Source organism: Streptomyces sp. NPDC001606, assembly GCF_053596835.1.
This window is the reverse complement of the sequence record NZ_JBSFHC010000013.1, coordinates 113,815-169,184: the sequence shown is the minus strand read 5'-3', so window position 1 is coordinate 169,184 and position 55,370 is coordinate 113,815. Positions and strand designations below refer to the sequence as shown.

The following is a 55,370-nucleotide window of genomic DNA, read 5'->3' as shown; positions in this document are numbered from 1 at the left end:
ACACCCTGAACCACTACAAGGACGACAAGGTGGACTGGCTGTTCGGGCACATGGACCAGGTGGCGAACGCACACATCGCCGGCCTGCTGTTCGGTCCGGGGCAGCAGGAGCAGACCACCGCTGAGACCGATGGCGGAAACCTGATCAACAAGACCATCGCCTACCACAACGCGGGCGGTACGGCCCTCAAGTAGGCAAGCCGGCGAGACATGCGAATGCGACCCCATCGAAGAGATGGGGTCGCATTCTTCTTGTCAGCCGGATGGCCAGCCCGGATGGTCAGCCCGGATCAGGCCGGTTCAGCGCTGGAGGGTGAGGACACCCGGCCGCCACGGCAGTCGGTCGTAGGGACCGCTCGCGGAAGGCGACTTGCCCTGGTAGAGGAGCTGGAGGTTGCAGGGGTCGACGGTCATGGTCTGGTCGGGGTTGTCGCGGACCAGGTCACCGTGGCTGATGTCGTTGGTCCAGGAGGCACCGCTGTTGGCCTTGCCGGCGAAGGGGTTGCTCTCGGTGGCGGCCTGCGGGGTCCAGGAGCCGTTCAGGCTGGTGGCGGTGAAGGAGCGGAAGTAGCGCTGCTCGTTCGCGCCCCGCGCCTCGACGATCATCAGGTACTGGTTCTGACCCTTGACCTTGTAGACCTGCGGCGCCTCGAACAGGTTCTTCACCGAGTCGCTCATGACCGTCGTGTACGACGAGCCGAAGTTGCCCGGGAAGTTCCCGATCGGCATGCTCGCCCGGTAGATCTTGCCGTTGTCACCGGCGAAGAACAGGTACATGTTCCGGTCGTCGGCGATCAGGGTCTGGTCGATCGGGCCGGTGGAGGACTCGGTCTTGGGGATGCTGCCGGTGAACAGCGGCTGCGGCGCGGACCAGCCGCCCGGGTTGGTGGGGTCGCTCGACGTGCGGTAGGTGAAGGCCGACCCGCCCCACTGGGACGCCAGCACCCAGATCTTCTTGGGCGCGAAGTAGAACAGCGTGGGCGCCACCGCGGACTGGCTCATCCCGGCCTGGCCGGCCGACGCCATGTCCGACCAGTTCGTGAAGGGCCGGAACATCATCGAGCCGTACGACGCTCCCGCCACGCTCGACGCGTAGACCAGGTGCTTGCCGTTGTACGTGACGGTGGTGAAGTCCTTCACCGCGTCCCATCCGTTCGCCGGCTGCGCCAGCGCACCCGTGGACGTCCACCGGTACGTCGACGGAAGCGCACACGTGCTGCCCGTCTGCGGGGACGTGGTCGCGGCCGACGTCCTGAAGTTCCAGTGCTGGTTGGCGGCGCCGGCGCCCGCGTCCCAGATCTGGACGGGAGTGCCGTCGGCGGTCCGGCCGCCGGGAGTCTCCAACGCCCGGCCGCTGGCGACGTTGGTCAGCGTGTAGGAGCCGTCGCCGTTCCGGTGGGCCCGCCAGTGCTGGTTGGCGCCGCCGTTGGCGTCCCACACCTGCACCCTCGTGCCGTTGGCCGTCTGGTTGCCCGGCTCGTCCAGCACCCGGCCGCTGGCGACGTTGGTCAGCGTGTAGGAGCCGTCGCTGTTCTGGCTCGCCCGCCACTGCTGGTTGGAGGCACCGCCGGCGCCCCACACCTGGAGCGGGGTGCCGTTGCCGTTGTATCCCGCGGGCTCGTCGAGAACGCGTCCGGAGGCCGCGTTGGAGAGCGTGTAGACGGTGCCGGGGGTGATGCCCGCGGTCTGCGTGCCGTCGCCGCTGCCGCTGCCGCTGCCGCCCAGGGCGGTGAGCACCGAGCTGTAGGCGGGCTTCTTGTTGCCGCCCCCGTCGAACAGCAGCGGGTTCTCACCGGTGCGCCAGGAGTCGCTGTCCCGGATCCCCCACACCGTGATGCCGGTGCAGCGGGCGACGTTCATGCACGCCTGGACGGCGCCCGCGTACGCCGTCGGCGACGCCTGGGCGATGTCCAGCTCGGTGATCTGGACGTCCACGCCGAGCGCGGCGAACTTGGACAGGGTGGTCTGGAAGCCGGCCGGAGGGCCTCCGGCGCCGAAGTGGGACTGGAAGCCGACGCAGTCGATCGGTACGCCGCGCGCCTTGAAGTCCTTGACCATCGCGTAGACGCCCTGCGTCTTGGCGTCGGTCCAGTTCTCGATGTTGTAGTCGTTGTAGCAGAGCTTGGCCGAGGGGTCGGCGGCCCGGGCGGTGCGGAACGCCTCCTCGATGAAGCCGTTGCCCAGCACGTCCTGGAAGACCGAGCTGCGGTGCTGACCGCTGCCTCCGTCGGCGAACGCCTCGTTGACCACGTCCCAGGCGTAGATCTTGCCCTTGTAGTGGGACATCTCCGTGGTGATGTGGTTGTCCATCACCCTGCGCAGGGTGTTCGGGTCGGTGATGGACTTCACCCACTCGGGCAGCTGGCGGTACCAGACGAGGGTGTGGCCGCGCATCCGCTGGCCGTGCGCGGAGGCGTGGGCGACGATCTGGTCGGCCGGGCCGAAGTTGAAGGTGCCGCGGGACGGCTCGGTGGCGTCCCACTTCATCTCGTTCTCCGGGGTGATCATGTTGAATTCCCGGTCGAGAACGGTGGAGTACGTCGAGTCGCCGAGCCTGCCCGAGGCCACTGCCGTACCGAAGTAGCGGCCGCTGCCGGACGCCGCACCAGCCAGGGTCGGCGCCCCGGCGTGCGGCGTGTGTGCGGCCTGGGCGACCAGGGGTACGGCGGCACCGGCGGCGGCGAGGACCGCGGCGGCGGCGAGCACGCGACGGGCCGCCGGACGGCGGCGATGAGAGCGGTTCTGATCTGACAAGGGCATGTCCTTCTGGCACAACGGGCCTTGTTCCGGCCCCGGTTACCCGTCAGTTGCCGCCGTGCGCACAAAGGGTTGCCGCGGTGGAGGGAGGAGTTTTCCCGCTCGCCGTCCCCCACCCGGGTGCCGCGGCGTTCAGCGGGTCGGGACGAACCCTCCCCGGACCGACCCGGAGCCGCCCGGACCCTGCGCGTCGACGCGGTAGCCGTCGCCCGCGGCAGTGCGCTTGCCGTTGCCGTTGTTGAACTGGGCGGCGAACTCATACCCCCCGGCCGGCACGGTCAGGCCCGGCTTGAGGACCCAGCGGTAGACCAGCGTGCCGCCGGCCTCCTGGACGGTGACGGTGAAGTCGGCGCCCGGCAGGGTCTGCCAGGTGCCGGTGCTCTTCACCCCGCCGGTCTGCACGATCCGCATCTCGACGGTGAGGGAGGTGAGCGGCCGGGTCGTCTTGAGGACGAGGTTGCTCTGCGTCCAGTAGACGGTGCTGCTCGGGTCCACGGAGCCGGCCGCCGACAGCGCGCCGCCGGGGCTCTCGCCGGCGGTCGGCGAGGGGCTGCCGGCCGGCGGAGTCGGGCGCGCGCTGCCCGGGGTGGTGACCGGGGCCGGCGCGACCGGGGTGGGCCGGGCGGGTCGGGGCGATGTCGGGTGCGGGGAGCCGCCGGTCGGGGACGGGGTGGCGGGCGTGGTCACGGTGGCCGGCGGCGACGAGTGCGCGACGATCGCGGCGACGGCGAGGCCGCCGGTCGCCAGGATGCCGGTGGCGGCGAGCCCGGCGAGCGCGATCCTGATCCCGGACCTCGCGAACGGCCGCGCGCGGTGCCGGACGGCGGGGCCGGCCATGCCGCGCTGCACCCGGGCCAGCATCCTTGCGCGGTCGGGCCGGTGGTCCTCGGCGGCCTCGCGCAGCCGACGGGTGATCTCCTCGTTCACCGGTTCCTCCTCCCTGCCACCAGGTCCCCGGCCGCGCGTGCGCCCAGCATCCTCTCCAGCTCGGCCATGCCCTTCGAGGTCTGGCTCTTGACCGTACCGACCGAGATGCCCAGCGCCGCCGCCGTGTCCTTCTCCGACAGGTCGAAGGCGTGCCGCAGCACCACGCAGGCCCGCTTGCGGAACGGCAGCCGGGCGAGCGCGCCGCGGACGTCCAGCACGGCCGCCACGTCCGGCCCCTCCGTCTTCTCGGTGGTGCGCGACCAGAACAGCGTGATCCGGCGTCGTTCGCGCACCGCGCTGCGGATCCGGCCGCGCGCCAGGTTGGCCACCACACCGCGGGCGTACGCGAGCGGATGGTCGGCCCGCCGCAACCGGTCCCAGCGCTGCCACAGGGCGACCAGGGCATCCGCCGCGAGGTCGTCCGCCGCGTCGGTCTCGCCGGTCAGCAGGTGTGCGAGACGGGCGAGTTCGGCATAGTGGCGCTCGAAGAACTCATGGAACTCCGCGGACGCGTCATCGAGGACCATCCCCCGGTCGCCCTCTCCTGGCAGATGATGTGCGCGTTGGTTGCGCGTTTAACAACAACGGGTGGCGCAGCCTAACAGTGCCCGCCGCCCGCCACCGACCCGGCAGGGAGGCCTACGGGGCGACCCGTACGGGTGCCGACACCGTCGTCTGGTCCGTCTCCGAGGTGCGGACCGTCGCCTTCAGGGTCCAGGTGCCGGGCAGCGGGAGGCGGAAGGAGTCGGTGGCCCAGTAGCCGCCGCGGTCGGTGATCCTCGTGTCCAGGGGGCCGATGCGCCGGGCGTCGAGGGTCAGGGTGACGCGGAGTTCGGGGACCGTGGACAGGCCGCCGTCGGGGCCGTAGACCACCGCCTGGACGGAGGTGCGGCCGACCCGGCCGGGGTCGAGGGTGATCTGCACCTTGCCGTGGCCGCCGGGGCTGCCGGTGTCGAAGGGGAGGGTGGTGACCGAGGCGGTCGGGATGCCGGCGGTGGCCGTGGGCCCGGTGGCCTCCTCTGTCGCCGTGCGCCCCGGGGCGGTCGCCGTGAGCAGGGTCGTCAGGACCATCACCACCAGGGCCACGGCCGCCTCGGCCAGCACCGAGCGGCGCAGCTGGGGCAGGGCGGCCCCGGTGGACAGCCGGGACGTCCAGGTGCGCGAGCAGGCCGCCGCCAGCAGCAGCGCGGCGACCGCGGCCAGCTTGGCCAGCAGGGTGCGGCCGTACGACGTCTCGGTGAGCGCCTGCCAGGAGCCGAGGCCGCGCCAGGACTGGTAGGCGCCGGTCACGGCCAGGACCACCACCGAGGCGAGGGCCAGCCGGGAGAAGCGGGTCACCGTCGTGTGGACGCCGGAGGCGCCCGGCAGGATGCGCAGGAGTGCGGCGAGACCGCCCAGCCACGCGGCCATGGCCAGCAGATGCAGGGTCGCCACGGTGATCGCGGGCACCACCTGGATGCCGGCCGCGGCGTGTCCGGCCGCCGTCCAGGTCAGCGCCAGGGGCAGGGCGAGGGCCGCCGCGGTGACCAGGGCGGTGCGCCGGGTCCGCCGCAGCAGCACGACGGCACCGGCCAGGAGCAGCAGCGCCAGGCGGACGAGGAGCAGCGCGCCGGGGCGGGTCGTCGCCGTGTGGGCGAGGGCGGAGAGGGTGAGGGCGCTGGTGGGGGACGTTCCCTCCTCATAGGGGGCGCGCAGCAGGAAGACGGCGGTGGTGGCGGCCACGAGGGTGCCGGCGGCGGCCGTGGCCGGGGCGCGCAGGGGGGCCGTCGTGGACGGGCGGCAGTACGCCACGAACGCCGCTGTGCCCAGCAGGAGGGCCAGGGAGAGATAGGCGAGGTAGCGGGCGATGGTGTGCAGGGCGGTGGTGACCGGGTTCTCCGCGCGCTGCGGCGGCGGCCCCGGCGGTGTGGCGCTGGGCTCGCCCACCGAGAAGGTGAACGCGCCGGACACCGGGTGGCTGTCGGCCGAGACCACCCGCCAGGCGACCGTGTAGGTGCCGGACGCGGCCCGGGCCGGGAAGCCGACCCGGACGGTGTCCGAGCGGCCCGGGGCGTGCTCGGCGGGGCCGGTGCGGACGGGGTGGTTGTGCGGGTCGTAGATCCGGACGGAGTCGGTGAGCAGGGCGACCGACTCGGTGAAGGCGAGGGTCAGCTGCCGGGGCGCGGTGCGCACCACGCTGCCGTCGGCGGGGTCCGTGCCGCGCAGGGCGGCGTGCGCCGCGGCGGGGGCCGCGGTGCCGAGCAGCAGCAGCGGGAGCAGCAGCAGTCCGAGAAGGAGGTTCCGCAACGGAAGGCGGCCCGGGCGTGCCTCGTCCGTCCGGCGCACGTCGTCCACCTGGTCCCTCCCTCACCCGATGCCGGCCTGCCGCCTGCGCTCGGCTGCCTGTCGCCTGTCGCCTCGGTAGAGGTACGGAGCGACGGGCCGAGCTGCTCACCAGGTCGGGCGGGCCGAGACGCCGCCGTCCACCACCAGGTCGTGCCCGGTGATCCAGGAGGCGAGCGGGGAGGCGAGGAACACGCACGCGTCCGCCACGTCCTCCGGGCGGCCGAGGCGGCCCGCGGGGGCGGCGGCGAGCCAGCGGCGGACGCCGTCCGGCCAGTCCCCGGCCAGCCCCGGGCGGTCGATCAGCCCCGGTGACACCGTGTTGACGCGGATGCCGAACGGGCCGTACTCCAGGGCCGCCGCGCGCGCGTGCATCACCACCGCCGCCTTGGCCGCGCTGTAGTGGGCGTGGCCCGGGGCCGGGTGGCCGGCCTCGATGGAGGCGATGTGGGTGACGGTGCCGCCGCCGTGGGCGCGCAGATGCGCGGCGGCGGCCTGGGTGCAGGAGAAGACGCCGGTGAGGTCGGTGTCGACGACCGTGCGCCACTCGGCCGCCGTCATGCCGGGCAGCGGCTGGACGGGCTGCACGGCCGCGTTGTTGACCAGCGCGGTGAGCGTGCCGCCGGACCACCGCACCGTCTCCCGGACCAGCCGGTGGCAGGCCTGTTCGTCCGTCAGGTCCGCCTGGAGAACGACCGCCTCGCCGCCCGCGGCCCGGATGCGGCCGGCGGTGTCCTCGGCCGCCGCGCGGGAGGTACGGCAGTGCAGGGCCACCTTCGCGCCCTCCTCGGCGAACCGCAGGGCGATGACGCGACCGATACCGCCGCCGGCACCGGTGACGAGGGCGGTCTGTCCCGCCAGCAGAGGGGTGAGCCGACTCATGGACGGCACAGTTCCCTGATCCGGGCGGCCTCGGCCGGATAACGCGCCGCAAGGACGTCCGCGTCGCCGTGTTCGTAGTCCGGGTAGGTGAATCCGGGGGCCATGGTGCAGCCGAAGAGGCTCCAGGCCCCGCCGGGCGCCACCCGGGCCCCCATCCAGGTGCCCGCCGGGACGGTGAACTGGAGGTGCTGGCCGGCGTGCAGGGCGGGGCCGAGGACGGCCGTACGGGTGCTGCCGTCGGGGGCGAGGAGCAGCAGGTGCAGCGGGTCGCCGAGGTAGAAGTGCCAGATCTCGGCGAAGGGCAGGCGGTGCAGGGCGGAGAAGTCGTCGGCGGTGAGCAGGGCGACGATGGCGGTCCCCTCCGGGCGGCCGTCCGGCCGCTCGGGCCCCGCCCAGGTGCGCCGGAACAGGCCGCCCTCGCGGGGGATGGGTTCCAGGCCGTAGTGGGTGATCAGGTCCTCGGGGGTCGGCGCGCCGGACGTGCGGGCCGGGTGCGGGTCCGGGTTCGTCACCCGGGGAAGGCTACCTCCCGTGGCAGGAAGGCGAGTTGAGCCCGCTTCTCCGGGAGGTGCACGTCGGGGAGGTCGACCTCCGGCAGGACGACCTCCGGCCCCCGCACGAATCCCTGGCGTTCGAAGCGGGCGATCGCCTTGGCGTTGCGGACGTCGGGGTCGACCACGAGCCGCCGTCGGTCGAGGACCAGCAGGGCGTATCCGGTGACCGCGGTGAGCAGGGCGGACGTCCAGCCGGGGCGCGGGCCTTCGGGCCCGGCCGGGGCGAGCAGGAGGTGGACGCCGAGGTCGCCGGGGCGTACGTCGTAGACCTCGCCGACCCGGTCGGCGGCCGGTTCGTACGTCTGGAGCAGGGCCGCCGGCACGCCGTTCCTGGTGACCAGGTGGGCGTGGTGGGTGTCGAGGCCGGCCATGTGGGTGTAGATCTCGGCGACCTGGTCGCGGGTGAGGCCGGTCATGCCCCAGAAGGCGGCGCGCTCCTCGCTGACCCAGGCGTGGATCACGTCCGCGTCGGCGGCCGGGTCGAGGGGGCGGACGCGGACGGTGCCGTAGCCGTCGATGTGCTCTTCGTGGGGGAGGTGCGGGTCAGTCATCGGTCTCCTCGGTGGGGTCGGGGGTGAGCGAGGTCCAGTCGGTGACGACCGGGGCCAGTTCTCCCGCCCGCCACAGCGGGAGCTGGTCGCGGTGGTGCGGGCTGCCGGGGACGCCGTCGGCGCCGAAGGGGACCACCCAGCGGCTGTTGGCGCGGTCGGCGAGGTCCCAGACGTAGCGGGCGGCGGGACCGCGGGCCGCGCGGTCGGTGACGCCGGGCACGGCGGAGGTGCACAGCAGGCAGTCGTGGTCCCCGGCGAGACCGGGTTCCGGCTCCTTCTCCGGCTCCTCGGGCAGGGCTCTCCAGGCGGCGAGCCGGTGGGTGTCCGCCCAGGTGCCGGTGGGCGGCGCGGCCGCGGTCTCCTCCAGGGCGGCGCGGACCAGGGCGGGGCGGTCGATGCCGTACAGCTTCTCGGCGCGGAGCAGGTGTTCCAGGGCGTAGCCGACGCGCGGGATGAGGGCCAGCCAGGGGAGCAGCAGGTCGGGGTAGGCCGGGGGCTCGGCGAGCGGGGCGAGGACGGGGTGCGCGGCGATCTGGCGTACGACCGCGCCGCGCAGCGCGGCGTAGGCCGCCGCGTCGGTGCTGTCGGCGTCCATACGGCGGTCCCAGGCGAGCAGGCGGTCGCGCAGCCGGGCCGCGGCGGGGGTCAGCCCGTCGAGGGCGGCGAGGTGGTCGAGGAGGGGTCCGGCGGAGCCGAGGTGGGTGTCGGTGTGGAGCGCGGGCATGGCGTCGGCGGTCCAGGTGGGGCGCGCGTCGAGCAGGTCCTGGATGCGGGTGGCGCGGTGCGGCGGGGCGAACTCGACGCCGAGGGGGGAGGCGAGGCCGCGCTCGTTGGCCATGACGGCGGTGCCGTCGGGCGTGGGCGCGTACGGCGTCTCGTGCCAGCCCTGCCACTCGTGGCCGGGGAGCCAGGCGGGCACGGGGTGCAGACGGTTGGCGTGGGCGCGGAGCGGGACCCGGCCGGCGATGCGGTGCAGGGTGCCTCCGGCCGTGTCGGCGGCCAGGACGGTGTTGACCGGTTCGGCCCAGGAGTCCAGGGCCCGGTCGACGTCGGCGACGGTGCGGGCGCGCAGGAGGGGGAGGAGGGCGCTGAAGCCGAGGTCTTCCGTGACCCGGGGCGGGTAGCGCAGGGCCAGGGCGGTGGTGTCGTCGCCGTCGCCCACGACGCCCGGATCGGCACCCTCTATGACGCCCGCGTCCAGGCCCTCCGGCCCTCCGGCGACCACCGGGCCGCGCGGGGTCTCGATCAGCTCGATCTCCAGCGGGGGTTCGTGCGCGATGTGGACCGTCTCGGTGTGGCGGGTGGCGCGGTGCCAGTGGCCGTCGGGGCCCAGGGCCTCCACTCCCGCGCCGGTGCGGCGCAGCCGCTCGCGGTAGAGGTCCTGGTAGTCGGCCATGGCGTGGGTGATGGCCCAGGCGACCTGGCCGGTGTGCCCGAAGTGGGCGATACCGGGGATGCCGGGGACCGCCAGGCCGACCACGTCGAACTCGGGGCAGGACAGGTGGATCTGCTGGTAGACGCCGGGGTCCTCGATGAAGCGGTGGGGGTCGCCGGCGATCAGGGCGTGCCCGGTGTCCGTGCGGTCGCCGGTGACCAGCCAGCCGTTGCTGCCCGCCGTGCCGGGGCCGTCCGTGGCGAACAGGCCGACGGCGTCGGGGCCGAGGTGCCGGATCGCCTGCTCGCGCCAGAGCTTGGCGGGGAAGCCGGCGAAGAGGATGTGGGTGGAGAGCCAGACGGCGAGGGGTGTCCAGGGCTGCCAGGGGCCGGGGGTGAGACCGGTGCGGGCGAACTCGGGGGCCCGGCGGGCGCCGCGCGGCAGGCCTTCGTTGACCCCCTCGACAAACGCGCGGACCCAGTCCGCCGTCTCCGCGTCCCGGCGTTCCAGCGCGGTGAAGCAGCGGCGGGCGGTGTCGTCGAGGCGGGCGCGGCGGGCGAGGACGTCCCAGGAGAGGGCGGCGGCGCCGAGGAAGGCGGCCGAGGTGCCCTGGGCGCGGTGGCGTTCGACCTCCAGTTGCCAGGCGCGGTCCAGCGCGGTCACCCGGCCCTGGGCGCGGGCGAGTTCGCGGGCGTCGGCGGCGCGCAGGTGGGGGATGCCCCAGGCGTCGCGCCAGGTCTCGGTGGTCACCTGGGACCCCCTTCGCTTTAGGTTAGCCTTGCCTAACTTGATGATGGTTGAATCGTACGGGAGCGGTGCCCCTGCACGGCACCTGCACCCTGGTCGCGGGAGACCGGCCATGCCGGATCACCGGCCGCGCGGGATCATCGACCCATGGACGTCACCCTGCATCTCGCCCAGGACCCCGCCGCCGACGCGCTGCTCGGACGCTCCCCGCTCGCCGCGCTCGTCGGCATGCTGCTGGACCAGCAGATCCCGATGGAGTGGGCGTTCAAGGGGCCCCGGACCATCGCCGACCGGCTCGGCGCCGAGGACCTGGACGCGCACGACATCGCCGCGATGGACCCGGAGGCCTTCGCCGCGGTGCTCTCCGAGAAGCCGGCGGTGCACCGGTACCCGGGCTCGATGGCCAAGCGGGTGCAGCAGCTGTGCCAGTACCTGACCGAGCACTACGACGGTGACGCCGAGGCCGTCTGGCGGGGCGTCGCCACCGGCGCCGAGCTGCGGAAACGGCTGGAGGAGCTGCCGGGGTTCGGCAAGCAGAAGGCGCAGATCTTCCTCGCCCTGCTGGGCAAGCAGCTCGGGGTCGCGCCGGAGGGCTGGCGGAAGGCCGCGGGGCCGTACGGCGAGGCGAAGTCCTTCCGGTCCGTCGCCGACATCACCGGACCCGAGTCGCTGGCCAAGGTGCGCGCCCACAAGCAGGAGATGAAGGCGGCGGCGAAGGCGGCGAAGGCCTCGGGCACGTCGAGCGGCACCGGCTGACCCGGCCCGCCCCGGACCCGACCGGGCCGCGGTGTCACCCGTTCGGGCGCTGCCCGCTGGCAGGGCCGTGGGCGCCGGGCCAACGATGGATCATGACCGAGGCACCGAACAGCGGCCCGGACTGGGGCCGCGAGTACGACGACCGGCATGTGCACGCGAGCACGCCGCCCGGCGGCGGCACCCGGGAGTCCGCGCCGCCGGGTGGCGGCCACCGGGAACCCGAGCCGCCGTTCGAGGGCCCCCTGCACGCTCTGTCGCAGGCCGCCTGGCAGGTCGTCCTGGTCACCGGCATCGCCTCGCTGATCCTGGGCGTCCTGGTGCTCGTCTGGCCCGGCCCCTCCCTGCTCGTGGTCGGCGTCCTCTTCGGCGTATACCTGCTGATCAGCGGCATCTTCCAGCTCGTCGCCGCCTTCGGCACCCACAAGGCGACCTCGCTGCGGGTGCTGGCCTTCGTCAGCGGCGCCCTGTCGGTCCTGCTCGGCCTGTTCTGCTTCCGCGGGCCCATGCAGTCGATCCTGCTGCTCGCCCTGTGGATCGGCATCGGCTGGGTGATCCGCGGCATCACCCAGACCCTGGCGGCCGCCTCCGACCCCCGCATGCCCGCCCGCGGCTGGCAGGTGTTCCTCGGGGTCCTCACCTTCCTCGCCGGCATCGTGCTGATCGACTCACCGTTCCGCTCGGTCGCCGTACTGACCCTCGTCGGCGGCATCTGGCTGGTCGTGGTCGGCATCGTGGAGATCGTCACCTCCTTCGGCATCCGCAGCCGGGCCCGGCAGATCCCACGGACCGTGTGACCCCCGTCAACCCCACGCCCTCCCTGTTCACCCGACCCACGGTCCACAGCCTGTGCATAACGGCCGGGCGGACGGGGAGCCGGGCGCGGAGACCCCTGCTTCGCCCACACATGCTCCCGGTAATCCCCGTTATGTTCTGTTTGCGAGATCTTTTCCAGGCTGGCACTCCGTCGCCATGGCTGCGCCCGGAACGTCTTGACCGGTAGGCTTTCCGTGTGATCTTCAAGCGCATCGGAAACGGCCGGCCGTACCCCGACCACGGCCGGGAAAGCACCCGGCAGTGGGCGGACGTCGCGCCGCGCCCGGTCCGCCTCGATCAGCTCGTCACCACCAAGCAGCAGCTCGATCTCGAGACCCTGCTGGCGGAGGACTCGACGTTCTACGGCGACCTCTTCGCGCACGTCGTGAAGTGGCAGGGCGACCTCTACCTGGAGGACGGACTGCACCGCGCCGTCCGCGCCGCCCTCCAGCAGCGTCAGGTGCTGCACGCGCGCGTGCTCGAGCTGGACTGACCGGCCCCGACCGGCCCGGCGCGACACAGCCGTTGGCCCTTTCGGGTTCCACTCGGCGGCATCGACTGATCATCTAATAGGCAGCGCCGCCCGGGCGCACTACGCTGCGCCCATGAGCATGCTGACTCCTCCCGGCATGGGCGGCCAGTACCGGATCACGGGGGACAAATACCCTCGGATGCGTCCGCCCCGGCGACGCGGCAGGCTCGTCGCCGCCGTGGTGGCGTCCGCCGCCGCGCTCGGTCTGATCGGCTGGGGCACCGTGCAGCTCATCGACGTCTTCACCGGCGGCGAGAAGGCGACAGCGGCCACGTCCAAGGCCGGCTGCCGGACCAAGGTCTCCCCCGCCGCCCATGCCAAGGCCCTGCCCGAGCCGGGCCAGATCACGGTGAACGTCTACAACGCCACCCAGCGCACCGGACTCGCCAAGGACACCGCCGACGCGCTGAAGAAGCGCGGCTTCAAGATCGGTGACGTGGGCAACGCCGGCAAGGAGTACGACAAGAAGGTCAAGGGCACCGGGATACTGCTCGGCCCCGCCGGCGCCCGGAACACCTCGCTCCCGGTGCTGGCCACCCAGCTGGCCGCCGCCGAGCAACGGGTCGACGGCCGCAAGGAAGCCGACCTCGACCTCATCATCGGGGACGGCTTCAAGGGCCTGGCCAAGCCGGCGGACGCACAGCAGGCCCTGGCGGCGCTGACCACGCCCGACGCGACGGCGGAATCCGTCAAGAAGGGCTGCTCGTAGGAAAACCCGTAGGAAAAGGCTCGTAAGAAAAGGGGAACCCCTGGGCGCCTCTTCAGGCACCCCTGGGCTCCCCTGAGCCGCCCGCAGTCGCGGAAACCTACTCGGCCGCGCCGTACAGGCGGTCGCCCGCGTCGCCCAGCCCCGGCACGATGTAGCCCAGCTCGTTGAGGTGGTCGTCCACCGCGGCCGTCACGACCGTCACCGGCGTGCCCGCCAGCTCCCGCTCCATGACCTCGACGCCCTCGGGAGCGGCCAGCAGCACCACCGCCGTGACATCGTCGGCGCCCCGCTTGATCAGCTCCTGGATCGCCGCGACCAGCGTGCCGCCGGTGGCCAGCATCGGGTCGAGGACGTACACCTGGCGGCCCGAGAGGTCCTCCGGCATGCGCGAGGCGTAGGTGGAGGCCTGGAGCGTCTCCTCGTTGCGGATCATGCCGAGGAAGCCCACCTCGGCGGTCGGCAGCAGCCGGACCATGCCGTCCAGCATGCCGAGACCGGCGCGCAGGATCGGCACCACCAGCGGGCGGGGCCGGGCGAGCTTGACGCCGGTGGTCTGCGCGACCGGCGTCTGGATGTCGACGGTCTCGGTGCGTACGTCCCGCGTGGCCTCGTAGGCGAGCAGGGTGACCAGTTCGTCGGCGAGCCGGCGGAAGGTCGCGGAGTCGGTGCGCTGGTCGCGCAGCGTGGTGAGCTTGTGAGCGACCAGGGGGTGGTCGACGACGTGGAGACGCATGCCCATAACGGTACCTGCGCCGACGACCGCCCCGCCCTGGCGTCAAACCGGCCGTCCGGGGGAAAGTGGGAGGGAGGACCGGGGTGGTGTGACGTGCCTGACCTGCCTGACCCGCGCGACGCGGGCGATTCCGAGACCGCCGGAGCGAAGGCGCCGGAGAACGACGCCGAGCGGCGCCGCCGGCGCGCCCAGTTCCTGCGCGACCTCGCCGAGGCCCGCGCCCTGCGCGCCCGCGTCCAGCCCCGGCGCACGAAGGCCGCGCGCCTGCGCCACGCGATGCGGATGCGGACCTTCCGCTGGTAGCCACGCGCGGCCGGTGGACCGGCCCCCGGTGGGGAAGATCCAGGTCCGCTTGGGCGTTTGGCAGGCGGGGGTGCGTGAGTGCTTCGAAAAGCCGCGTACGATCCGCAGGTGGCGGCAACAAGTGCGCTGGTGAGTCGATTACGGATCCACGCTCGAAACTGCCGGACACAGGGAGCCGAAGACGTCCCCTGAACGCCTTGTTTCTGCCACGATTCCGAGTGGGTGGGGCTCGGAGCCCAGCTCTCTCCGCCCAAGAACCTCCGCCGGGGGGACCCCCAACCGGCACGCCTATGACCAGTGGGAGAGTCACGGTGTACTTCGCCGCACTGCTCGCGCGCACCGAAGACGGGTGGGAAGCGAGCGACACAGAGCTCGACGATGTGGAGACCCTGTCGGATCTGGCCGACCTGGCCCGGGAAGCCTCTCCCGACGAGGACACGGTGCTCGTGCTGATCGAGCAGGAGGACGCCTGGTTCGGCGTCGTCCGCGTGGACGGCGAGGACGACCCTCGCATCTACGTCTCGGACGCGGCCGCCGCCCAGCGCAGCGCGTACGGCGAGCTGCTGCTCACCGACGAGCTGCTCGGCCGGGAGCCGGGTGCCGACGACGGCCCCGACCTGGACTCCCTGGACCTCGACGGCACCGAGGACGGCGAGTCCGAGGACGAGGACGAGGACACGGACGGCACCGGGGGCGACGCGGTGTCGCACACCCCGGTGGGCGACAGCCGGATCCTCGACGACCTGGGCATCAGCGAGAAGGAGCTGCGCACCCTGGACGCCGACGACGCGCTGAACACGATCGCCGAGGCCCTGGGTGCCTCGGAGGTGCTGGAGACCGTCCGCTGACCGCAGCACAGCACGGGCAGGGCACGCCGGACCCGGTACGCGACCGCTGGCGGGCCGCGATGCGGCTCGCCCTGGAGGAGGCCGGGCTGGCCGCCCGGGGCGGGGACGTCCCGGTCGGCGCGCTCGTGCTGGGCCCGGACGGTACGACGGTGATCGCGGCCGGGCACAACGAGCGCGAGGTCACGGGTGATCCCACGGCCCACGCGGAGGTCCTCGCGCTCAGGCGGGCCGCGGCCAGGCTCGGGGAGTGGCGGCTGACCGGCTGCACGCTCGTCGTCACCCTGGAGCCCTGCACGATGTGCGCGGGCGCGCTGGTCCAGTCCCGGGTGGACCGGGTGGTCTACGGCGCCCGCGACGACAAGGCCGGCGCGACCGGCTCGCTCTGGGACGTGGTGCGCGACCGGCGGCTCAACCACCGCCCGGAGGTCATCGAGGGCGTCCTCGCCACGGACTGCGCCCGACTCCTCACCGACTTCTTCCGGAACCGCTGACGGCACCGGTCGCGACAGCAGTCACGGCAGCACCGGATACCGATTTCAAACCTTGCCCCACCTTGCTGTAGGGTCTCCCTCGGTAGCGTGTCCGAGCGGCCGAAGGAGCTCGCCTCGAAAGCGAGTGTGGCGCAAGTCACCGAGGGTTCAAATCCCTCCGCTACCGCTCTTGGAAGGGCCCCGTCGAAAGACGGGGCCCTTCGTGCGCGCGCCCCACGGTGGCCGCCCGCGCGGCAAGGGGCCTCGGGCAGTGGGCCGTTGGCCCTGGAAAAGGCCGTGAAGGTTAGACTCGCGGCCGGCGGCAGCGGCCCACGAGGCCAAGGCAGAGGGGAGGCCGCGGTGGCGGTGAACGCCAAGAAGATCGTGGTGTACGCGCTCGTGGTCTTCGTGCTCTACGTGATCATCACGGACCCGGCCAAGGCGGCCTCGTACGTCCAGATAGGCTTCGAGGGCATATCTGACGCGGCCAAGGCCATAGGCGACTTCATGACCTGGGTCGCCAACGGAGGAAAGAGCTGAGGTACACCCCATGATCCGCCACCTGGTCCTGTTCAAGCTCAACGAGGGCGTCGAGCGTGACGATCCGCGGGTCGTGGCGGGCGTGGAGGCGTTCCGGGCACTGGGCGGCCAGATCGAGGAGCTGCGCTTCTGGGAGTGCGCCTGGAACATCAGCGACCGGCCGATCGCCTACGACTTCGCGATCAACTCGGCCGTCGAGGACGCGGACGCCCTCAAGCGCTACCTGGAGCACCCGGCCCACCAGGCGGGCGTCGCGCTGTGGCGCGAGTTCGCCACCTGGGTGATCGCGGACTACGAGTTCTAGGCCACCCGGCTCCCCCGAGTTCTCCCGGAAGCCCCTCGCCGGACGGCGGGGGGCTTCCGCGCGTCCTGCACCCGGTCCCTGCACCCGTCCCTGCACCCCGGTCCGCCGACCCCAACTTGTCGGAGTTTGAACACAACACGGGGTTATGGGGTGCTTGCACACAGTGCACATGTCTTGTGATGCTATGACCGCTTTTGACGGATGATTGACCGATGAAGAGGTGGCGTTGACCGTGTCGGCCAGTACTGCGCCGCCCCAGGAAGAGGCGCCCGCTCCCGCCCCCGCACCCGCCCTCTCGGACCCCGCGCCCGACCCTCCCGGCCCCGGAAAACGCCGCGGCGCCGACACCCGGGCCCTGACCCAGGTACTCTTCGCCGAGCTGAAGCAGCTCACCCCGGGCACGCCGGAGCACAACCGGGTACGGGGGGCGCTGATCGAGGCGAACCTCCCGCTCGTGCGCTACGCGGCCGCCCGCTTCCGCTCCCGCAACGAGCCCATGGAGGACGTCGTCCAGGTCGGCACCATCGGACTGATCAACGCCATCGACCGCTTCGACCCCGACCGCGGCGTGCAGTTCCCGACCTTCGCGATGCCCACCGTCGTCGGCGAGATCAAGCGGTACTTCCGGGACAACGTCCGCACGGTCCACGTACCGCGCCGGCTGCACGAGCTGTGGGTGCAGGTGAACAGCGCCACCGAGGACCTGACCACGCTCTACGGCCGCTCGCCCACCACCGCCGAGATCGCCGAGCGGCTGCGGATCAGCGAGGACGAGGTGCTGTCCTGCATCGAGGCGGGGCGGTCGTACCACGCCACCTCGCTGGAGGCCGCGCAGGAGGGCGACGGGCTGCCCGGCCTGCTGGACCGCATCGGATACGAGGATCCCGCCCTGGACGGCGTGGAACACCGCGACCTGGTCCGCCATCTCCTCGTCCAACTCCCCGAGAGGGAGCAGCGCATCCTGCTGCTGCGCTACTACAGCAATCTCACCCAGAGCCAGATCAGCGCGGAACTCGGCGTCTCCCAGATGCATGTCTCCCGGCTGCTCGCCCGCAGCTTCCAGCGACTGCGCTCCGCGAATCGCATCGACGCATAACCCCTTAGGGGACTTCCGACCCACCCTTCGGGCCGGTGCACGGCAGGCGCACGGAAGCACGGCAGGGATCACGGCCTGCATCGCAAACGCGATCGATGCCTCACCGCGCAGAGCGAATCGCTCACCAGCACCGATGCCGACAGTTGTGCCCCGAAAGAGCGTCAGACCCCTTTTATCCAGGGGCGATTCGAATCTTGCATGTCGACATGTCACTACAGCGTGTTGCCGACATGTGACATTCTGCGGGAAGAGCGTTTGCCGGGGCTTCGGCTCCGGTATTCAGGTGAAGGCTGCGTTGCCCGGAAGACGGCGCCGCCGCCGCGACCGTCCCGCGACCCAAAGGGGGTGGCATGTCCGCAGACCAGGGCAGCTCGAAGGTGCTGACGCCCGCGATGAGCGAGGTTGCGCCCAAGGAGCTCGACGCTCTCGACGTCCTCGACGGCATCGAGGGCATCACGCCCCTCGCCGCCGTGCCGTCCCCGACCGTTCCCCTCGCCGAGGCCGCCGCCGACGCCGGGGCCGACCTCGAGTCCCCGCTCGCCGTCGAGGCCCCGCCGGTCCTGCCGGCCACCGGGGACATCGACACCCGCACCCTGTCCCGCTCCCTGTTCCTGCGACTCGCCGCGCTCGGCGAGGACAGCCCCGAGCGGGCCTACGTCCGGGACACCCTGATCGAGCTGAACCTGCCGCTGGTCCGCTACGCGGCCGCGCGCTTCCGCTCGCGCAACGAGCCGATGGAGGACATCGTCCAGGTCGGCACCATCGGCCTGATCAAGGCGATCGACCGCTTCGACTGCGAACGGGGCGTGGAGTTCCCGACCTTCGCGATGCCGACCGTGGTCGGCGAGATCAAGCGCTTCTTCCGGGACACCTCCTGGTCGGTGCGCGTCCCGCGCCGGCTCCAGGAGCTGCGCCTGGCCCTGACCAAGGCGAGCGACGAGCTGTCCCAGAAGCTGGACCGCTCGCCGACGGTCACGGAGCTGGCCGCCGCGCTCGGCGTCTCCGAGGAGGACGTGGTCGACGGCCTTGCGGTCGGCAACGCGTACACCGCCTCCTCCCTGGACTCCCCCGCCCCCGAGGACGACGGCGGCGAGGCCTCCCTGGCCGACCGGCTCGGCTACGAGGACACGGCCCTGGAGGGCGTGGAGTACCGCGAGTCGCTCAAGCCGCTGCTGGCCAAACTCCCGCCCCGGGAGCGGCGGATCATCATGCTGCGGTTCTTCGCGAACATGACCCAGTCGCAGATCGGCGAGGAGGTCGGGATCTCGCAGATGCACGTGTCCCGGCTGCTGACCCGGACGCTGGCGCAGCTCCGCGAAGGTCTCATCTCGGACTAACGGTCCGCGGGACACCCGCGCCGATATTCCTATCTGACGGTATGTCAGCCACCATGGGGCGATGCTTCATGCGACGACATGGATGCGTGGCCGCCGCGGGGTCCTCGCGGCGGCTTCGGTGGTCTTCGTCTGCCTCGGCGGGGTGATCGCCGCCTGCGGAGGCGGCGGACCGGGTGGCGGCTATGCCGCGGTGGGCGGCGGCTCCTCGCCGGGACGCCCGTCGGCCGCGACGCCGACGGGATCGGTGACGCTGGTACCGCTCGACGGAGCCGGCCCGCGCCGCCACAGCCGTACCCGGGCGAGCAGCGACTCACCTCCAGGGGCGACCCCTGCGTCCGCATCCCCGGCCACTACTCCGACCTCGGATGACAGCGGCAGCCCGGAACCGCCGACGCCCGCCTCTCCGAGACCGAGCCGCAGCCCGAGGCCCGGCCCGACAACCGGTCCGACCTCCGGCCCCACCTCGTCGACCGGCCCGTCGTCCGGCCCGTCCACCGCCCCGACGACCACTCCGGCCGCCCCGGCCGATCTCTCCTGGGGCACCCCCGCCACGGCACCGACGGATCACCGCTGGTGCCAGAAGGTGACGGTCGGCTTCCGCAACGCGGGCGGTACGGCGGTGGCGTCGGGCTCGGTGACCTTCGGGACGCACATCATCGGGGCGCTCGGCATCGACTGGGGAACCGTCGAGTCCACCGCGGACCTGCCGGTGCCGATCGCCGCCGGAGCGGAGCAGAGCACCGACTGGACGGTGTGCGTCGACCCCTGGAGGGTGCCGCTCGGCATGCACATCGAGACGCGGGACGTCTCCGTACGGTGGAAATGAGCCCGCACGAGCCAGTCAGCCCGCACGAGCCAGTGAGCCCGTCGGCGCGTCCTACGACAGGGCCAGCCAGGCCACACCCGCCACCACCGCGATCGCCACGATGACGCCGATGATCAGGCCGACGCGGGGGCCGGAGGAGGCCGCCGCCTGCTGCTGCCGTCCCTGGGGAGCCTCGTCGACGAACGCGCGGAACATCTGGGTGCTGCCGGCGGGGTCGTAATTGCCCTGGGGGCCCTGGGTGTTAGCCATGGCCCGAGACCTTAGCGAAGACGGGGCCGGGCACCCAAGTGGGGGGCCACCGGGACAGACGGGGGCAGCCCACCCGCAGCCCACCCGCACCGACCTGCACATTTACGATCGCAATACTTGCCTTTGCCAAGGTTTTGCGTCAGCCTCCATCCGACTTATTTGCCTGTAGCAACCAATCGCGCGTATGGTTGCCCCAAGCAACGAATACGGGAGGTGTGATGGCCGAGCAGACGCAGTTCGAAGAGCTGGCGCGTCAGCTCAGTGCCGTCGGGGCCGTGAAACGGGACCTGGGGCGGATCCTGCCCCACGACTGCCCGGCCGGCTCGGCCGCCGTGCTGACGCTCCTCAGCCGCCACGGCGACATGCGCATGAGCAAGCTCGCCGAGCTGCTGGCCGTGGACATGTCGGTCACCAGCCGCCATGTCGCACACGTCGCCGCACGCGGCTGGATCGAACGGCACCCGGACCCGGCGGACAAGCGCTCGCGCATCCTGCGCCTGACCCCCTCGGGCCTGGAGCAGTGCGACGAGCTGTCCCGGCGGACCTCGCATCTGCTCGCCGAGCGGCTCGCCGACTGGACCGACGACGAGGTCGGCCAGCTCATCCGGCTGATGACCCGCCTGCGGGCGTCCTTCGGCGACTGCCGCTCGACGCCGGCCCGGCTCCCCGCGGAGCCCGCCCCCGTAGTCGCAGAGACCACCCGTACACCCGCAACCACGTAAGAGAAGGAAGCCCATGGCAACGACCACACCAGCCGGTGTGCGGGCTCACGCCAAGCACGGGGGAGGCTCCTCGGCGGGCCACGCCCCGATGACGCACCGGCAGATCATGGAGGCGCTGTCCGGCCTGCTGCTCGGCCTGTTCGCCGCCATCCTGTCCTCGACCATCGTCACCAACGCCCTGCCGACGATCATCAAGGACCTCGGCGGCGGCCAGTCCGCGTACACCTGGGTCGTCACCGCGGCGCTGCTCTCGATGACCGCCTCGGTGCCGCTGTGGGGCAAGCTGGCCGACCTGGTCAGCAAGAAGGCCCTGGTCCAGATATCCCTGGTGATCTACATCATCGGCTCGGTCATCGCCGGTACGGCGCAGAACCCGGCCATGCTGATCACCGCCCGTGTGGTGCAGGGCCTGGGCGCCGGCGGTCTGTCCGCCCTGGTCCAGGTGATCATGGCCGCGATGATCTCCCCGCGTGAGCGCGGCCGGTACAGCGGTTACACCGGTGCCACCTTCGCCGTGGCCACCGTCGGCGGCCCGCTGCTCGGCGGTGTCATCACCGACACCGACTGGCTCGGCTGGCGCTACTGCCTCTTCGTCGGTATCCCGTTCGCGCTGATCGCGCTGATCGTCCTCCAGAAGACCCTGCACCTGCCGGTGGTCAAGCGCCAGGTCAAGGTCGACTGGCTCGGCGCCTTCTTCATCACCGCCGCGGCCTCGCTGCTGCTGATCTGGGTCACCTTCGCCAACGACAAGTACGACTGGCTGTCCTGGCAGACGTACACGATGGTGGGCGGCACGATCGTGCTCGCGCTGCTCTTCGTGTACACCGAGACCAAGGCCTCCGAGCCGATCATCCCGCTGCGCCTGTTCCGCAACCGCACCATCTCGCTGGCCTCGCTGGCCTCGCTGTTCGTCGGTGTCGGCATGTACTCGGGCACCGTCTTCTTCTCGCAGTACTTCCAGCTGGCCCGCGACAAGTCCCCGACCATGTCGGGTGTGATGACCATCCCGATGATCGGCGGTCTGTTCGTCGCGTCGATGGTCTCCGGCCGGTTCATCACCAGCACCGGACGCTGGAAGGGCTGGCTGGTCGCCGGCGGTGTCTTCCTCACGGCGGGCCTCGGCCTGCTCGGCCTGATGCGCTACGACACCCCCTACTGGGAGCTGTCGATCTACATGGCGCTGCTGGGCATCGGCGTCGGCATGATGATGCAGAACCTGGTGCTGTCCACGCAGAACCAGGTCGCCCCGCAGGACCTCGGTGTCGCCTCCTCCGTGGTGAGCTTCTTCCGCTCCCTCGGCGGTGCGGTCGGCGTCGGCGTGCTCGGCTCGGTCATGTCCGAGCGGATCACCCACTACGCCAAGGACACCATCACCGAGCTGAGCCCGAAGGCCCGGATGGCGGCCGCGCACGCGGCGGGCGGCAACGGCCTGCCCGACATGGACAAGCTGCCCACCCCGGTCCGCACCTGGCTGGAGGGCGCCTACGGCCACGGCATCGCCGACGTCTTCCTCTACGCGGCGCCGTTCGCCCTGATCGCCTTCGTCGTCGTGCTGTTCATCAAGGAGGTTCCGCTGAAGACCAAGGGAGCCCTGGCCCAGGCCGCCGAGGGCGACAGCGCCCCCGCCGAGGCCACCCCGGTCGCCGCCGAGGCCGCCCCGGTCGCCGAGCAGCCGGTCCCGGCCGCCGTCGCCGCCACCCCGGCCGCCGCCACCGCGCAGACCCCGGCCGCCGCCACGGCCACCCAGCCGCTGGCCACCGCCGTCGCCACGGTCGCCGGGCCCGGCACCACCGGCGGCACCCCGGTGCACGGCTTCGTCCGCGGCGCCGAGAGCGCCCCGGTCCCGCAGGCCGCGGTCACCCTGATCTCGCTGTCCGGCCGCCAGCTGGGCCGCGCGGTCGCCCAGGCCGACGGCGGCTACGCGATCGACGCCCCGGGCACCGGCTCGTACGTCCTGATCGCCTCCGCCGACGGCTACCAGCCGCAGGCCTCCACCGTCGTGGTGGGCGAGGAACCGCTGTCGTACGACATCCTGCTCAGCGGCACCAGCGGGCTGACCGGTGTGGTCCGGGCCGCCGGGAGCGCGCTGCCGGTCAAGGACGCCATGGTGATCGTCACCGACGTCCGCGGTGACCTGCTGGCCACCGCCGCCACCGGGGAGCAGGGCGACTTCGCCCTCACCGACCTGGTGCCCGGCACCGTCACCGTCGCGGTCAACGCGCAGGGCTTCAGGCCCCGTGCGCTGCCGGTCGAGGTCGGCACCACCGGGGTCACCCGGGTCGAGATCGACCTGGACGCCGGCGCCCGCCTCCAGGGTGTCGTCCGGTCCCCGCACGGCCTGCTGGCCGACGCCCGGGTGACCCTGGTCGACCAGGCCGGCAACGTGGTCGGCACCGCCACCACCGGCGCGGACGGGGCGTACGCCTTCACCGACCTGGACAGCGGCGAGTACACCGTCATCGCGACGGGCTACCCGCCGGTGGCCACGGCCCTCACCGTCTCCGGCACCGGAGTCGACGGCCACGAGATCGAACTCGCCCACCCCGGCGAGTAGTCCGGCCCCCGGCCCGTGGTGCGCGCCCCTCGTGCGCACCACGGGCCGGTCCATTACGACCTATTTATTAGGCTTTTTCAGGGAGAAGAACGGGATGGGACTGACCGCGAAGATCCGTACGCGGGACGGGTGGGCCGTGTCGCACGCGGTCGTCACGGTGACCGACATGACCGGTACGCAGGTGCTGCGGGCCGAGGCGGACGCCGAGGGGGCCGTGCGGGACACCACCGAGCTGGCGCCGGGGGCGTACACGGTGATCGTGACGGCCGTCGGGTACGCGCCCGCGGCCTCCTCCGCGATCGTCACCGCGAGCGGCCGGGCCGAGGTCGGCACGGTCACACTGGCCCGGCAGGGCGGCTCCGAACTGCCGCCGCCCGGCCCCTGGACCATCGACCCGGTGCACTCCTCCGTCGCCGCGGTCGCCCAGCACCTGGGCATCTCCAGCGTGCACGGCCGGTTCACCGAGTTCGGCGGCACGATCGAGATCGCCCCCGACGACATCGGCAAGTCCCGGGTGGAGGCGGTCATCAAGGCCGCGTCCGTCGACACCGGCAACGGCATGCGCGACACGCACCTGCGCTCGGGGGACTTCCTCGACGTCGAGAACCACCCGGAGATCACCTACCGGTCGACGGGCCTGACCCAGTCCGGCCCCGACCGCTGGACGGTCCACGGCGAGCTGTCCATGCACGGGATCGTACGACCGGTGGACCTCGACCTGGCCTACCTGGGCACCGGCGCCGACCCCTGGGGAGGCACCCGGGCGGCCTTCCGGGCGACGGCGGAACTGCACCGGGAGGACTTCGCGATGAACTACAACCAGGTGCTCCAGGCGGGGATCGCCGCGATCGGCACCACCCTGAAGGTGGAGCTGGACATCCAGGCGGTCCAGGGCGACACGCTGCCCCAGGCGTAGGCACAACAGGGTCAGCCTCGCGGTGGCCGGCTGGCCCTAGGGTGCTGTCATGGCACCGAACATCGCTACCAACACCCGGGTTTCCCTGGACGAGTTGCTGGAGTTCGTACGGCCCCGGCACCGGGCGCTGCTGATCACCCGCCGGGCCGACGGCGGGCCGCAGGCCTCCCCGTTGACCTGCGGGGTCGACGACTCCGGCCGGATCGTGGTCTCCACCTACCCGGAGCGGGCCAAGGCCCGCAACGCCCGGCGGGATCCGCGGGTCGCGCTGGTCGTCCTGAGCGACGACTGGAACGGCCCGTGGGTCCAGATCGACGGCACGGCCGAGGTCGTCGACACCCCCGACTCGGTGGAACCGCTGGTCGAGTACTACCGCAACATCGCCGGTGAGCACCCCGACTGGGACGAGTACCGCGCGGCGATGGTCAAGCAGGGCAAGTCGATCATCCGGATCACCCCCGAGCGCTGGGGCCCGGTGGCCACCGGCGGCTTCCCGGCCCGGCTGGTGACGGACCAGGACTGATCAGCCGCGCTCGACCATCACCTCGATACCGGCGATCAGCAGGTCCAGGGCGAAGGTGAAGTCCCGGTCCATCATCTCGGCGACCGTGTCCCCGCCGCGGGCCTCCATGAACTCCCTGGACTCCTGGATCATGTCCGCGGCCTGGGGATGCCGCTGCGCCTCGGTCAGGGCCTGCTGGTAGTAGTCGTCCGCGCTCAGCCCCGAGTCGGCGATCCGGGACATGAACTGGGACTCCAGCGTGCCGTAGCCGTACACGAACTGGAACACGGCCGAGATGGCGCTCATCACCCGGTGCGCCGGCAGCCCGGTGCGCCGGACGACGCGCTGGACGGTACGGGAGAAGGCCAGCGCGTTGGGCCCGATGTTGAGGTACTGCCCGGCCAGCCGGGACAGCCACGGGTGACGCAGCAGCAGGGCCCGGTATCCGGCGGCCAGGTCGCGCAACTGGGCCCGCCAGTCGGGTTCCTCGGCGCCGTCCGGGTCGGGCAGCCGCAGTTCCCCGAAGGCCGCGTCCAGGGCGAGTTCCAGCAGGTCGTCCTTGGTGTCGACGTACCAGTACAGGGACATCGCGGTGACGTTCAGCTCACCGGCCAGCCGCCGCATGGAGAACTTGGCCAGCCCCTCGGCGTCGAGCAGCCGTACCGACGCCGAGGTGATCCGCTCCCGGTCGAGCCCGGAGGGCTGGCCGCTGCGCCCGCCGCGCGGGGCCTTGCGCTCCAGCCAGACACTGGCCCGCGCCGACCGCCCTGAGTCCTTCACCACCGGTGCCCTTCCTCGTTACCGATCACTGTCCCGGCCCGCTGTGCACACCCGCGGCTCCCGACATACCCATACCATCCGAACCGTCAGGTGACGCTCCGCTCCGCCCGCCGAAGCAGCACCGCGGCCAGCAGACCGCCCGTCAGCACGGCTGCCGCTCCGACCAGTTGACCGGCTCCCAGCCCCGTGGACAGCGACTTGCCCGAGGCCAGTGAAGAGCTGAGCACGGCGCCCAGGACGGCGACACCAAGACCGTTTCCGAATTCGGCCAACGTTCCGTTGATCCCGGCGCCCACCCCGGCCTTCGCCGGCGGTATCGCGCTCATGATGGCGTGCGCCATCGCCGGCGAGGCCACCGCGGCGCCGGCGCCGATGCCCACCAGCCCGGCCAGCGTCCCGGCGTAGCCGCCGGAGTCCAGCTCGGCGATCGACACCAGCCCGAGGGCCATCAGCGCCATCCCCAGGGCGATCGAGACCGGTGTGCCCAGCCGCTGCGACAGCTTGGCCGCCAGTCCGGAGAAGTTCAGCAGTACGACCGTGAGCGCCAGCGGAGCCGTGCGCAGCCCCGCCTCCAGGGGCTCGTAGCCGAGCACGAACTGGAGGTGCTGGGTCAGCAGGAACAGCGAGCCGCCCATCCCGAAGGCGATCAGCACCGCCCCGGCGACGGCCCCGGTGAACTTGCGGTCGCGGAAGAAGTGCGGATCGAGCATCGGCTCGGCGACCCTGCTCTCGGCATAGCCGAAGAGCCCGAGCACCACCACCGCCACGGCCGCCGTGACCAGCACGCGCGGCGAGGTCCAGCCATGAACCGGCCCGGCGATGATCGCGTAGACGAGCGCGGCCATCCCGACCGTGGACAGCAGCGCGCCCACCAGGTCCGGCCGGTCGCCGCGCGGGGCCTTGGACTCCGGTACGAGGACGACGGCCGCGACCAGGCCCAGTGCCGCCACCGGAAGGTTGATCAGGAAGATCGAGCCCCACCAGAAGTGGTTCAGCAGGAAGCCGCCGATGAGCGGGCCGGCGGCGAAGCCCAGGGCGTTGACCGCGGCCCATATGCCGATGGCCTTCGGCTGCTCCTCCGGGGCGAAGATCTGCATGGCGACGGCGAGGGTGGTCGTCATCAGCAGCGCGCCGCCGATGCCCATGCCGGCCCGGGCGACGATCAGCTGGGTGGTGGAGCCGGCGAGGGCCGCCGTGAGGGAGCCGATGCCGAACAGGGCGAGCCCCGCGACCAGCATCTTCTTACGGCCGTACCGGTCGGCGGCGCTGCCCGCGGTGAGCAGCAGGCCGGACTGCACCAGCGAGTAGGCGTTGATCATCCACTGGATGTCGGAGGTGGCCGCGTGCAGCTCGCGGGTGAGTGAGGGGATGGCCACGTTCAGGACGGTGTTGTCCAGCAGCACGGTGAGCTGGGCGAGACAGATGACACCGAGGATCAGCCAGCGCTGGGGGTGGCCCTGCGGGGTGTGCGGACTCGTTGACATGTTGTACACCGTATAGCTGGCAGCTATACGGTGTACAACACATTTCCGGTACGACGGTTCCGGCCCGTCCGTCAGCCGGTCTTCCTCCGGGTGAGGTCGTAGAAGGTGGCCGAACCGACCGTCACCTTCTTGAAGGTGCTCTGGACCCACGAGCTGATCTGGGAGGCGGTGCCGCTGTTGCCGCCCCTGCCCATGCCGCCGCCCGCGATGAAGTAGTGGATCCTCCCGTCGGCCACGTACTGCTTGAACCGGGCCAGCGTGGGCGACGGGTCGGTGCCGTTGAAGCCGCCGATCGCCATCACCGGATCGCCGGTGGCGAGCTGGTAGGCGGCCGCGTTCTGGGAGCCGATGGACGCGGCCACCCAGGTGTACTTCGCCGCGTCCGTCTCCAGCAGTTTCCTGGCCCCGGCGGAGACGGACGCGCCGTTCAGCAGGCCGCCGACGCCACCGCCGCCGCCCATGCCGCCCTCGCCCATCCGGCCGCCGGCGAACCCGTTGCCGTTCTGCTGCCCCTGCGGGCCCGGCTGGTTCCGGCCCGGCATGCCACCGCCCGGGAATCCGTTGCCGTTCAGCCGGCCTCCCTGCCGGCTCTGGCCCGGCATGCCGCCGCCGAAGCCGCCGCGGCCCATGCCACCGCCCGGCCGGCCACCGCCGCCGGGGCCGCCCATCCTGCTCGCGCCCGCCGGACCGGCCGTGACGATCGAGCCGGTGTGCCCCTGCTGGAGCGTGCTGAGGGTGTACGCCGTGGGACCGGCCAGCGCCGCCACCAGGCCCACCGCCGCCGAGGCGAGAGCGAGCCGCCGGGGGATCCGGCCGGCGAAGACCAGGCAGAGCGCCGCGGTCAGGCCGCCGACCAGCACCAGCCACTTCAGCCACGGCAGATAGCCGGAGGTGCGGTGGAGCAGGACATAGCCCCAGGCCGCGGCCGCGACCACGGCGGCGGCGAGGGTGATCGACGCCCACGTCTCCCGCCGCCTCTCCCACAGCAGCCCGGCGCCCATGCCGACGACAGCGGCCAGATAGGGCGCGAGGGCCACGGTGTAGTACTGGTGGAAGATGCCCGCCATATAGCTGAAGACCGCCATGGTCACCAGCAGCGAGCCGCCCCACACCAGGAACGACGCACGGGTGACGGAGGTCCGCTTCCGTCTGCGCGTGGCGACCAGGCCCGCGCCGAGCAGGATCAGCGCGGACGGCAGCAGCCAGGAGATCTGGCCGCCGATCTCCGCGTTGAACATCCGGTTCCAGCCGGTCGCACCCCACATCCCGGTGCCCCCGCCACCGCCCCCGCCGCCGACGCTGCCGGTCTCCTCGCCGTTGAGCCGGCCGAGCCCGTTGTAGCCGAAGGTCAGCTCCAGGAAGCTGTTGTGCTGCGAGCCGCCCACATACGGCCGCGAGGAGGCGGGCCACAGCTCGACGACCGCGACCCACCAGCCGCCGGAGACGACCAGCGCGAGCGCCGCCGCGGCCAGCTGCGCGCACCGCTTCCTCAGCGACACCGGCGCGCAGACCGCGTACACGAGCGCCAGCGCCGGAAGGATCAGGAAGGCCTGGAGCGTCTTGGCGAGGAACGCGAGACCGATCGCCACACCGGCCCACACCAGCCACCGGGTCCGGCCGTCCTCCACCGCCCGGACGACGAGATAGCAGGCCACCGCCATCAGCAGGGCCAGCATCGCGTCCGGGTTGTTGAACCGGAACATCAGCGCCGCGACGGGGGTGAGCGCGAGCACCGCACCAGCGATCAGACCGGCCGCCGGGCCGAACCGGCGCCGTACGGCCGCGTACACGACCGCGACGGTCGCCACGCCCATCAGCACCTCGGGGGCCAGGATCGCCCACGAGTTCAGGCCGAAGACCCGCACCGACAGCTCCATCGGCCACAGCGAGGCCGGCGGCTTGTCGACGGTGATGGCGTTGCCCGCGTCCAGCGAGCCGAAGAAGAACGCCTTCCATGACTTGCTGCCCGCCTGCACGGCCGCCGAGTAGAAGGAGTTGGCGTAGCCGGAGGCGCTGAGGTCGTAGAGGTAGAGGAGGAGGGTGGCCGCGAGCAGGCCGAGGAAGGCCGGGCGGACCCAGCGCGGGGATGCGGTCGGGGGTGCGGTCGGGGGTGCGGTCGGGGGTGCGGTCGGGGGTGCGGTCGGGGGCGGCCCCCAGACGGTCGTACCGATCGGATCGTGGACGGTCATCGGGATTCCTCCCCCTGGTACGGGGTGTAGGGGCCGTACGGGTCGTAGGGGCCGTAGGGGTCGTACGACTGCTGGTGCGGCACCGGACGCTGCGGGAGCGGCGCGTACGGCGCGGTGGGAGCGGTCGCCGCCGGCTCTTCCCGGTCGGGGAAGACCCAGGCCCGGAAGAGCAGGAAACGCAGCACGGTCGCCGCGAGGTTGGCGGCGACCAGCACCGCCAGTTCGGTGGAGTGCGCCGGATGGTCGCCGGCCGCGTTCAGAGCGGCCAGGGAGCCGCTGGTCAGGGCCAGGCCGATACCGAAGACCACCAGACCCTGCGCCTGGTGCCGGACGGCACCGCCCCGGCCGCGCACCCCGAAGGTGAGCCGGCGGTTGGCGGCCGTGTTGGCGGTCGCGGAGACCAGCAGCGCAAGCGCGTTGGCGGTCTGCGCGCCGCAGAACTGCCGGAAGACGCCGTACAGCAGGAGGTAGAAGAGGGTCGACAGACCGCCGACGACACAGAATCCGACCAGCTGCCGGGCCAGACCCTTGGGCACATTGGTCAGTTCGCGGTCGCGCGGGTCGTCGCCGAAGGGGCGGGTGAGCCGGTCCAGCGGCAGCGAACCGGTGGCCAGGGCCCTGCCGACGCGCCACACGCCCTTGAGGTCGTCGGTGGCGGTCTTCACGATGTGCACGGTGGAGTCCGGGTCGTCCACCCAGTCGACCGGCACCTCGTGGATCCGCAGGCCCGCCCGCTCGGCGAGCACCAGCATCTCGGTGTCGAAGAACCAGCCGGTGTCCTCCACCAGCGGCAGCAGCACCTGTGCCACATCCCGCCGGATGGCCTTGAAGCCGCACTGGGCGTCGGAGAAACGGGCCTGGAGCGAGCCGCGCAGGATCAGGTTGTAGGCCCGGCTGATCAACTCCCGCTTGGGGCCGCGGACCACCCGGGAGCTGCGGGCCAGCCGGGAGCCGATCGCGAGGTCCGAGTGACCGGAGATCAGCGGTGCCACCAGCGGCAGCAGGGCGTTGAGGTCGGTGGACAGGTCGACGTCCATGTAGGCGAGGACCGGCGCCTCGGAGGCGGACCACACGGCTCGCAGGGCCCGCCCGCGCCCCTTCTGCTCCAGGCGGACGGTGCCGACCTCGGGGATCTCCGCCTCCAGCCGCGCCGCCACCAGCGGGGTGGTGTCCGTGGACGCGTTGTCCGCGATCGTGATGCGGAACGCGTACGGGAAGGTCCGCGCGAGATGCTCGTGCAGTCTGCGGACGCACGGCTGGAGGTCCTTCTCCTCGTTGTAGACGGGGATCACGACGTCCAGGACAGGCGTTCCGGCGTCGGTGGCCGGGAGGTGCTCCCGCGCCGGCAGGGTGCCGGGAGAAGAGTCGGTTCGCATGGCCCCGACTTTCGTCAGGCGCCCTGTCGCACCCATGTGGTGGCACTGTGCTGTGCCTGTGAGTCCGAGGGCCGGTCCGTCTCCGGTACGGCCGGAGGGACCGCGGGCAGGTGCAGGGTGAACACCGTCCGCCCCGGCACGCTGTCCACGGTCACGGAACCGCCGTGCGCCGCCGCGACGGCCTGCACGATGGCGAGTCCGAGCCCGGTGGACCCGGTCGCCCGGGACCGCGCGGAGTCGCCCCGGGCGAACCGCTCGAAGACATGCGGCAGCAGCTCGGCGGGAATCCCCGGCCCGTCGTCCTCGACGTCGACGCACGTCCACGCCCCGTGCCGCCGCACCCGTGCGGTGACCGTCGTACCGGGCGGGGTGTGGGTGCGGGCGTTGCCCAGCAGATTGACCAGCACCTGCTGGACGCGGGCCGCGTCGGCCAGGACGAGGGCGGGCTCGTCGGGCAGGTCGAGCCGCCAGGTGTGGTCCCTGCCGGCCGCGCGGGAGTCGCTGACCGTGTCCACGACCAGCGGGACCAGATCCGTCCGCTCGAACCGGAGCGGCCGCCCCGCGTCCAGCCGCGCGAGCAGCAGAAGGTCCTCGACGAGGAGCGTCATCCGCCCCGCCTCGGACTCGATACGGCCCAGGGCGTGCCGGGTGTCGGGCCCGACCTGCTCCCGGCCGCGCCGGGTCAGCTCGGCGTACCCCCGGATGGAGGCGAGCGGGGTGCGCAGCTCATGGCTGGCGTCGGCGACGAACTGCCGTACCCGCGTCTCGCTCTGCTGCCGGGCGTGCAGGGCGCCGTGCACATGGTCCAGCATCCGGTTGAGCGCGGCACCGACCCGGCCGACCTCGGTGTGCGGGTCGCACTCGGACTCGGGGACCCGTTCGCTGAGGTGCACCTCGCCGGTGTGCAGCGGGAGTTCGGAGACGCGGGTGGCGGTGGCGGCGACCCGGCGCAGGGGGCGGGTGGCGACGCCGACGAGCACCCAGCCGGCGATCCCGGCGGCGACCAGACCGGCCACGGTGACACTGACCTCGATGAGGATCAGCGCGTCGATGTTGTCGTCGGTCTCCTTGGTGGGAAGGGCGACGTAGTACGTGCCGTTGTTGCCGTCGGCGTACACCGCCTGGTAGTCGCCGAGTCCGGGGATCTCGACGCCGTGCACAGTGCCGTCCCGGGGGACGGCGGCCAGCGCCCTGCTCTGGGCGGACGTCAGCGACCTGGCGCTCATCTGCGGGATGCCGTTGCCGTCCTCGGCCTTGTGGCCGACCTTGGCGTCGGTGACGGCGCCGTGCTCGACCCGGGCCGCGATGGTGCCGCTGGGCTGCGGGCCGTGGGCGACGAAGTCGCCGAGCCTCGTCCCCCGGAGAGCGTCCGGCCGGCCGGGCGGGGCGGCGCCGTGCTTCATCCCGTCCGGCAGCCGGAACCCGCCGGCCGCGCGGGCGGAGGCCTCGATGAGCTGCCGGTTCAGCTGGTCGTACAGATGCGAGCGCAGCGCGAGCGTGGTGACAGTGCCGATCACCGCGCACACCACCGCGATCAGCACCACCGAGGCCACGACGAGCCGGGTCCGCAGGGTGCGCGGCCGCCCCACCCGTGGCATGTGCCGCTGCCGTCGCTGCTGTCGCGCCTGCGGACCCGGCCGTCGCCGTCCGCTCATGACACGGCGGGCTTGATCAGGTAACCGGCCCCGCGCCGGGTGTGGATCATCGGCTCCCGGCCCGCGTCGATCTTCCTGCGCAGATACGAGATGTACAGCTCGACCACGTTGGCCTGGCCGCCGAAGTCGTACGACCACACCCGGTCCAGGATCTGCGCCTTGCTGAGCACCCGCCGGGGGTTGCGCATGAGGAAGCGCAGCAGCTCGAACTCGGTGGCGGTGAGGTGGATGGACTCCCCGGCCCGGGTCACCTCGTGGCTGTCCTCGTCCAGGGTCAGGTCCCCGACGACGAGCACCGAGTCCGAGCGCCGGTCGGCCGCCCCGGACCTGCGGATGAGCCCGCGCAGCCGGGCCACGACCTCCTCCAGGCTGAACGGCTTGGTGACGTAGTCGTCGCCGCCGGCCGTGAGCCCGGCGATACGGTCCTCCACCGCGTCCTTGGCGGTCAGGAACAGCACCGGCACGTCCGGCAGTTCACGGCGCAGCCGGCCCAGCACGGCGAGGCCGTCCATGTCGGGCAGCATCATGTCGAGCACCACGGCGTCGGGCCGGAACTCCCGCGCGGTCTGTACGGCGCCCTGCCCGTCCCCCGCGCTCCTGATCTGCCAGCCCTCGTAGCGCAGGGCCATGCTCAGCAGTTCGGTGATCGACAGCTCGTCGTCCACCACCAGCACACGGACGGGGCTCCCGTCCGGCCTCAGCAGTTCGGTGCGCCCCTGGGGCGAGGTCGTGGTCATGGTGCACACCGTGACGAGGCCCTCTGAGAACACGCTTTCACGCGTCTGTGATTTCCCTGAGAAACCCCCGGGCGCCGCTGGGCAAACCCCTGGGGGCCGGTCAGGGCCGCTGGAAGGAGTAGGAGTGCTCGACCCGGGCGATGTGGATGGTGTACCGCTCGTACCACTCCGCGCGGCCGCGCTCCTTGGCCGCACGGTGCTCGGGGTGCCGCCGCCAGCGCTCGATGCCGTCGAGGTCGCGGAAGTAGGCCACGCTGATGGCGAGTCCGCCCGGCGTGCGGGCGAAGTCCTCGCCGAGGAAGCCGGGTATGTCCCGGACGAGGCCGCTGAGCCGGGCGGCGGCCGCGTCGTAGTCCTCGGCTCCCTCATCGGCGCGTACGGCGGTGAACACGACGGCGTAGTACGGGGTTTCGGGTGCGGTGGGCTGATCGCTCATGCCTTCCACCCTGACCCGCCCGGACCCCCGGATCCCCCGGTCTTGCCGAACGGGATCCGAACGGGATCCAAGTCTTGACCCTTGCACCCCCTCAGAACAGCTCGTCCTGGACGGTGGCCTCCACCGGGAACTCCCTTACGGGAAAGGCGCGCTCGAACGGCCCCCCGCTTCCGTCCGGAGCCACCAGCTCCCACCCCGCCATCAGCCGGGTGTCGAGCACGACGACCCCCCACCCGTCGACCGCCAGATGCAGATCCGGCCCGGCGGCGGCGACCAGCGCACCGCTCACCGCACCCCCCGGCACCAGCTCCACGACCGCGCCGCGCGCCGCCGGCGCCCCGGCCAGCCCGAACACCCCGACGTGGTCGACGACGTGGCAGGGCTCGGCCCGCAGGGACTCCGGCCAGCCGGCGAGCGCCCCGGCCCGGGCGTGCAACTCCCTTACCTCGGCCGCCCGTTCCGCCGCCTCCACCGGCAGTGCCGCCCGCACCGCCCGCTTCTCGCCGTACGGAATCCGGTCCGGCACCCGCAGCGCGGCCCGCAGCAGCTCCTCGGCGCGCCGGGCGGCCATCAGCGGACCGGTGCCGAGCCAGCTGAAGCAGACGGCGCCCTGCTCCAGCAGCCGCGCCGGACCCCGCTCGACGGCGGTGATCCCGACCTTGACCATGCCGGGCCCGAACCAGCCGAGATACACCCGGTACGGGCGCGGGTCGTCGGCGAGCGTGTCGGCGGCCACGGAGTGCGCCCGGTCCAGCCGCGCACACTCCTCGCACCGCGCGCCCGTGCCCCTCCCCGGCACGGCCGCCCGCACCGGACAGGCATGCCCGCGCGCCCCCACGCACCTGCGCACCCCGCCCTCCGGCACGGCGAAGGCGACCCGCTTCCCCCAGGGCAGCGCACTGCGCCGCCCGCCGTCCCACACCAGCGCGGGCCCCTCCGGCGCCCAGCGCAGCCCCGCGCACTTCCATACCTGTGCCATCACCTCCGAGCGTAGAGGCGAGGTCCGACAACGGACCCGGGCTCTCTATGCCTAGGACGCCCGCGCCCCCTCGGAGGCGACCTCGTACGGCGACCCGGCACCGGCCCGCTCTCCCCGCCCCCGGCCGCGCCCCGCCAGCCGGCAGCTCACGCAGCCGGGGTGGCCGGCCCGGGCCTGCGGGTCCCGGGCGCGCATCGGCCAGTCCGACCGGGGCCGTACGCCCGGCGGCTTGCCCCAGCCGGACAGATGCAGCAGCCAGGTCACCAGGACGCTCACCGCCACCACGCCCAGCCCGGCACCGGCCAGCGGCAGGGAGCCCGTGCAGACCCCCACGCCGATGACACCGGCCCCGGCGGTCGCGATGCCGAAGCCGGTCCAGCCGGCGATGGTGTGACCCTCGTCGTACAGACTCATGGAACCGCCTCCACGGGGAACGCCTACAGCATTCCTCTTACCCACTAAGAAATTTACTATACAAACCTCTCACGAACTAAGGGACTTGGGAAGATGCACGGCACGCCACGACCGCCCGCCACTCCGGCCGAGGCGCTGTCGGCCATGGACCACCTCATCGCCGCCCATCTGATCGGCCAGCAGGAGCTGGCCCGGCGGCTCGGCCTGACCGTCACCGACCTGACCTGCTTCGCCTTCGTCCTGGAGGCCGGGGAGGACATGCTGACGGCCGGCGACCTGGCGGCCCGCGCCCATGTCACCACCGGCGCGGTGACGGGCATCCTCAACCGCCTCGAACGCGCCGGATACGTCACCCGCCGCCCCGACCCGGCCGACCGCCGCCGCGTGCGCGTGGCCGCCGTACCCGACGCGGTCACCCGGGTCGAGGCGGTGTACGCCGGCCACTACAAGCGGCTCACGGCGCTGTTCTCCGAGTACTCCCCGGAGGAGCTGGCGGTCGTCACCGACTGGTTCACCCGGGCCACCGGCCTGGCCCACGAGTACCTGGAGAAGCTGAACCGGAACGACCCGGACGAGGAGTGCTGACCAGCCCTGGTCCCGGTCCCGGGAACGACGAAGGCCCCGGAGTGATCCGGGGCCTTCGCTCTACTCGACTATTGAGTCTCGACCATTCAGTGACGTCAGCGGACGTCGACGTAGTCGTAGGCGTCCGCGCCCGAGGTGGTGCTGCTGCCGTTGTAGTGGAAGCGCCAGGTGCCGTCCACGGAGGCGGTCACCGAGGTCTTCAGGTAGCCGCTCGACGAAGCCTTGATCGTCTTCACGGTGCTGTAGGTGCTGGCGCCGGACTTCTTGAACTGCACGTCCACGGACTGGCTGCCGTAGCCGTAGTACTTCAGGTTGCTCCAGCTCGCGCGCTTCAGGGTGCCCGTGAGCGTGACGGCCTTGCCCTTGGTGACCGGCTCGGGACCGGCGTTGAAGTCGCTGAAGCTGGCGGCGCGCTTCACCCAGTGGTTCTTGTAGACGTCCGTCTGGATGTAGTCGGAGTCATTGCCGACCGCCCAGGCGGCGACGTTCCACTTGCCGGCCAGGATGCTGTCGTACAGGTCGTCCGACGTGGCCGTGATGGTGATCTTGCAGGTGGCGGAGGTGGCGCTCCAGTTGTCGCAGGTGGAGTCCTGGTCGTTGTAGAGCACGCCGTCGACGTCCGGGTTGTTCTCGTCCAGGCTGGTGCCGTGCCACAGGAAGGCGCTGGCGCTGTAGATGCCGGACGGGTCGGTCGCCGTCACGTAGATGGTGAAGGACTTCTTGCTGACGCCGACGACGACGTCCTTGTTGCCGTTGACGGTCACCTTGGTGATCGTCGTGTCGCCCTGGCTCTCGTCCGCCGGCGACATCGTCGCACCCGACATCTTGGCGGCGACACCGGCCGGGCCGTCCGCCGCCTGAGCGGCCGGAGCGACGAGGGCGGTGAGTGCCACGGCGCCGGAAACCGTCGCGGCGGCCAGGCTGGCACGAATGCGCATCTGTCTTCCCCAAAAGGACAGAGGGCCACCAGCAGTGGGGGGCACTGGTGAGCCCGAGGTCTGATGAGTCTGTTGACTCACCTGCGAAGACCCGCGACCCCTGGGAACAGTTGTACGGGATAGAACAATTTTTTTAACGGTGCATGACCAACCCGCAGAGCCCTACGCGGCCAGCGCCCGACGTTCGCCAGGACGACCGCGCTCAGGGCCGGCCAGCCCAGGGCCCTTCGAGGACGGGCACGAGACGGTGATGAGCCCGGGACCGGACACCGTCGTCCGTCCCTTCGCGCCCGAAGGGTGGAAGGAGCCGGGCGGGTCCTCGCTCTGAGGCGGTTGCCGTCAAACGCTGCCGTCACGGCAAAAGCCAGAGGCCCTGTGGATCACTCCACAGGGCCTCTGATGTGCTGTGCACTCGGCAGGATTCGAACCTGCAACCTTCTGATCCGTAGTCAGATGCTCTATCCGTTAAGCTACGAGTGCTTGTTCTTTTGTTCTTGTCTCCGTTTCCCGGCCTTTCGGCCCGTCCCGGCGACAGGAAGAACATTACATGACTGCCGCCGACATGTGAAATCCGATCGGCACACCCCTTGTGACCTGCGGAAACGCTCCTGGAGGCCCCATGGAGGCCGGTGGGGTGGAAACGCCGAAGCCCCGGTCCTGAGGACCGGGGCTTCGGGATCGGTGCGGAGGCGGAGGGATTTGAACCCTCGATGGGCTTTAAGGCCCAAACCGCATTAGCAGTGCGGCGCCATAGACCGGACTAGGCGACGCCTCCAGCACAACCGCTCACGCGAGCGCGAGAGTGGTGCGTGCAGATGATGACACAGTCGAGTGCGGTGTCACCAATCGCCCCCTACGGTACTAGGCAGGCGGGGCACAGAGCAAAGGGCTTTGCCGACGGTGCGGCGGAGAACGGCCCAGGGGTGGACAGAGGCGCAACGTTCGGGGGGGCGGGGGCGTTGGGCAGGGCATGGTTTCCGTCCTCTCCGGTCGCGGGCGGCGTTCCCTCGCGTCCCCCTTCGCCGCCGCCGTCTCGCTCGCTTCCCTGGTCTCCCTGGTCCCGTCGGCCACCCTCGCCCAGCTCGCCCTCACCGCCGTACCCGCCGCCGCTGCCGTGTCGCCGCCCGTGCGGCCCGAGGACCGGGGCGGGCCGGAGCGCGCCGGGGACCGGCTGACCGTCGTCGTCCGGCACGCCGGGGCCGGGCGGGACGGGACGTACGAGCTGTCCTGCCATCCGAGCGCCGGCCGCCACCCGGACCCGGCCGGAGCCTGCCGGGTGCTGGACGAGAACACCCGGTGGGGGCGTGACCCCTTCGCGCCGGTGGCCCCCGGCAGCACCTGCACCATGCTCTACGGCGGCCCGGCCACCGCCCATGTCACCGGCACCTGGGCCGGCCGCCCGGTCGACGCCGTCTACGACCGGGGCAACGGATGCGAGGCGGGACGGTGGGACCGGATGGTGCCGCTGCTGCCCCGGGCGGACGGCGCCGAGGTACCGGCCGCGTAAAGGTCCGGCGAAGGTCTCGGGGAGCCGGGGCATACGGTCACGCGTTCGCCTTCACTTCCTCGTGGGACCTCCCTCTCATCCGGCGGCACGAGCGCAACGCGTGCCCTTAGACTCCCTCGCGTGACACGTCGCGGGCCGGTTGGCAAGATGGCCGGAGCGGTCGGCAAGGTGCGGTAACAGGAGGGAAGCGTCTCGTGAGCAGCAGGCCATCCCGAGGCGCTGCTCGCCTCGCAGCCATACTCGACGCGCTGCCCGACGCGTTGGTCCTGGTCAACGCCAACGGCACCGTCGTCAACGCGAACACCATCGCGCTGGAGGCCTTCGAGGCGCCGGGCACCGCGCTCGTCGGGCGCGGGCTGCTCGATCTGCTGCCCGAGTTCGACTCCCGGCTGATCCCCGGTTCGATGCGGCGGCCCGACCACATGGACCCGCGCGGGCGGACCAAGCCGACGCGGATGGTCGCGCGGCGCACCGACGGGACCGAGTTCCCGGTCGAGGTCACCAGCGCGAACCTGGAGAACGGCCAGCAGGCGTACGACGGTTACGGCTACACCGGCGACGAGCTGCTGATGATCGTCGTACGCGACCTGTCCGGCACCGTCGACACCGAGGCCGAGCTGGCCCGGTCGCAGCGGCAGACCGAGATGATCCTGCGGGCCGCGGCGGAAGGCGTCGTGGGCACCGACACCGACGGGCGGATCGTGCTCGTCAATCCGGCCGCCGCCCAGATACTGGGGTACCGGGCCGGGGAGCTGGGCGGCAAGGAGCTGCACACGCTGGTGCTGCACTCGCGCCCCGACGGATCCCCCTTCCCGTACGAGGAGTCGCCGCTCGCCGACACCCTGCGCTCCGGGCGCAAGCACCGGGTGCGCGGGCAGGTGCTGTGGTCCAAGGGGGACGAGAAGGTCTCCGTCGATCTGACCACCGCGCCGGTGCGGGACGGGGACCAGCTCGTCGGTGCCGTGATGACCTTCACCGACCGGCGGCCGTACGACGCCCTCGTCGAGGAGAAGGAGGCGCTGGAGAAGGCGCACGCCGAGGAGCTGGAGCAGCTCGCCGAGAAGCACGCCTCCGATCTGACCGCGCTGCGCCAGCAGCACGTCACCGAGCTGGCGGAACTGCGCGAGAAGCACGCGGAGGAGCTGACCGCCGGCGAGGAGCGGTACGCCTCGCTCGCCGAGCGGGAGAAGGACCGGTACGAGGCGCTCGCCGGGCGGTACGAGCAGCTGGCGACCCTGCTCGGGCAGTCGCTGCGCGGCCCCCTCGACGAGCTGCGGCGCGAGCTGTCCGCACTGGCCGCGGACGACGCCGGGCAGCTGTGGCCCGAGGCCAACCAGGTGCTGCACCACCTCTGCGCCGGCTACTCGCGGATCACGACCCTCATCGACAACGTCCTCGGGTACCAGCGGCTGGACGCGGGCGGCGAGGACATCACCCGGACGAAGGTGATGCTGGACGCCGTCGTCGCCGCCGGTGTGGACGGGGCGGTGGAACTGGTCGGGCCCGGGCGGGTGCAGTTCGCCGTGCACGCGCCGCCCATCGAGGCCGAGGTCGACCCGGTGCGGCTCGCCACCGCGCTCGCCCATCTGGTGGCGGACGTCGCGGGCGTCGACGCCACCGGCAACACGCCCGTCTCGGCGGGCGGTTACCTGGACAACACGGTCGTGGTCGCCGCCGCGCAGCGCGGTGAGGTCGCGCGGATCGAGGTGCGCGGGCCGTACGCCGGTGGCGACCCGGTGCACGAGCCGATCGTGCGCGGGATCGTGCGCGCCCACGGTGGCGTGCTCCAGACGCACGAGGTGCCGGGCATGAGCGGCAGCGCGTACGTCCTGGAGGTGCCGCTGGGCGGCGGGGCCGGGGCCGTCGGCGGCCCGGCGGCCCCGGACACCGCGGGGGCGCCGGGCGAGGACGCCGGGGCCGGCGAGCAGGGTTCCACCGGCGGGCGGCGGCGGGCCCGGCGGGCCTCCACCGATGCCTTCCTGGAGAGTGACGTGCCCGGCGCGGGCGAGGCCGGTGAGGGCGAGGCGTCCCTGCCGACCGGGCGGCGCCGCCGGCGTGCGGGCGCGCCCGCCGAGGAGACGGGCAGCGTGTCCGTCGAGGCGGTGGAGAGCGCGGACGGCGCGTCCGGCGGGACCGGGCGGCGCCGGGGACGGCCCGCCGAGCTCGCTGCCGGTACCGGCCAGGGTGTGACGGCGGGTGCCGTGGTCACCGCGGCCGAGCATGCCGCGGGGGCGGCCGCCTCCAACACCGGACTCGGCGGCACCGTGCCGCCGCAGGGCGTGCCGGTGCCCTCGGGCCGACGCGCCCGCCGGGACTCCGACGCCCCGCAGGCCGCCCTGCCGCCCGCGCTCCCCGCGGCCGTGCCCGTACCGGCCCAGGCTCCGGGCGCGGACCCGGTGCCGGGTGCCGATCAGGCGGCGGACGAGGGTCAGCCGACCGGGCGGCGCCGGCGGGCGCTGGCCGCGGCGGCGGAGCGTGCGGCGGCGCAGGAGGCGGGCGGCGGCCGTACGGTCTTCGCCCTGCCCCCGGCCGAGGCCGACCGGGCCCCGGCGGCCCCGGACGCCGTGGACGCCGTTGCCGCCCCTGCGGATACGCCTGGGGCTCCGGGTGCCGTGCCGGGCGCGTTGCCCGGTCAGGTGCAGATGCCCGCTCAGCTGCCGCTGGCCGTGGAGCACGTCCCGGAGGCCGACGGCCGCCATGACGCCGTACCGCTCGACCAGTCCGCCGACCACACCCCGCCGCAGCCGCATCCGGCCGACGCACCGACCGGCCGGCGCCGCCGGGCCATGGCCCAGCAGGCGGACGTGGACCCCGGGTCCGCCGCGCAGCCGGCTCCGGCGGCCACGGTTCCGGCTCCGGCTCCCGTTGCGACTCCGGTCCCGGGTGCCGTGGGCGTCCCCGTCCAGGCCGGTCCCGTCGCCCAGTCGGTCGTGCAGCCGGTCGCCCAGCCCGTCGCCCCGGTGGGTGCCGAGGCCGCGGCTGCCGCGGGCACGGCTGCCGGTACGGCCGTCCCCACGCCCGGTACGGCCACTCCCGCACCCGGTACGGCCGTTCCCGCGCCCGGTACGGCCGTTCCCGCGCCCGGAACCGCCACTCCCGCGCCCGGTGCGGCCGTACCGCACCCGGTCGTCCCCGCGCAGGGCACCGCCGTCGCGCAGACCACCCCGGCCCCCGGCACGCCCGTACCGGCGGCCGGCGCGCCCGTGCCTCCGGTAGCGGCGCCCGGTCAGGGGGTTCCGACTCCGGCCCAGGGCCTTCCCACGCCGACCCCGACGCCCGCGCAGGGTGTCCCGGCGGTCGCCGGCGGTCCCGCTGCTGCGGCGGCCGTGCCGACCGCGGCGACCCCTGCCGAGCAGCCGCAGCAGGCCACCCCGGCCGGGGCCGGTACGCCCGCCGCCGGTACCCCGGTGGCCCCCGGACCCGCCCAGCCGCTGCCCTCCGAGGCCGCCGCACCTGCCGTACCCGTCGCACCCGTCGCCGTACCGCAGCAGTGGCCCGGCACCGGCGACACCTCCGGGGCCGGTGCGCCCGTGGCGCCGCTCCCGGCGGAACAGCCGGGTGCCGGACCACAGCGCGCCGCGCAGCCGCTGCCCGCCGAGGCGGCGAAGGCGGCGGAGGCGGCCCGGGCGGGAGCCGCGGCCGGAGCCCCCGCACCGGCCGCCGTGGACCCGAACTCGACCCAGGGGCGGGCCATCAGTGTCCGCACCCTCGGCCAGGGCGTGCCGTTCGCACGGCAGGTCGCGCAGGTCCAGCAGTCGACGGCGACCCCGCCCCCGCACGCGCCGGGCGGTTCCGGCCGCCGCCGCAAGCTGGGCACGCCGCCGGACCCGGCCACCCGCCCGGAACCCCAGCCCCAGCCCCAGTCCGGACCGGAGGCGGCCCGGCCGATCCCGTCGGCCCAGCCGGCGCCCGCGCAGCCCGTGCCGGGTGGCCAGTCGGCCCTGCCGCAGTCCCCGCTCGCCGGACAGCCGCCCGTGCCGCAGCCGTCGCTGCCGGGGCAGTCCCGGCTCGCCCCCGGCACCGAGGGGGCCGGACGGTCGTACGCCATAGGCGCGCCGGACGCCGACGCCGCCGAGGGGCCGGAGCCGCTCGACGGGCCGGGCGGCGCGGTCGAGGTGGCGGACACCCCGCGGCCGCAGCCGCTGGACGACGAACTGCCGCCGGAGCCGCTCGACAACCCGCGCCGGCTGCTGGTGTGGCCCGCGCCGGACGTGACGACCCAGCAGGCGCTCAGCGACCGCGGCTACCGTCCCGTCGTCGTGCACTCGCGCGAGGAGGTCGACGCGCAGATCGCGGCGTTCCCGGCCGCGCTGTTCGTGGACCCGCTGACCGGACCGATCACCCGTACGGCGCTCCAGTCGCTGCGCCAGGCCGCGGTGGCCGCCGAGGTGCCGGTGCTGGTCACGGCCGGACTCGGGCAGGCGACGCGCGAGGCGGCGTACGGCGCCGATCCCGCCGTACTGCTGAAGGCGCTGGCGCCGCGGGACAGCGAGCAGCATCCGCCGCGGGTGCTGCTCATCGAGGAGCACGCGGAGATCGCGCTGGCGCTGACCGCGACGCTGGAGCGGCGCGGGATGCAGGTGGCGCGGGCGGCCACGGACACCGACGCGGTGACGCTCGCCGGGCAGTTCCGGCCGAACCTGGTGGTGATGGACCTGATGCAGGTGCACCGCCGGCGGGCCGGGATCGTGGACTGGCTGCGCGCGAACGGGCAGCTCAACCACACCCCGCTGGTCGTCTACACGGCCGCCGTCGACCCGGCCGAGCTGCCCCGGCTGGCCTCGGGCGAAACGGTGCTGTTCCTGGCGGAGCGGTCCACGAGCACCGAGGTGCAGGCCCGGATCGTGGACCTGCTGGCCCGGATCGGCACCAACTGACGCCTGGGCGGTCCGGCTACCGTGCGACCAGCCTGCGGGCCGCCTCCTTGATGGAGGCGCGCAGGCGGTCGCGGTCGGTGTCCTGCGTTCCCGTGAGGATGCGCCGCATCTGCGGGACCACGGCCATCCAGTTGGTCAGCCCGGTCAGCAGGAGCAGCAGGTCGCCGGGCGGGATGGCGTCGGTGATCACACCGCGGGCCTGGCCGTCGGCGAAGGCGGCGACCTTGCGGGCGTAGTGCTCCTGGCGGGCCGGTTCGTCGGGCAGCTCGGCGGTGCCGTACTCGATGCCCTCCCAGAAGAGCAGGCGGAGCAGCTCGGGGTGGGCGGCGTGGTAGTCGAGGAGGTGGTCGACCCAGGCGTCGATGTCGTCGGGGTCGACGGGGACGGCCGCGGCCAGGTCGGTCATGCACCTGCTGAGGACATGGGTGAACAGCTCCGCCTTGTTGCCGAAGTAGGCGTAGATCAGCTGCTTGTTGGCCTTGGCCCCGGCGGCGATGCGGTCGATGCGGGCGCCCGCGATGCCGTGCCGGGCGAACTCGTCGACCGCCGCGGCGAAGATGCGGGCCTTGGTGGCCTCTGGGTCCCTGACTGCTGCCATGAGGTCAGGGTACCGCTTGTAACCAACTATTTGGTTGACGGGGAATGCGTCGGGGGTGCACGCTGTTGAGCGTTCCAACCAACCAGTTAGTTGAGGCTCAGCGAGGAGATGTCGTCCCTCATGCCGTCAGCAGCCACCCCTACCGCCCGCCGGGAGCCCGCGCTCGGCTCCGCCCGGAAGCGGCGGCCCGCCCCGGGCACCGCTCTCCTCCTTCTCATCGCCGTCTGCACCGCCGTCACCGCCGCCAACATCTACCTCGCGGCACCCCTGCTCCCGCTGATCGCCCACGGCTTCGGTGCCACCCCGTCCGGCGTGGCCTGGATCGCCTCGGTCGCCCAGTTCGGGTACGCGGCCGGACTGCTCTTCTTCGCCCCGCTCGGCGACAGCGTCGACCGGCGCCGGCTGGTCGGCGTCCTGTCGCTGGTCGCCGCCGCCGCGCTGGCGGCCGCCGCCGCGGCGACCGGGACCACCGCGCTCGCGGCCGCCGTCCTGGTGGCCTCCGCCGCCACCGTCGTCCCGCAGCTGCTCGTGCCCCTGGTCGCCGCCCGGGCCCCCGCCGACCGGCGGGCCCGCCATGTCGCCGCCGTCATCGCCGGACTGTTCACCGGGATCGTGGCGGCCCGGGTGCTCGGCGGTCTGATCGGGCAGGCGTACGGCTGGCGGGTCGTCTTCGCCGGGGCCGCCGTGCTGACCGCGCTGCTGGGCCTGGCCACCGCCCGGGCGCTGCCGCGCGAGGACCGGCCCCGCCGCACCGGCCCGCTGTTCGCCGGGCTCGGCGCGCTGCCCGGTATGGTCCGCCGCTCGCCCGACCTGTGGCGGGCCTGTGTACGGCAGGCCGGGATGTACGGCGCCTGGAGCGCCCTGTGGACCTCGCTGGCGCTGCTGCTGACCGGGCCCCGCTACGGCCTGTCGACCGCGGTGGCCGGGCTGTTCGGCCTGTTCGGGCTCTCGGCGAGCGCGGTGGCGCCGCTCGCGGGCGGACTCGTGGACCGCTTCGGCGCCGCCAAGGTGGTCCGCTCGGCCTACCTCCTCGCCGCCGTCTGCGTCCCGCTGTTCTGGCTCGGCGGGCACGCGCTCGCCGCGCTCGTCGTCGGGGCGGTCGCGATCCACGCCGCGCTGGTCGCCGCGCACGTCGCCAACCAGACCCTGGCCCTGACCACCACCTCCGCGCCGGCCACCGCCAACACCGCGTACGTGGTGGCGAGTTTCGCCGGCGGCGCCCTCGCCTCCGCCCTGGCCGGCCCGGCCTACGGCCACTGGGGCTGGACCGGAGTCTGCGCGGTGGCGGCGATATGGCTGACCCTGGGCTGGGCCACGACGGCGACACGCCGAACCGACACCCCGGCGAAGGCGTCGTAACCCCACCAGGGGGTTCGGCAGGGGCCGCGCTGCTCCAGGGCACGGGGTCTCATCGGGGTAGGCATGCCCGACCGGCCCAAGCCCAAGCCACAGCCCACGTCACCGCCGCCCCCCGACCGGTCAACAGTCAAGGCACCCCAACGGGCCCCCGCGCTCCCGCCAAGGCGCCCCACGCATCAAAGCGTCGTGATGTCCAAGTCGCCCTCCGCGTACCGCCTGCGGAGCACCTTCTTGTCGAACTTGCCCACGCTGGTCTTCGGGACCCACTCGATCACCGTCCAGCGTTCGGGCAGCTGCCACTTGGCGATGTGGGCCTCTTCCAGGAGGAAGGCGCGCAGGGCTGCGAAGTCGGTCTGTGCGCCCTCCTTGAGGACGACCGTGGCCAGCGGCCGCTCGCCCCACTTGTCGTCGGGTACGGCGACCACCGCGGCCTCGGCGACATCCGGGTGGGCCATCAGCGCGTTCTCCAGCTCCACCGAGGAGATCCACTCGCCGCCGGACTTGATGACGTCCTTGGCGCGGTCGGTGAGGGTGAGAAAGCCGTCGGGGGAGATGGTGCCGACGTCACCGGTCTTCAGCCAGCCGTCCGCGCTGAACTTGTCGTCGGGGCACAGCGGTTCGGCGTCGGTGCCGTTGTAGTAGGCGGCGGCGATCCAGGGGCCGCGGACCTCCAGCTCGCCCGCCGACTCGCCGTCCCAGGGCAGCCGCTCGCCGTCGGGGCCGGTGAGGCGGGCCTCGACGCCGGCGGGGAAGCGGCCCTGGGTGATCCGGTAGGCGAACTCCTCCTCGGGGCCGACCGCGTGGGCCGGCGGGCGGGCCACCGTGCCCAGCGGAGACGTCTCGGTCATCCCCCAGGCCTGGCAGAGCCGCATGCCGAGCCGGTCGAAGGCGGCCATCAGGGCGGGCGGACAGGCCGCGCCGCCGATGGTGACCTGGGTGAGGGAGGAGATGTCCCGGGGCCGGTCCGTCAGTTCGGCGAGCAGACCCTGCCAGATGGTCGGGACGGCGGCCGCGTGGGTCGGCCGCTCCCGCTCGATCATCTCGGCGAGCGGGCCCGACTGGAGGAAACGATCCGGCATCAGCATGCTCACGCCGGTCATGAAGGTGGCGTGCGGCAGGCCCCAGGCGTTGACGTGGAACTGGGGGACGACGACCAACGAGGTGTCCCGGTCGGTCAGCCCCATCGACTGCGCCATGTTGACCTGCATGGAGTGCAGATAGATCGAACGGTGGCTGTAGACCACGCCCTTGGGGTCGCCGGTGGTGCCGGAGGTGTAGCACATGGCGGCGGCCTGGCGTTCGTCCAGCTCCGGCCAGTCGTAGCTGGTCGGCCGGTCCGCGATCAGCTCCTCGTAGTCGTGCACGCGCGCGTGCGAGCCGTGCAGCGGGGTGCGGTCGCCGGGGCCGGAGACGACGATGTGCTCGACCGTCGGCAGCTTCGGCAGCAGCGGCGCGAGCAGCGGGACCAGCGAGCCGTTGACGATGACGACCTTGTCGGCCGCGTGGTTGACGATCCACACCAGCTGGTCGGCGGGCAGCCGCAGATTGAGGGTGTGCAGCACCGCGCCCATGGACGGCACCGCGAAGTACGCCTCCACATGCTCGGCGTTGTTCCACATCAGCGTGGCCACCCGGTCGTCGCCGCGCACCCCCAGCTCGTCCCGGAGGGCGTTCGCCAGCTGCACCGCGCGGGTGCCCGCCTCGGCGAAGCTGCGCCGCTGCGGCTCGGCCTCCCCGGTCCAGGTGACGATCCGGGACCGGCCGTGCGCCGTCATCCCGTGCTCCAGGATGCGGGTGACGGTCAGTGGTACGTCCTGCATGGTGCTCAGCACGGCGGTCCTCCCGGGGCGGCGTTGCCTACGCGGTAGTGGATGCCTACGCGGTCGTAGGGATGGCCTGATTCTGCGCACATACCATTCGGTATGTCACTAGGGCGCAGGTCACGGGGTGGAAAATCCGTGGCCCCGGGGCGCGTTTCCGGTCAGCGCACGAGCACCAGCTCCGGGTCCTCGCGGAGCTTGCCGAGCGCCCGCGACACCGCCGACTTCACCGTGCCCACGGAGACCCCGAGGACTTCGGCGGTCTGGGCCTCGCTGAGATCCTCGTAGTACCGCAGGACGACCATCGCCCGCTGCCGGGCCGGCAGCTTGGTGATCGCCCGCCACATGGCGTCGTGCAGCGCCTGCCGCTCCGCCGGGTCGTCCCCGCCGGGCACCGGCTCCGGCTCGGGCAGCTCGTCGCAGGCGAACTCGTCCACCCGGCGCTTGCGCCACTGCGAGGTCCGGGTGTTCAGCAGCGCCCGGCGCACATAGCCGTCCAGCGCCCGCTGGTCCTCGATCCGCTCCCAGGCCAGATAGGTCTTGGCCAGCGCGGTCTGCAACAGGTCCTCGGCATCACTGGGGTTGGCGGTCAGCGAGCGCGCGGTGCGCAGCAGGACCGGCTGCCGCGCCCGCACGTACGACGCGAACGACGGATACGGGGTCTGCCGCGCTGGTGCGGCGGCGGCCGAGGCGCTGGTGCAGACGGGTGTGGTCATGGCTCCACGCTAGGAGCGGGCACCCGGCCCGCGGATCGCCCGCAGGTCCCGAAGACGAGTCCGACTCAGGTTGTACGGGTAGGGCTGCCCCCACCTCCTGAAGGTGGACCGGAGGAGGAGTCCTTCTACGGGTTCGACCCTGAGATCGTGCGGGTCCGCCGCCGCCCCGGCCCGGCACCCGAGGCCCGGCGAGCCGCTGACCTCAGCCGTCCGCCGTCAGGACCAGCCCCGAGGTCGGCACGCCGGTGCCGGCCGTCACCAGGGTCCGGGTGGCCCCCGGGATCTGGTTCACGGCGGTGCCCCGCAGCTGGCGCACCGCCTCCGCGATGCCGTTCATCCCGTGCAGATACGCCTCGCCGAGCTGGCCCCCGTGCGTGTTCAGCGGCAGCCGCCCCGCGGCCACGAAGTCCGCCGCCTCGCCCTTTCCGCAGAACCCGAACTCCTCCAGCTGCATCAGCACGAACGGGGTGAAGTGGTCGTACAGGATCCCCACGTCGATGTCGGCCGGGCCGAGCCCCGAGGTGCGCCACAGCTGGCGGGCGACCGCGCCCATCTCCGGCAGACCGGTCAGGTCGGCCCGGGAGAAGCTCGTCATCTGCTCCTGCGCGCGGCCCGCGCCCTGGGCGGCCGCCGCGATCACGGCCGGCGGCCGCGGCAGGTCCCGGGCCCGCTCCAGCGAGGTGACGACGAGGGCCTGGCCGCCGTCGGTCTCCTGGCAGCAGTCCAGCAGCCGCAGCGGTTCCACGATCCAGCGGGAGGCCGCGTGCTCGGCGAGGGTGATCGGGCGGCCGTGGAAGTACGCGGCCGGATTGGTCGCCGCATACCGCCGGCCCACCACGGCCACCTGCCCGAACGCCTCCGGTGTCAGCCCGTGCACGTGGAGATAGCGCTGCGCCGCCATCGCCACCCAGGAGGCCGGGGTGAGCAGCCCGAACGGCAGCATCCAGCCGAGCGCGGCGCCCTCCGCCGACGGCTCCCGGTGCTGCACGCCCGCGCCGAACCTTCGTCCCGAGCGCTCGTTGAAGGCCCGGTAGCAGACCACCACCTCGGCCAGCCCGGTCGCCACGGCGAGCGCCGCCTGCTGCACGGTCGCGCAGGCCGCGCCGCCGCCGTAGTGCACCCGGGAGAAGAAGGACAGCTCCCCCATCCCGCAGGCCTGCGCCACGGTGATCTCCGGGCTGGTGTCCATCGTGAAGGTGACCAGGCCGTCCACGTCCGCGGCTGTGAGCCCCGCGTCGTCCAGCGCGGCCCGCACCGCCTCCACCGCGAGCCGCAGCTCGCTGCGTCCGGAGTCCTTGGAGAACTCGGTGGCCCCGATCCCGACGACCGCGGCCCGCCCGCCGAGGGTGTCGCGCGCGCGCAGACTCATGGGGCAGCCTCCGGGTCGTCGGCTTCATGGTCGGCGCTCAAGGTGCCGCCGGACTGCTCCTCCGGGACCGTGACCTGCACCGTCCCCGTGACATGCGTGCCGAGGCCGTTGGCGCCGGTGACGCGGACCGTGGCGGTGTCGCCGGTCACCGCCACGACGGTGCCGGTGAGCACCAGGCGGTCGCCGGGGTAGTTCGGCGCCCCGAGCCGGATGGCGACCCTGCGGAGCACCGCCGTAGGACCGAAGTGATCGGTGATGTACCGGCCGACCAGGCCGTTCGTGGTGAGGATGTTCATGAAGACGTCCGGGGCGCCCTTCTGCCGGGCCAGCTCCGGGTCGTGATGGACGTCCTGGTAGTCCCGGGAGGCGATCGCGCCGGCCACGATCAGCGTGCGGGTGACCGGGATCTCCAGCGGCGGCAGCTGCTCGCCGGCCCTCATGCCGCTTCCACCACCCGGAACACCGGCAGCGTCAGCTCCTCGTCGCACACCTGGAACTCCAGCCGCACGGGCAGCCCGATGCGCACCTTGTCGTACGGCACCCCGACCACGCCGGCCACCAGCCGCACCCCCTCGGCGAGTTCGATCAGCCCGACGGCGTACGGCGGGTCGAAGGCCGGGAAGGGCGGGTGGTGCATGACGACGTACGAGTGGACCGTCCCCGCGCCGACCGCCTCGACCGTGTCCCAGGCCGGGCCGCCGCAGGCGTTGCAGCCCGGCAGCCAGGGGTGGCGCAGGGTGCCGCAGCCGGTGCAGCGCTGGATGAGGAGCCGGTGTTCGGCCACGCCCTGCCAGAAGCCGGCGTTGTCCCGGTTGACCACGGGCCGGGGGCGCCGGGGCCGGGGCTCGGGGCGGCGGGCCGGGGCGTACTTGAGGATGCGGAAGCGGTGCGTGCCGACCGGCTCGCCGCCGCAGCGGATGTCCATGCGGGTGGTGACGAAGTGGCCGGCGCCCAGGCTGGTCGTCTTGCGGGCGGAGACCGACTCGATCACCGCGTCGAAGGAGATCTCGTCGCCGGGGCGCAGCGGCCGAAGATACTCCTGCTCGCAGTCGGTGGCGACGACGGAGGTGCAGCCCAGTCCGTCGAGCAGGCCGAGGAGTTCGTCGTAGGCGCCGCTGCGGCCCTGGTGTCCGGACAGGCCGCCCATCGTCCAGGCCTGGAGCATGGTGGGCGGCGCGATGGCGTCCGGGCCCCGGTAGGCGGGGTTGGTGTCGCCCATCGCCTCGCACCAGTGCCGGATCATCGCCGCGTTGACCGGGTCCTTGCCCGTCCCGGCGACGGCGGCGGGCCGCCCCTCGTACGCCCTGAGCCGTGCCGTCAGCTCTTCCCCGGCCGCCTCCTCCGGTAGCGCCATCGTGCGCCTCCCGCCCTCGCTCGACAGGTTTCTGACTGTCCGTCAGATGCGGAGCGGTGTCAAGGCGTGCGGAAACGCCTGCGCGGCGGCACCGAAGTGCCGCCGCGCGGACGTGTTGCGACCCCGAAGCACACCCCACGGGGACCCTCACCGGGAGGGGCCCCGCCCGGCGGTCACCACAGCTGGACGAAGTGGACGGCGACGTTCTCGTTGCCCTGCTGGATGGCGGACCAGACGGAGCCGTTGACCTGCGCGGTGTTGCTCTGGTTCGAGGCACCGGAGCCGACCGCGTTCTGCTGTGTGGTCGACGAGTTGCCGTTGTTGTTGTGGCCGACTCCGCTGCCGACGACGCTCGCCACTCCCGCGTTCGATCCGTCGCCCGCGATGGCGCCGTTGTCCGCCGTCGCGACCCCGGCGAAGAGAGCGGCAGCGAGCGGAAGAGCGGAGACGGCGGCGAGAACGCGGGCGGTACGGATGCTTGCCATGTTGTTCCTCCCAGAACCGGACACTCGGCGGACCCGAGGGCCTCAGTACACGAACTACGGCTTGTGCCAAGGCAGTTGGCCGACCGCCTCGACTTCGTGGACGACGTCGCGCCCTCAGAATTGCCCACCGAATCCCCGGCGAACCACCATGGAAGCCGCTATTCGCACGCAAGCGTGAGGACAAGTCGATAAACCTCTATCGCCCTTTTTGGGCACTTCTTGCCGCGCTCCGGCTCGACGGGGATGTTCACCCCGCAAGCAGGGACAAGAGGTGAACCGTTCCTGCGTCATTCCGGCCATTCCCCCCACCCCTGGCGTGTCCCGCCGGTCGCCCTTCCCTTTTTCGAACGTATGTACGACCATCGATCCATGGCCACCACCGACCGGCAGGCCACGACGCTGGCCCTCGCCCACGCCCTGTCCGCCGCCGAGCACGGCCTGGCCGTCATCCCCCTGTCCCGGACGAAGCTCCCGGCCCTGCGCTCCCCCCACCGCCGCGACCCCGTCCCCGCGACGCCGCCCTGCCACGGCTCCTGCGGCCGCTTCGGCCACGGGGTGTACGACGCCTCCACCGACCCCGCCCGGATCCGCGAGATGTTCGCCGCCGCCCCCTGGGCCACCGGCTACGGCATCGCCTGCGGACTCCCGCCGTACCACCTGATCGGCGTCGACCTGGACACCAAGTCCGGCACCGACTCCTCGGCAGCCCTGCGCGAGCTGGCCCTGCGGCACCTCTTCACGATCCCGGACACGGTCGTCGTCCTCACCCCGAGCGGCGGCCGCCATCTGTGGCTCACCGGCCCGGCCGACACCGCCGTCCCCAACTCGGCCGGCCGGCTCGCCCCCGGCATCGACATCCGCGGCGCCGGCGGCTATCTGGTCGGCCCCGGCTCCCGCACCGACCACGGCGTCTACACCACCGCTCCCGGCACCGGACGACTCCCGCCGGCGCCCTGCCCGCCCTCCCTGCTCCGGCTCCTCCTGCCCCCACCGCACCCCGCCTCCGGCGGCGCCGGCCATGCGTACGGCCAGGGCCACGGCCTGATCGCCTTCGTCCTCTCCGCACACGAGGGCCAGCGCAACACCCGCCTCTTCTGGGCAGCCTGCCGCGCCTACGAAAACGGCCTCGGCCCCGCCCTGGCCACCCCCCTCACGGAAGCCGCCCGCCGCACGGGCCTCTCCGAACAAGAAGCCCGCGCAACGATCGCCTCAGCAGCCCGCATGACGGGACACCGGCCCTGATCCACTCCCAGGAGTGAGCGGCGCTGAACACAGAAGCTGAACGCAGAAAGGGGCGCCCCTTCCGTAAGCAGGCTCCCTTGACGGAGCTCGAACAAGCCCAGACACTCAACATCCGCGCGAGCCGGAGGGGGCAGCTGATGGCGGATTTACCCGGGCCGTTTGGCAGCGGAAAGCACACAAGGGCGGCTGCAAACGGGTTTCTGGCGGGCCAGAGTGCCGGCGGGGGTTGTGGTTGCCTGTTCCTGATCGCAGTGATCGTGTTCCTTGTCGCCGTCCTGAACGGCTTCACGATGCACTGACGCCTTCCGCAGAAGGGGCGCCCCCCATCGAGGGACGCCCCTTGGCGAACTGCGCTTCTATGACCTCTGCGGAGGCGGTGGGATTTGAACCCACGGTGACATCGCTGCCACGACGGTTTTCAAGACCGTTCCCTTCGGCCGCTCGGGCACGCCTCCCCGCGCCGCCCACCGGGGCGGAGCGGGTATAGCGTACCGGCCCCGCGCGGGCGGCGGCGGGCGAGGCCGGGCTGTGCGAGCGTCAGTTGTCGCCCTTGCGGGAGCCCAGCGTCACGACCGCCGTGTGCTCCTGGCCGCCCCGCTTGTAGGTGATCGTGACCCTGTCGCCGGGCTTGTGGGTCCAGATCTCGCCGATCAGGGTCGGGCCGCTGTCGATCACCGAGTCGTCCAGCTTGGTGATCACGTCGCCCGGCTTCAGGCCGGCCTGGGCCGCCGGGCCGCCCGGCTCCACCGCGGCGGAACCGGAGGTGCCCTGGTCGGTGATCTTCGCGCCGTCGGTCGAATCCTCCAGGGAGACGGAGGCGCCGATCTTGGCGTACACCGGCACACCGGTCTTGATCAGCTGCTGGGCAACGTACTTGGCCTGGTTGATCGGGATGGCGAAGCCCAGGCCGATCGAGCCGGACTGGCCCGAGCCGCCGAGGCCGCCGCCGCTGGTGGACTGGATCGCGGAGTTGATGCCGATCACCGCGCCCGAGGCGTCCAGCAGGGGCCCGCCGGAGTTGCCCGGGTTGATGGACGCGTCCGTCTGGAGCGCGCTCATGTAGGAGGCCTTGCTCGTGGCGCTGCCGTCGCTGGAGGCCACCGGGCGGTTCTTGGCGCTGATGATGCCCGTCGTCACCGTGTTGGACAGGCCGAAGGGGGCGCCGATCGCGATGGTCTCGTCGCCGACCGCCACCTTGTCGGAGTCGCCGAGGGCCAGCGGCTTGAGGTCGGACGGGGGGTTCTTGAGCTTGACGACCGCCACGTCGTACCCCTGGGCGTGCCCGACGACCTCGGCGTCGTACTTCCTGCCGTTCGGGAACGTCGCGGTCAGCTTGCCGCCATTGAGCGCGTCCGCCACCACGTGGTTGTTGGTGACGATGTGGCCCTGGGTGTCGAAGACGAAGCCCGTGCCGGTGCCGCCCTCGCCGTTGCTGCCCTCGGCCTCGATGGTGACCGTGCTGGGCAGGGCCCGGGCGGCCACGTTGGCGACGGTGCCGGGGGCCCGCTTGACCTGGGTGGCGCTGCTGTCGGAGGAGGAGATGGTGGTGGAGCCGTGGTCGTCGTGGTTCCGGGCCAGGGTGTAGCCGATACCGCCGCCCAGCCCGCCCGCGACCAGCGCGGCCACCAGCACCGCGGCGACCAGTCCGCCACGGCCGCTGCGCGGCTTGGGGGCGGGCGGCTCGTACGTCGCGCCCCAGCCGCCGGGACCGGCGCCCCCGGGGCCCATGCCACCCGGACCCATACCGCCCGCACCCATGCCACCGGGACCCATGCCACCGGCACCGCCCTCACCGCCGCCGTGCCCGCCGCTGCCGAAGCCTGCGGCACCGCTGTAGCCCGGACCGGCAGGCGGGGCGGGCGGCGGCCAGGAGCCGTCGGGGGCCTGAGCCCGCGTCTGCTGCGCGGCGGACTCCGCGGCGGCGGCCGGCGGCGCGCTCGGCTGAGGCGGCGCTGTGGGTGCCTCGGCCGGCACCGGCGGAAGCGGCGCCGTCGGCGCGTTCCCCTCGGGGCCGCCGGGGGCGGGGGCCTCCGGGGCGGATGGCGCGGCGCCCTGCGGGGAGGTGTGGGGAGAGGCCACCGGCACGGGAGGTGCGGACGGGGCCGCGGGTACCTCGTTGCCCTCGTTCTCGGTGCTCACAGCTCTTCTCCTCGATCCACGGCTGTTTTCCTCGGTCGCGCTCGGTCACACTCGGATGCGGCTGCGCATGGTCTGTGTTCTTGTATGCAGTCAGCTTTTCCCACGGGCCGTCAGAGCACCATAAGCGGTGCCTGTGCGTCCGGGACCTCTCTTTACATGGGATCTTTACCGCAAAAGTTACATAAAACGGCAGGGCGTACATCCCCGTTCGCCCCACGGTCGCGTCCTCGCCGCCACACATACCCGGCGACGGTGGCACCATGACGCGGTGACCGAAGCACCACAGCGCTCCCCCCAGGTCGTCGCCCACCGCGGGGCCTCGGAGGACGCCCCCGAACACACCCTGGCCGCCTACAAGAAGGCGATCGAGGACGGCGCCGACGCCCTCGAGTGCGACGTCCGGCTGACCGCGGACGGCCATCTGGTCTGTGTGCACGACCGGCGGGTGAACCGCACCTCCAACGGCCGCGGCGCCGTCTCGGCCCTGGAGCTGGCCGATCTCGCCGCCCTGGACTTCGGCTCCTGGAAGACCCGGGAGGCCTGGCGCGGCCGGGACGAGGAGCCGGACTGGGAGCATCCGCCGGAGGACCCGGCCGAGACCTCCGTCCTCACCCTGGAGCGGCTGCTGGAGCTGGTCTCCGACGCCGGGCGCCGGGTGGAGCTGGCGATCGAGACCAAGCACCCCACCCGCTGGGCGGGCCAGGTGGAGGAGCGGCTGCTGACGCTGCTGAAGCGGTTCGGCCTGGACGCGCCGGCCAACGCCGCCGAGTCCCCGGTGCGGATCATGAGCTTCTCGGCGCGCTCGCTGCATCGCGTGCGTGCCGCCGCGCCGACCCTCCCGACGGTCTATCTGGTGCAGTTCCTCTCGCCGCGGCTGCGCGACGGGCGGCTGCCGGCGGGCGTGCGGATCGCCGGCCCGTCGATCCGCATCGTGCGCAAGTACCCGGCCTATGTGGAGCGGCTGAAGCGCACCGGCCACCAGGTGCACGTGTGGACCGTGAACGAGCCCGAGGACGTCGACCTCTGTGTCGAGCTGGGCATCGACGCCATCATCACCAACCGCCCGCGCGCGGTGCTGGACCGGCTGGGCCGCTGACCGCGCACCCCGCGCGGCAGGGTGTGACGTAAAGAGACCGGTAAGGAGCTGTGCACGCCCCTTGACCCGGCTGTGCGTGTCCTGAATTCTCCGGTCTCGGCCATAGCCGTCGAAATCCAGCCACTGAAATCCCGTCAGACGAGACCAGAAACAGAGTTCCTGTCACAGGGAGTGCTCCGGCGCGTTCGCTCCGTGTACGGCCGTTTCGAATGCGTCACCGGAAGAGGATTGGCCGGTTTCCGGTACAGGCCAATGGGGCATCCACACCGTGGCGTGGGGCAAAGGAGGTCTCGGGGGTGGCGTTGGTGGTCGCACAGGAGGTGCCCACGTCGTCGAGCATGGCCGTACCCCATGGCCCTGCGGGCGTGGGGAAGGCGCGGCATCGGATGCGCGCGCAGCTGCGCAACGGCGGCGTGGCGGAATCGGTCATCGACGATGCCGTACTGATCCTTTCGGAACTGCTCAGCAATGCCTGCAAACACGGGCGCCCGCTGAACGACGCACCGGCCGGGGACGGCGCGGTCCTCGCCGCCTGGCGGGTGGACGCCCGGGGCCGGCTCATCGTGGAGGTCACGGACGGCGGCGGCCCGACCCGCCCGGCGCCGGCCACCCCCTCGGTGACCGCGCACGGCGGCCGCGGACTGAACATCATCACGGCCCTCGCCGACGACTGGGGTGTACGCGACGACATCCAGGGCGAGGTGACGGTCTGGGTGGTGGTCCACGAGGACGTCCACGATCCCGATGCCCGGTGCCGCCGCGACGGTTTCGCTACGCGCGTCACCGCGCCCGCGCTGCCGGACCTGTCCGAACACACACTGCCGGACCTGACCGGACTGGACTTCGCCGCGGCTTTCGACGACCTCGACTGACCGCTACGGCACGGCACCGGAGCCGTCCGCGCCGTCCAC

General features: G+C 72.6%; 54 protein-coding genes and 4 tRNA genes (1 of these 58 running past the window's edge). 26 read left to right on the top strand and 32 right to left on the bottom strand.

From position 1 onward, the window contains the following. A protein-coding gene (locus ACWCV9_RS23780) for an RICIN domain-containing protein (protein WP_450789324.1) crosses the window boundary here: on the top strand, positions 1-194 show its end. The gene continues 1,453 nt to the left of window position 1, outside the view; only the last 194 of its 1,647 coding nucleotides appear in the window; its start codon lies beyond the left edge, outside the window; it ends in the stop codon at positions 192-194. A gap of 105 nt (positions 195-299) precedes the next feature. Here ACWCV9_RS23780 and ACWCV9_RS23775 read toward each other — a convergent pair whose 3' ends face one another. The 8 genes from ACWCV9_RS23775 to ACWCV9_RS23740 form a co-directional block, all read right to left on the bottom strand. Beyond that, complete coding sequence (locus tag ACWCV9_RS23775; RefSeq protein ID WP_450789423.1) at positions 300-2,759, bottom strand: non-reducing end alpha-L-arabinofuranosidase family hydrolase; 2,460 nt, start codon at positions 2,757-2,759, stop codon at positions 300-302. Between the two features lie 129 nt (positions 2,760-2,888). Further along, positions 2,889-3,683: a hypothetical protein gene (locus ACWCV9_RS23770; protein ID WP_450789322.1), complete on the bottom strand. Its 795-nt coding sequence runs from the start codon at positions 3,681-3,683 to the stop codon at positions 2,889-2,891. Further along, positions 3,680-4,210, bottom strand: a complete 531-nt coding sequence (locus tag ACWCV9_RS23765; protein ID WP_450789320.1) for a SigE family RNA polymerase sigma factor — start codon at positions 4,208-4,210, stop codon at positions 3,680-3,682. Before ACWCV9_RS23765 ends, ACWCV9_RS23770 begins: the two co-directional genes overlap by 4 nt. Positions 4,211-4,322: 112 nt before the next feature. Then, on the bottom strand, positions 4,323-6,017 hold the full coding sequence (locus tag ACWCV9_RS23760) for a copper resistance CopC/CopD family protein (RefSeq protein ID WP_450789318.1): 1,695 nt from the start codon (positions 6,015-6,017) through the stop codon (positions 4,323-4,325). A 96-nt stretch (positions 6,018-6,113) separates the two neighbouring features. After that, positions 6,114-6,887: an SDR family NAD(P)-dependent oxidoreductase gene (locus ACWCV9_RS23755; protein WP_450789316.1), complete on the bottom strand. Its 774-nt coding sequence runs from the start codon at positions 6,885-6,887 to the stop codon at positions 6,114-6,116. Further along, positions 6,884-7,399 (bottom strand): cupin domain-containing protein, encoded by a 516-nt coding sequence (locus tag ACWCV9_RS23750; RefSeq protein WP_450789315.1) that lies wholly within the window; start codon positions 7,397-7,399, stop codon positions 6,884-6,886. The genes ACWCV9_RS23755 and ACWCV9_RS23750 overlap by 4 nt, the downstream gene beginning before the upstream one ends. Then, a complete protein-coding gene (locus ACWCV9_RS23745; RefSeq protein ID WP_450789314.1) occupies positions 7,396-7,992 on the bottom strand; it encodes a GNAT family N-acetyltransferase in 597 nt (198 codons plus the stop codon). The genes ACWCV9_RS23750 and ACWCV9_RS23745 overlap by 4 nt, the downstream gene beginning before the upstream one ends. Beyond that, positions 7,985-10,117 carry a penicillin acylase family protein gene (locus ACWCV9_RS23740; RefSeq protein ID WP_450789313.1) on the bottom strand — a complete coding sequence of 711 codons (2,133 nt, stop codon included), beginning with the start codon at positions 10,115-10,117 and terminating at the stop codon, positions 7,985-7,987. The genes ACWCV9_RS23745 and ACWCV9_RS23740 overlap by 8 nt, the downstream gene beginning before the upstream one ends. A gap of 144 nt (positions 10,118-10,261) precedes the next feature. On the opposite strand from ACWCV9_RS23740, the gene ACWCV9_RS23735 reads away from it, so the two are divergent. The 4 genes from ACWCV9_RS23735 to ACWCV9_RS23720 all read left to right on the top strand — a co-directional run bounded on the left by ACWCV9_RS23735 (position 10,262) and on the right by ACWCV9_RS23720 (position 12,924). Further along, positions 10,262-10,870 (top strand): HhH-GPD-type base excision DNA repair protein, encoded by a 609-nt coding sequence (locus ACWCV9_RS23735; RefSeq protein ID WP_450789312.1) that lies wholly within the window; start codon positions 10,262-10,264, stop codon positions 10,868-10,870. 92 nt (positions 10,871-10,962) lie between these two features. Continuing rightward, on the top strand, positions 10,963-11,664 hold the full coding sequence (locus ACWCV9_RS23730; RefSeq protein WP_450789310.1) for an HdeD family acid-resistance protein: 702 nt from the start codon (positions 10,963-10,965) through the stop codon (positions 11,662-11,664). 215 nt (positions 11,665-11,879) lie between these two features. After that, positions 11,880-12,176, top strand: a complete 297-nt coding sequence (locus ACWCV9_RS23725; protein WP_004943146.1) for a type II toxin-antitoxin system VapB family antitoxin — start codon at positions 11,880-11,882, stop codon at positions 12,174-12,176. Positions 12,177-12,288: 112 nt separating this feature from the next. Next, the gene (locus ACWCV9_RS23720) at positions 12,289-12,924 is read left to right on the top strand and encodes a LytR C-terminal domain-containing protein (protein WP_450789308.1); all 636 of its coding nucleotides are present in this window, start codon (positions 12,289-12,291) and stop codon (positions 12,922-12,924) included. Positions 12,925-13,021: 97 nt separating this feature from the next. Here the strand turns inward: ACWCV9_RS23720 and upp are convergent, their stop codons facing one another. Further along, positions 13,022-13,657 carry a uracil phosphoribosyltransferase gene (upp, locus tag ACWCV9_RS23715; protein ID WP_450789306.1) on the bottom strand — a complete coding sequence of 212 codons (636 nt, stop codon included), beginning with the start codon at positions 13,655-13,657 and terminating at the stop codon, positions 13,022-13,024. 102 nt (positions 13,658-13,759) lie between these two features. On the opposite strand from upp, the gene ACWCV9_RS23710 reads away from it, so the two are divergent. From ACWCV9_RS23710 to ACWCV9_RS23675, 8 genes are all read left to right on the top strand, one after another. Then, on the top strand, positions 13,760-13,960 hold the full coding sequence (locus ACWCV9_RS23710) for a hypothetical protein (protein ID WP_450789421.1): 201 nt from the start codon (positions 13,760-13,762) through the stop codon (positions 13,958-13,960). Between the two features lie 311 nt (positions 13,961-14,271). Beyond that, positions 14,272-14,808, top strand: coding sequence for a tRNA adenosine deaminase-associated protein (locus ACWCV9_RS23705; protein ID WP_450789419.1), 537 nt, complete (start codon positions 14,272-14,274; stop codon positions 14,806-14,808). 59 nt (positions 14,809-14,867) lie between these two features. After that, positions 14,868-15,299 carry a tRNA adenosine(34) deaminase TadA gene (gene tadA / locus ACWCV9_RS23700; protein ID WP_450789304.1) on the top strand — a complete coding sequence of 144 codons (432 nt, stop codon included), beginning with the start codon at positions 14,868-14,870 and terminating at the stop codon, positions 15,297-15,299. 81 nt (positions 15,300-15,380) lie between these two features. Further along, positions 15,381-15,465: transfer RNA gene (locus tag ACWCV9_RS23695), tRNA-Ser, on the top strand. A gap of 173 nt (positions 15,466-15,638) precedes the next feature. Continuing rightward, entirely contained in the window at positions 15,639-15,818 is a 180-nt protein-coding gene (locus ACWCV9_RS23690) for a hypothetical protein (protein ID WP_385841416.1), read from the top strand. A gap of 10 nt (positions 15,819-15,828) precedes the next feature. Then, positions 15,829-16,122, top strand: a complete 294-nt coding sequence (locus ACWCV9_RS23685; RefSeq protein ID WP_356153995.1) for a Dabb family protein — start codon at positions 15,829-15,831, stop codon at positions 16,120-16,122. A 226-nt stretch (positions 16,123-16,348) separates the two neighbouring features. Continuing rightward, a complete protein-coding gene (locus ACWCV9_RS23680; protein ID WP_385841801.1) occupies positions 16,349-17,218 on the top strand; it encodes an RNA polymerase sigma factor SigF in 870 nt (289 codons plus the stop codon). 350 nt (positions 17,219-17,568) lie between these two features. Next, positions 17,569-18,555: an RNA polymerase sigma factor SigF gene (locus ACWCV9_RS23675; RefSeq protein ID WP_450789301.1), complete on the top strand. Its 987-nt coding sequence runs from the start codon at positions 17,569-17,571 to the stop codon at positions 18,553-18,555. A gap of 180 nt (positions 18,556-18,735) precedes the next feature. On the opposite strand, the gene ACWCV9_RS23670 is transcribed toward ACWCV9_RS23675, so the two are convergent. Continuing rightward, positions 18,736-19,098 (bottom strand): hypothetical protein, encoded by a 363-nt coding sequence (locus tag ACWCV9_RS23670; protein WP_450789300.1) that lies wholly within the window; start codon positions 19,096-19,098, stop codon positions 18,736-18,738. Positions 19,099-19,138: 40 nt separating this feature from the next. Between ACWCV9_RS23670 and ACWCV9_RS23665 the strand changes: the two genes are divergently transcribed. After that, positions 19,139-19,381 carry a hypothetical protein gene (locus ACWCV9_RS23665; protein ID WP_450789299.1) on the top strand — a complete coding sequence of 81 codons (243 nt, stop codon included), beginning with the start codon at positions 19,139-19,141 and terminating at the stop codon, positions 19,379-19,381. Between the two features lie 51 nt (positions 19,382-19,432). Here the strand turns inward: ACWCV9_RS23665 and ACWCV9_RS23660 are convergent, their stop codons facing one another. Next, entirely contained in the window at positions 19,433-19,630 is a 198-nt protein-coding gene (locus tag ACWCV9_RS23660; RefSeq protein WP_385841422.1) for a hypothetical protein, read from the bottom strand. A gap of 218 nt (positions 19,631-19,848) precedes the next feature. On the opposite strand from ACWCV9_RS23660, the gene ACWCV9_RS23655 reads away from it, so the two are divergent. The 4 genes from ACWCV9_RS23655 (at position 19,849) to ACWCV9_RS23640 (ending at position 24,345) form a co-directional block, all read left to right on the top strand. Continuing rightward, positions 19,849-20,352 carry a MarR family winged helix-turn-helix transcriptional regulator gene (locus ACWCV9_RS23655; protein ID WP_450789297.1) on the top strand — a complete coding sequence of 168 codons (504 nt, stop codon included), beginning with the start codon at positions 19,849-19,851 and terminating at the stop codon, positions 20,350-20,352. A 13-nt stretch (positions 20,353-20,365) separates the two neighbouring features. After that, positions 20,366-22,906, top strand: coding sequence for an MFS transporter (locus ACWCV9_RS23650; protein ID WP_450789295.1), 2,541 nt, complete (start codon positions 20,366-20,368; stop codon positions 22,904-22,906). A 94-nt stretch (positions 22,907-23,000) separates the two neighbouring features. After that, positions 23,001-23,822 (top strand): YceI family protein, encoded by an 822-nt coding sequence (locus ACWCV9_RS23645; protein ID WP_450789293.1) that lies wholly within the window; start codon positions 23,001-23,003, stop codon positions 23,820-23,822. Positions 23,823-23,871: 49 nt separating this feature from the next. Next, on the top strand, positions 23,872-24,345 hold the full coding sequence (locus tag ACWCV9_RS23640) for a PPOX class F420-dependent oxidoreductase (protein WP_450789292.1): 474 nt from the start codon (positions 23,872-23,874) through the stop codon (positions 24,343-24,345). Here the strand turns inward: ACWCV9_RS23640 and ACWCV9_RS23635 are convergent, their stop codons facing one another. The 9 genes from ACWCV9_RS23635 to ACWCV9_RS23595 form a co-directional block, all read right to left on the bottom strand. Then, on the bottom strand, positions 24,346-25,107 hold the full coding sequence (locus ACWCV9_RS23635) for a TetR/AcrR family transcriptional regulator (protein ID WP_450789290.1): 762 nt from the start codon (positions 25,105-25,107) through the stop codon (positions 24,346-24,348). An 83-nt stretch (positions 25,108-25,190) separates the two neighbouring features. Further along, positions 25,191-26,588, bottom strand: coding sequence for an MFS transporter (locus ACWCV9_RS23630; protein WP_450789288.1), 1,398 nt, complete (start codon positions 26,586-26,588; stop codon positions 25,191-25,193). 71 nt (positions 26,589-26,659) lie between these two features. Beyond that, positions 26,660-28,777 carry a glycosyltransferase family 39 protein gene (locus ACWCV9_RS23625; protein WP_450789286.1) on the bottom strand — a complete coding sequence of 706 codons (2,118 nt, stop codon included), beginning with the start codon at positions 28,775-28,777 and terminating at the stop codon, positions 26,660-26,662. After that, positions 28,774-30,153, bottom strand: a complete 1,380-nt coding sequence (locus ACWCV9_RS23620; RefSeq protein WP_450789285.1) for a glycosyltransferase — start codon at positions 30,151-30,153, stop codon at positions 28,774-28,776. Before ACWCV9_RS23620 ends, ACWCV9_RS23625 begins: the two co-directional genes overlap by 4 nt. A 14-nt stretch (positions 30,154-30,167) precedes the next feature. Continuing rightward, entirely contained in the window at positions 30,168-31,808 is a 1,641-nt protein-coding gene (locus ACWCV9_RS23615) for an ATP-binding protein (RefSeq protein WP_450789283.1), read from the bottom strand. Then, entirely contained in the window at positions 31,805-32,545 is a 741-nt protein-coding gene (locus ACWCV9_RS23610; protein WP_450789281.1) for a response regulator transcription factor, read from the bottom strand. The genes ACWCV9_RS23615 and ACWCV9_RS23610 overlap by 4 nt, the downstream gene beginning before the upstream one ends. Positions 32,546-32,645: 100 nt before the next feature. Continuing rightward, entirely contained in the window at positions 32,646-32,981 is a 336-nt protein-coding gene (locus tag ACWCV9_RS23605; protein WP_450789280.1) for an antibiotic biosynthesis monooxygenase family protein, read from the bottom strand. A gap of 91 nt (positions 32,982-33,072) precedes the next feature. Then, positions 33,073-33,960: a DUF2797 domain-containing protein gene (locus ACWCV9_RS23600; protein ID WP_450789278.1), complete on the bottom strand. Its 888-nt coding sequence runs from the start codon at positions 33,958-33,960 to the stop codon at positions 33,073-33,075. Between the two features lie 51 nt (positions 33,961-34,011). Beyond that, on the bottom strand, positions 34,012-34,374 hold the full coding sequence (locus ACWCV9_RS23595) for an HGxxPAAW family protein (protein WP_450789276.1): 363 nt from the start codon (positions 34,372-34,374) through the stop codon (positions 34,012-34,014). Between the two features lie 93 nt (positions 34,375-34,467). Here ACWCV9_RS23595 and ACWCV9_RS23590 point away from each other — a divergent pair, with 93 nt between their 5' ends. Next, positions 34,468-34,959 carry a MarR family winged helix-turn-helix transcriptional regulator gene (locus ACWCV9_RS23590; RefSeq protein WP_450789274.1) on the top strand — a complete coding sequence of 164 codons (492 nt, stop codon included), beginning with the start codon at positions 34,468-34,470 and terminating at the stop codon, positions 34,957-34,959. 95 nt (positions 34,960-35,054) lie between these two features. Here the strand turns inward: ACWCV9_RS23590 and ACWCV9_RS23585 are convergent, their stop codons facing one another. The 3 genes from ACWCV9_RS23585 to ACWCV9_RS23575 form a co-directional block, all read right to left on the bottom strand. Then, positions 35,055-35,897, bottom strand: coding sequence for a DUF5707 domain-containing protein (locus ACWCV9_RS23585; protein ID WP_450789273.1), 843 nt, complete (start codon positions 35,895-35,897; stop codon positions 35,055-35,057). 407 nt (positions 35,898-36,304) lie between these two features. Beyond that, positions 36,305-36,377: transfer RNA gene (locus tag ACWCV9_RS23580), tRNA-Arg, on the bottom strand. A gap of 204 nt (positions 36,378-36,581) precedes the next feature. Next, positions 36,582-36,672: transfer RNA gene (locus tag ACWCV9_RS23575), tRNA-Ser, on the bottom strand. Positions 36,673-36,867: 195 nt separating this feature from the next. Here ACWCV9_RS23575 and ACWCV9_RS23570 point away from each other — a divergent pair. Next, positions 36,868-37,404: an SSI family serine proteinase inhibitor gene (locus ACWCV9_RS23570; protein WP_450789271.1), complete on the top strand. Its 537-nt coding sequence runs from the start codon at positions 36,868-36,870 to the stop codon at positions 37,402-37,404. A gap of 194 nt (positions 37,405-37,598) precedes the next feature. Next, a complete protein-coding gene (locus ACWCV9_RS23565; RefSeq protein WP_450789269.1) occupies positions 37,599-42,281 on the top strand; it encodes a PAS domain-containing protein in 4,683 nt (1,560 codons plus the stop codon). A 16-nt stretch (positions 42,282-42,297) separates the two neighbouring features. On the opposite strand, the gene ACWCV9_RS23560 is transcribed toward ACWCV9_RS23565, so the two are convergent. Then, the gene (locus ACWCV9_RS23560) at positions 42,298-42,879 is read right to left on the bottom strand and encodes a TetR family transcriptional regulator (RefSeq protein WP_450789268.1); all 582 of its coding nucleotides are present in this window, start codon (positions 42,877-42,879) and stop codon (positions 42,298-42,300) included. 120 nt (positions 42,880-42,999) lie between these two features. Between ACWCV9_RS23560 and ACWCV9_RS23555 the strand changes: the two genes are divergently transcribed. Beyond that, positions 43,000-44,238 carry an MFS transporter gene (locus ACWCV9_RS23555; protein ID WP_450789266.1) on the top strand — a complete coding sequence of 413 codons (1,239 nt, stop codon included), beginning with the start codon at positions 43,000-43,002 and terminating at the stop codon, positions 44,236-44,238. Between the two features lie 176 nt (positions 44,239-44,414). Here ACWCV9_RS23555 and ACWCV9_RS23550 read toward each other — a convergent pair whose 3' ends face one another. The 6 genes from ACWCV9_RS23550 to ACWCV9_RS23525 form a co-directional block, all read right to left on the bottom strand. Then, positions 44,415-46,070: a long-chain fatty acid--CoA ligase gene (locus tag ACWCV9_RS23550; protein WP_450789265.1), complete on the bottom strand. Its 1,656-nt coding sequence runs from the start codon at positions 46,068-46,070 to the stop codon at positions 44,415-44,417. Positions 46,071-46,219: 149 nt separating this feature from the next. Next, positions 46,220-46,774, bottom strand: coding sequence for a SigE family RNA polymerase sigma factor (locus ACWCV9_RS23545; RefSeq protein WP_450789263.1), 555 nt, complete (start codon positions 46,772-46,774; stop codon positions 46,220-46,222). 202 nt (positions 46,775-46,976) lie between these two features. Continuing rightward, the gene (locus ACWCV9_RS23540) at positions 46,977-48,143 is read right to left on the bottom strand and encodes a lipid-transfer protein (protein WP_450789261.1); all 1,167 of its coding nucleotides are present in this window, start codon (positions 48,141-48,143) and stop codon (positions 46,977-46,979) included. Continuing rightward, a complete protein-coding gene (locus ACWCV9_RS23535) occupies positions 48,140-48,583 on the bottom strand; it encodes a MaoC family dehydratase (protein ID WP_450789259.1) in 444 nt (147 codons plus the stop codon). Before ACWCV9_RS23535 ends, ACWCV9_RS23540 begins: the two co-directional genes overlap by 4 nt. Further along, positions 48,580-49,497: a bifunctional MaoC family dehydratase N-terminal/OB-fold nucleic acid binding domain-containing protein gene (locus ACWCV9_RS23530; protein WP_450789257.1), complete on the bottom strand. Its 918-nt coding sequence runs from the start codon at positions 49,495-49,497 to the stop codon at positions 48,580-48,582. The genes ACWCV9_RS23535 and ACWCV9_RS23530 overlap by 4 nt, the downstream gene beginning before the upstream one ends. A gap of 173 nt (positions 49,498-49,670) precedes the next feature. After that, positions 49,671-49,982 (bottom strand): hypothetical protein, encoded by a 312-nt coding sequence (locus tag ACWCV9_RS23525; RefSeq protein WP_450789256.1) that lies wholly within the window; start codon positions 49,980-49,982, stop codon positions 49,671-49,673. A gap of 369 nt (positions 49,983-50,351) precedes the next feature. Here ACWCV9_RS23525 and ACWCV9_RS23520 point away from each other — a divergent pair, with 369 nt between their 5' ends. Then, positions 50,352-51,224 (top strand): bifunctional DNA primase/polymerase, encoded by an 873-nt coding sequence (locus ACWCV9_RS23520; RefSeq protein ID WP_450789254.1) that lies wholly within the window; start codon positions 50,352-50,354, stop codon positions 51,222-51,224. Between the two features lie 77 nt (positions 51,225-51,301). After that, on the top strand, positions 51,302-51,523 hold the full coding sequence (locus ACWCV9_RS23515) for a hypothetical protein (RefSeq protein WP_450789253.1): 222 nt from the start codon (positions 51,302-51,304) through the stop codon (positions 51,521-51,523). Between the two features lie 69 nt (positions 51,524-51,592). Here ACWCV9_RS23515 and ACWCV9_RS23510 read toward each other — a convergent pair. Next, positions 51,593-51,679, bottom strand: a tRNA-Ser gene (locus tag ACWCV9_RS23510). Positions 51,680-51,761: 82 nt separating this feature from the next. After that, positions 51,762-53,363, bottom strand: coding sequence for a S1C family serine protease (locus ACWCV9_RS23505; RefSeq protein WP_450789251.1), 1,602 nt, complete (start codon positions 53,361-53,363; stop codon positions 51,762-51,764). A gap of 268 nt (positions 53,364-53,631) precedes the next feature. On the opposite strand from ACWCV9_RS23505, the gene ACWCV9_RS23500 reads away from it, so the two are divergent. Together ACWCV9_RS23500 and ACWCV9_RS23495 are read left to right on the top strand one after the other, a co-directional pair. After that, positions 53,632-54,459 carry a glycerophosphodiester phosphodiesterase gene (locus ACWCV9_RS23500; RefSeq protein ID WP_450789250.1) on the top strand — a complete coding sequence of 276 codons (828 nt, stop codon included), beginning with the start codon at positions 53,632-53,634 and terminating at the stop codon, positions 54,457-54,459. 209 nt (positions 54,460-54,668) lie between these two features. Continuing rightward, positions 54,669-55,331 carry an ATP-binding protein gene (locus tag ACWCV9_RS23495; protein ID WP_450789248.1) on the top strand — a complete coding sequence of 221 codons (663 nt, stop codon included), beginning with the start codon at positions 54,669-54,671 and terminating at the stop codon, positions 55,329-55,331. Positions 55,332-55,370: the final 39 nt, after the last annotated feature.

Excerpts from the sequence above, each read along its gene's own strand:
- ACWCV9_RS23745 (WP_450789314.1), bottom strand. The coding sequence starts at position 7,992 with ATGACTGACCCGCACCTCCCCCACGAAGAGCACATCGACGGCTACGGC.
- ACWCV9_RS23660 (WP_385841422.1), bottom strand. The coding sequence starts at position 19,630 with ATGGCTAACACCCAGGGCCCCCAGGGCAATTACGACCCCGCCGGCAGC.
- ACWCV9_RS23530 (WP_450789257.1), bottom strand. The coding sequence starts at position 49,497 with ATGGCGCTACCGGAGGAGGCGGCCGGGGAAGAGCTGACGGCACGGCTC.
- ACWCV9_RS23645 (WP_450789293.1), top strand. The coding sequence starts at position 23,001 with ATGGGACTGACCGCGAAGATCCGTACGCGGGACGGGTGGGCCGTGTCG.
- ACWCV9_RS23620 (WP_450789285.1), bottom strand. The coding sequence starts at position 30,153 with ATGCGAACCGACTCTTCTCCCGGCACCCTGCCGGCGCGGGAGCACCTC.
- ACWCV9_RS23615 (WP_450789283.1), bottom strand. The coding sequence starts at position 31,808 with ATGAGCGGACGGCGACGGCCGGGTCCGCAGGCGCGACAGCAGCGACGG.
- ACWCV9_RS23775 (WP_450789423.1), bottom strand. The coding sequence starts at position 2,759 with ATGCCCTTGTCAGATCAGAACCGCTCTCATCGCCGCCGTCCGGCGGCC.
- ACWCV9_RS23625 (WP_450789286.1), bottom strand. The coding sequence starts at position 28,777 with ATGACCGTCCACGATCCGATCGGTACGACCGTCTGGGGGCCGCCCCCG.
- ACWCV9_RS23525 (WP_450789256.1), bottom strand. The coding sequence starts at position 49,982 with ATGGCAAGCATCCGTACCGCCCGCGTTCTCGCCGCCGTCTCCGCTCTT.
- ACWCV9_RS23685 (WP_356153995.1), top strand. The coding sequence starts at position 15,829 with ATGATCCGCCACCTGGTCCTGTTCAAGCTCAACGAGGGCGTCGAGCGT.
- ACWCV9_RS23520 (WP_450789254.1), top strand. The coding sequence starts at position 50,352 with ATGGCCACCACCGACCGGCAGGCCACGACGCTGGCCCTCGCCCACGCC.
- ACWCV9_RS23605 (WP_450789280.1), bottom strand. The coding sequence starts at position 32,981 with ATGAGCGATCAGCCCACCGCACCCGAAACCCCGTACTACGCCGTCGTG.
- ACWCV9_RS23640 (WP_450789292.1), top strand. The coding sequence starts at position 23,872 with ATGGCACCGAACATCGCTACCAACACCCGGGTTTCCCTGGACGAGTTG.
- ACWCV9_RS23720 (WP_450789308.1), top strand. The coding sequence starts at position 12,289 with ATGAGCATGCTGACTCCTCCCGGCATGGGCGGCCAGTACCGGATCACG.
- ACWCV9_RS23755 (WP_450789316.1), bottom strand. The coding sequence starts at position 6,887 with ATGAGTCGGCTCACCCCTCTGCTGGCGGGACAGACCGCCCTCGTCACC.
- ACWCV9_RS23595 (WP_450789276.1), bottom strand. The coding sequence starts at position 34,374 with ATGAGTCTGTACGACGAGGGTCACACCATCGCCGGCTGGACCGGCTTC.
- ACWCV9_RS23570 (WP_450789271.1), top strand. The coding sequence starts at position 36,868 with ATGGTTTCCGTCCTCTCCGGTCGCGGGCGGCGTTCCCTCGCGTCCCCC.
- upp (WP_450789306.1), bottom strand. The coding sequence starts at position 13,657 with ATGCGTCTCCACGTCGTCGACCACCCCCTGGTCGCTCACAAGCTCACC.
- ACWCV9_RS23555 (WP_450789266.1), top strand. The coding sequence starts at position 43,000 with ATGCCGTCAGCAGCCACCCCTACCGCCCGCCGGGAGCCCGCGCTCGGC.
- ACWCV9_RS23655 (WP_450789297.1), top strand. The coding sequence starts at position 19,849 with ATGGCCGAGCAGACGCAGTTCGAAGAGCTGGCGCGTCAGCTCAGTGCC.
- ACWCV9_RS23650 (WP_450789295.1), top strand. The coding sequence starts at position 20,366 with ATGGCAACGACCACACCAGCCGGTGTGCGGGCTCACGCCAAGCACGGG.
- ACWCV9_RS23675 (WP_450789301.1), top strand. The coding sequence starts at position 17,569 with ATGTCCGCAGACCAGGGCAGCTCGAAGGTGCTGACGCCCGCGATGAGC.
- ACWCV9_RS23495 (WP_450789248.1), top strand. The coding sequence starts at position 54,669 with ATGCGTCACCGGAAGAGGATTGGCCGGTTTCCGGTACAGGCCAATGGG.
- ACWCV9_RS23560 (WP_450789268.1), bottom strand. The coding sequence starts at position 42,879 with ATGGCAGCAGTCAGGGACCCAGAGGCCACCAAGGCCCGCATCTTCGCC.
- ACWCV9_RS23610 (WP_450789281.1), bottom strand. The coding sequence starts at position 32,545 with ATGACCACGACCTCGCCCCAGGGGCGCACCGAACTGCTGAGGCCGGAC.
- tadA (WP_450789304.1), top strand. The coding sequence starts at position 14,868 with ATGCGGCTCGCCCTGGAGGAGGCCGGGCTGGCCGCCCGGGGCGGGGAC.
- ACWCV9_RS23535 (WP_450789259.1), bottom strand. The coding sequence starts at position 48,583 with ATGAGGGCCGGCGAGCAGCTGCCGCCGCTGGAGATCCCGGTCACCCGC.
- ACWCV9_RS23765 (WP_450789320.1), bottom strand. The coding sequence starts at position 4,210 with ATGGTCCTCGATGACGCGTCCGCGGAGTTCCATGAGTTCTTCGAGCGC.
- ACWCV9_RS23735 (WP_450789312.1), top strand. The coding sequence starts at position 10,262 with ATGGACGTCACCCTGCATCTCGCCCAGGACCCCGCCGCCGACGCGCTG.
- ACWCV9_RS23730 (WP_450789310.1), top strand. The coding sequence starts at position 10,963 with ATGACCGAGGCACCGAACAGCGGCCCGGACTGGGGCCGCGAGTACGAC.
- ACWCV9_RS23585 (WP_450789273.1), bottom strand. The coding sequence starts at position 35,897 with ATGCGCATTCGTGCCAGCCTGGCCGCCGCGACGGTTTCCGGCGCCGTG.
- ACWCV9_RS23540 (WP_450789261.1), bottom strand. The coding sequence starts at position 48,143 with ATGAGTCTGCGCGCGCGCGACACCCTCGGCGGGCGGGCCGCGGTCGTC.
- ACWCV9_RS23545 (WP_450789263.1), bottom strand. The coding sequence starts at position 46,774 with ATGACCACACCCGTCTGCACCAGCGCCTCGGCCGCCGCCGCACCAGCG.
- ACWCV9_RS23590 (WP_450789274.1), top strand. The coding sequence starts at position 34,468 with ATGCACGGCACGCCACGACCGCCCGCCACTCCGGCCGAGGCGCTGTCG.
- ACWCV9_RS23630 (WP_450789288.1), bottom strand. The coding sequence starts at position 26,588 with ATGTCAACGAGTCCGCACACCCCGCAGGGCCACCCCCAGCGCTGGCTG.
- ACWCV9_RS23600 (WP_450789278.1), bottom strand. The coding sequence starts at position 33,960 with ATGGCACAGGTATGGAAGTGCGCGGGGCTGCGCTGGGCGCCGGAGGGG.